The 55852-nt window shown below is 68.3% G+C and carries 54 protein-coding genes (1 of these 54 cut by a window edge); 18 read left to right on the top strand and 36 right to left on the bottom strand.

Features of this window, described 5'->3' with window-relative positions:
- Positions 1-717, bottom strand: partial view of a lipoyl synthase gene (gene lipA, locus BO64_RS14805; RefSeq protein ID WP_496404085.1) — the 5' portion only. It extends 243 nt beyond the left edge of the window; only the first 717 of its 960 coding nucleotides appear in the window; it begins with the start codon at positions 715-717; its stop codon lies off the left edge, out of view.
- Positions 718-872: 155 nt separating this feature from the next.
- On the opposite strand from lipA, the gene BO64_RS14800 reads away from it, so the two are divergent.
- Complete coding sequence (locus BO64_RS14800; protein WP_496404084.1) at positions 873-2426, top strand: AMP-binding protein; 1554 nt, start codon at positions 873-875, stop codon at positions 2424-2426.
- A gap of 66 nt (positions 2427-2492) precedes the next feature.
- On the top strand, positions 2493-2888 hold the full coding sequence (locus BO64_RS14795; protein ID WP_496404083.1) for a DoxX family protein: 396 nt from the start codon (positions 2493-2495) through the stop codon (positions 2886-2888).
- Between the two features lie 44 nt (positions 2889-2932).
- Here the strand turns inward: BO64_RS14795 and lpdA are convergent, their stop codons facing one another.
- The 8 genes from lpdA to eno all read right to left on the bottom strand — a co-directional run bounded on the left by lpdA (position 2933) and on the right by eno (position 10776).
- On the bottom strand, positions 2933-4339 hold the full coding sequence (gene lpdA / locus BO64_RS14790) for a dihydrolipoyl dehydrogenase (RefSeq protein WP_496404082.1): 1407 nt from the start codon (positions 4337-4339) through the stop codon (positions 2933-2935).
- Positions 4339-4818 carry a glutathione peroxidase gene (locus tag BO64_RS14785; RefSeq protein ID WP_496404081.1) on the bottom strand — a complete coding sequence of 160 codons (480 nt, stop codon included), beginning with the start codon at positions 4816-4818 and terminating at the stop codon, positions 4339-4341. Before BO64_RS14785 ends, lpdA begins: the two co-directional genes overlap by 1 nt.
- A gap of 8 nt (positions 4819-4826) precedes the next feature.
- A complete protein-coding gene (locus BO64_RS14780) occupies positions 4827-6137 on the bottom strand; it encodes a pyruvate dehydrogenase complex dihydrolipoamide acetyltransferase (protein ID WP_496404080.1) in 1311 nt (436 codons plus the stop codon).
- Positions 6134-6538, bottom strand: a complete 405-nt coding sequence (locus BO64_RS14775; RefSeq protein WP_496404079.1) for a GFA family protein — start codon at positions 6536-6538, stop codon at positions 6134-6136. Before BO64_RS14775 ends, BO64_RS14780 begins: the two co-directional genes overlap by 4 nt.
- Positions 6535-7932, bottom strand: a complete 1398-nt coding sequence (locus tag BO64_RS14770; RefSeq protein WP_496404078.1) for a pyruvate dehydrogenase complex E1 component subunit beta — start codon at positions 7930-7932, stop codon at positions 6535-6537. The genes BO64_RS14775 and BO64_RS14770 overlap by 4 nt, the downstream gene beginning before the upstream one ends.
- Positions 7929-8963, bottom strand: coding sequence for a pyruvate dehydrogenase (acetyl-transferring) E1 component subunit alpha (gene pdhA / locus BO64_RS14765; RefSeq protein WP_496404077.1), 1035 nt, complete (start codon positions 8961-8963; stop codon positions 7929-7931). The genes BO64_RS14770 and pdhA overlap by 4 nt, the downstream gene beginning before the upstream one ends.
- 52 nt (positions 8964-9015) lie before the next feature.
- Positions 9016-9312 (bottom strand): FtsB family cell division protein, encoded by a 297-nt coding sequence (locus BO64_RS14760; protein ID WP_496404076.1) that lies wholly within the window; start codon positions 9310-9312, stop codon positions 9016-9018.
- A 183-nt stretch (positions 9313-9495) separates the two neighbouring features.
- Positions 9496-10776: a phosphopyruvate hydratase gene (gene eno, locus BO64_RS14755; RefSeq protein ID WP_496404075.1), complete on the bottom strand. Its 1281-nt coding sequence runs from the start codon at positions 10774-10776 to the stop codon at positions 9496-9498.
- Positions 10777-10907: 131 nt separating this feature from the next.
- Between eno and BO64_RS14750 the strand changes: the two genes are divergently transcribed.
- Positions 10908-11681 (top strand): enoyl-CoA hydratase, encoded by a 774-nt coding sequence (locus BO64_RS14750; protein ID WP_496404074.1) that lies wholly within the window; start codon positions 10908-10910, stop codon positions 11679-11681.
- Between the two features lie 66 nt (positions 11682-11747).
- Here BO64_RS14750 and rpmF read toward each other — a convergent pair whose 3' ends face one another.
- From rpmF to secG, 3 genes are all read right to left on the bottom strand, one after another.
- Positions 11748-11930 carry a 50S ribosomal protein L32 gene (rpmF, locus tag BO64_RS14745; RefSeq protein WP_496404073.1) on the bottom strand — a complete coding sequence of 61 codons (183 nt, stop codon included), beginning with the start codon at positions 11928-11930 and terminating at the stop codon, positions 11748-11750.
- A 193-nt stretch (positions 11931-12123) separates the two neighbouring features.
- On the bottom strand, positions 12124-13764 hold the full coding sequence (gene pyrG / locus BO64_RS14740; RefSeq protein WP_496404072.1) for a CTP synthase: 1641 nt from the start codon (positions 13762-13764) through the stop codon (positions 12124-12126).
- A 63-nt stretch (positions 13765-13827) separates the two neighbouring features.
- The gene (gene secG, locus BO64_RS14735) at positions 13828-14235 is read right to left on the bottom strand and encodes a preprotein translocase subunit SecG (protein ID WP_496404071.1); all 408 of its coding nucleotides are present in this window, start codon (positions 14233-14235) and stop codon (positions 13828-13830) included.
- Positions 14236-14346: 111 nt separating this feature from the next.
- On the opposite strand from secG, the gene BO64_RS14730 reads away from it, so the two are divergent.
- The 3 genes from BO64_RS14730 (at position 14347) to BO64_RS14720 (ending at position 17769) form a co-directional block, all read left to right on the top strand.
- The gene (locus BO64_RS14730) at positions 14347-14886 is read left to right on the top strand and encodes a GNAT family N-acetyltransferase (protein WP_496404070.1); all 540 of its coding nucleotides are present in this window, start codon (positions 14347-14349) and stop codon (positions 14884-14886) included.
- 8 nt (positions 14887-14894) lie between these two features.
- Complete coding sequence (locus tag BO64_RS14725) at positions 14895-15317, top strand: VOC family protein (RefSeq protein ID WP_496404069.1); 423 nt, start codon at positions 14895-14897, stop codon at positions 15315-15317.
- Between the two features lie 76 nt (positions 15318-15393).
- Positions 15394-17769 carry a TonB-dependent receptor gene (locus BO64_RS14720; RefSeq protein WP_496404068.1) on the top strand — a complete coding sequence of 792 codons (2376 nt, stop codon included), beginning with the start codon at positions 15394-15396 and terminating at the stop codon, positions 17767-17769.
- A 3-nt stretch (positions 17770-17772) separates the two neighbouring features.
- Here BO64_RS14720 and tpiA read toward each other — a convergent pair whose 3' ends face one another.
- The gene (gene tpiA / locus BO64_RS14715) at positions 17773-18516 is read right to left on the bottom strand and encodes a triose-phosphate isomerase (RefSeq protein WP_496404067.1); all 744 of its coding nucleotides are present in this window, start codon (positions 18514-18516) and stop codon (positions 17773-17775) included.
- 146 nt (positions 18517-18662) lie between these two features.
- Between tpiA and BO64_RS14710 the strand changes: the two genes are divergently transcribed.
- The 3 genes from BO64_RS14710 (at position 18663) to BO64_RS14700 (ending at position 23165) form a co-directional block, all read left to right on the top strand.
- The gene (locus BO64_RS14710; protein WP_496404066.1) at positions 18663-20579 is read left to right on the top strand and encodes a peptidylprolyl isomerase; all 1917 of its coding nucleotides are present in this window, start codon (positions 18663-18665) and stop codon (positions 20577-20579) included.
- On the top strand, positions 20576-22108 hold the full coding sequence (gene trpE / locus BO64_RS14705) for an anthranilate synthase component I (RefSeq protein ID WP_496404065.1): 1533 nt from the start codon (positions 20576-20578) through the stop codon (positions 22106-22108). The genes BO64_RS14710 and trpE overlap by 4 nt, the downstream gene beginning before the upstream one ends.
- 121 nt (positions 22109-22229) lie before the next feature.
- Complete coding sequence (locus tag BO64_RS14700; protein WP_496404064.1) at positions 22230-23165, top strand: hypothetical protein; 936 nt, start codon at positions 22230-22232, stop codon at positions 23163-23165.
- On the opposite strand, the gene BO64_RS14695 is transcribed toward BO64_RS14700, so the two are convergent.
- Positions 23131-23334, bottom strand: coding sequence for a hypothetical protein (locus tag BO64_RS14695; protein ID WP_496404063.1), 204 nt, complete (start codon positions 23332-23334; stop codon positions 23131-23133). The genes BO64_RS14700 and BO64_RS14695 overlap by 35 nt on opposite strands.
- Positions 23335-23385: 51 nt before the next feature.
- Here BO64_RS14695 and BO64_RS14690 point away from each other — a divergent pair, with 51 nt between their 5' ends.
- From BO64_RS14690 to lexA, 4 genes are all read left to right on the top strand, one after another.
- The gene (locus tag BO64_RS14690) at positions 23386-23988 is read left to right on the top strand and encodes an anthranilate synthase component II (RefSeq protein WP_496404062.1); all 603 of its coding nucleotides are present in this window, start codon (positions 23386-23388) and stop codon (positions 23986-23988) included.
- A 9-nt stretch (positions 23989-23997) separates the two neighbouring features.
- Positions 23998-25011, top strand: coding sequence for an anthranilate phosphoribosyltransferase (gene trpD / locus BO64_RS14685; RefSeq protein ID WP_496404061.1), 1014 nt, complete (start codon positions 23998-24000; stop codon positions 25009-25011).
- Complete coding sequence (trpC, locus tag BO64_RS14680; protein ID WP_496404060.1) at positions 25008-25781, top strand: indole-3-glycerol phosphate synthase TrpC; 774 nt, start codon at positions 25008-25010, stop codon at positions 25779-25781. Before trpD ends, trpC begins: the two co-directional genes overlap by 4 nt.
- Before the next feature lie 130 nt (positions 25782-25911).
- A complete protein-coding gene (gene lexA, locus BO64_RS14675; protein ID WP_496404059.1) occupies positions 25912-26601 on the top strand; it encodes a transcriptional repressor LexA in 690 nt (229 codons plus the stop codon).
- A gap of 24 nt (positions 26602-26625) precedes the next feature.
- On the opposite strand, the gene BO64_RS14670 is transcribed toward lexA, so the two are convergent.
- Positions 26626-28626, bottom strand: a complete 2001-nt coding sequence (locus BO64_RS14670) for a ComEC/Rec2 family competence protein (RefSeq protein ID WP_496404058.1) — start codon at positions 28624-28626, stop codon at positions 26626-26628.
- A 205-nt stretch (positions 28627-28831) separates the two neighbouring features.
- Between BO64_RS14670 and gltX the strand changes: the two genes are divergently transcribed.
- Both gltX and gltA read left to right on the top strand, forming a co-directional pair.
- Entirely contained in the window at positions 28832-30238 is a 1407-nt protein-coding gene (gene gltX, locus BO64_RS14665; RefSeq protein WP_496404057.1) for a glutamate--tRNA ligase, read from the top strand.
- A gap of 56 nt (positions 30239-30294) precedes the next feature.
- Positions 30295-31575 carry a citrate synthase gene (gltA, locus tag BO64_RS14660; protein WP_496404056.1) on the top strand — a complete coding sequence of 427 codons (1281 nt, stop codon included), beginning with the start codon at positions 30295-30297 and terminating at the stop codon, positions 31573-31575.
- Between the two features lie 62 nt (positions 31576-31637).
- Here the strand turns inward: gltA and lpxB are convergent, their stop codons facing one another.
- The 19 genes from lpxB to sidA form a co-directional block, all read right to left on the bottom strand.
- Entirely contained in the window at positions 31638-32813 is a 1176-nt protein-coding gene (gene lpxB / locus BO64_RS14655) for a lipid-A-disaccharide synthase (RefSeq protein ID WP_496404055.1), read from the bottom strand.
- Complete coding sequence (gene lpxI / locus BO64_RS14650; protein WP_496404054.1) at positions 32810-33649, bottom strand: UDP-2,3-diacylglucosamine diphosphatase; 840 nt, start codon at positions 33647-33649, stop codon at positions 32810-32812. The genes lpxB and lpxI overlap by 4 nt, the downstream gene beginning before the upstream one ends.
- Positions 33649-34446: an acyl-ACP--UDP-N-acetylglucosamine O-acyltransferase gene (lpxA, locus tag BO64_RS14645; RefSeq protein WP_496404053.1), complete on the bottom strand. Its 798-nt coding sequence runs from the start codon at positions 34444-34446 to the stop codon at positions 33649-33651. Before lpxA ends, lpxI begins: the two co-directional genes overlap by 1 nt.
- Before the next feature lie 5 nt (positions 34447-34451).
- Positions 34452-34922: a 3-hydroxyacyl-ACP dehydratase FabZ gene (gene fabZ, locus BO64_RS14640; RefSeq protein WP_496404052.1), complete on the bottom strand. Its 471-nt coding sequence runs from the start codon at positions 34920-34922 to the stop codon at positions 34452-34454.
- Positions 34919-35944: a UDP-3-O-(3-hydroxymyristoyl)glucosamine N-acyltransferase gene (gene lpxD / locus BO64_RS14635; protein WP_496404051.1), complete on the bottom strand. Its 1026-nt coding sequence runs from the start codon at positions 35942-35944 to the stop codon at positions 34919-34921. Before lpxD ends, fabZ begins: the two co-directional genes overlap by 4 nt.
- Positions 35945-35987: 43 nt before the next feature.
- On the bottom strand, positions 35988-36623 hold the full coding sequence (locus BO64_RS14630) for an OmpH/Skp family outer membrane protein (protein WP_496404050.1): 636 nt from the start codon (positions 36621-36623) through the stop codon (positions 35988-35990).
- A 7-nt stretch (positions 36624-36630) separates the two neighbouring features.
- Positions 36631-39012, bottom strand: a complete 2382-nt coding sequence (gene bamA / locus BO64_RS14625; protein WP_496404049.1) for an outer membrane protein assembly factor BamA — start codon at positions 39010-39012, stop codon at positions 36631-36633.
- Between the two features lie 29 nt (positions 39013-39041).
- Positions 39042-40256, bottom strand: a complete 1215-nt coding sequence (rseP, locus tag BO64_RS14620; RefSeq protein ID WP_496404048.1) for an RIP metalloprotease RseP — start codon at positions 40254-40256, stop codon at positions 39042-39044.
- Positions 40257-40273: 17 nt separating this feature from the next.
- Positions 40274-41461, bottom strand: a complete 1188-nt coding sequence (dxr, locus tag BO64_RS14615; RefSeq protein WP_496404047.1) for a 1-deoxy-D-xylulose-5-phosphate reductoisomerase — start codon at positions 41459-41461, stop codon at positions 40274-40276.
- Positions 41452-42276 (bottom strand): phosphatidate cytidylyltransferase, encoded by an 825-nt coding sequence (locus tag BO64_RS14610; RefSeq protein WP_496404046.1) that lies wholly within the window; start codon positions 42274-42276, stop codon positions 41452-41454. Before BO64_RS14610 ends, dxr begins: the two co-directional genes overlap by 10 nt.
- Positions 42254-43042 (bottom strand): polyprenyl diphosphate synthase, encoded by a 789-nt coding sequence (gene uppS / locus BO64_RS14605; protein ID WP_496404045.1) that lies wholly within the window; start codon positions 43040-43042, stop codon positions 42254-42256. The genes BO64_RS14610 and uppS overlap by 23 nt, the downstream gene beginning before the upstream one ends.
- Before the next feature lie 40 nt (positions 43043-43082).
- Positions 43083-43649, bottom strand: a complete 567-nt coding sequence (gene frr / locus BO64_RS14600) for a ribosome recycling factor (protein WP_496404044.1) — start codon at positions 43647-43649, stop codon at positions 43083-43085.
- 44 nt (positions 43650-43693) lie between these two features.
- On the bottom strand, positions 43694-44425 hold the full coding sequence (gene pyrH / locus BO64_RS14595) for a UMP kinase (protein WP_496404043.1): 732 nt from the start codon (positions 44423-44425) through the stop codon (positions 43694-43696).
- 100 nt (positions 44426-44525) lie between these two features.
- Complete coding sequence (tsf, locus tag BO64_RS14590; RefSeq protein WP_496404042.1) at positions 44526-45461, bottom strand: translation elongation factor Ts; 936 nt, start codon at positions 45459-45461, stop codon at positions 44526-44528.
- 103 nt (positions 45462-45564) lie between these two features.
- Positions 45565-46419 carry a 30S ribosomal protein S2 gene (gene rpsB / locus BO64_RS14585; protein WP_496404041.1) on the bottom strand — a complete coding sequence of 285 codons (855 nt, stop codon included), beginning with the start codon at positions 46417-46419 and terminating at the stop codon, positions 45565-45567.
- Positions 46420-46582: 163 nt separating this feature from the next.
- Entirely contained in the window at positions 46583-47275 is a 693-nt protein-coding gene (locus tag BO64_RS14580; protein ID WP_496404040.1) for a GNAT family N-acetyltransferase, read from the bottom strand.
- A 47-nt stretch (positions 47276-47322) separates the two neighbouring features.
- Positions 47323-47586 carry a hypothetical protein gene (locus tag BO64_RS14575; protein ID WP_496404039.1) on the bottom strand — a complete coding sequence of 88 codons (264 nt, stop codon included), beginning with the start codon at positions 47584-47586 and terminating at the stop codon, positions 47323-47325.
- Entirely contained in the window at positions 47586-51041 is a 3456-nt protein-coding gene (gene dnaE, locus BO64_RS14570; protein ID WP_496404038.1) for a DNA polymerase III subunit alpha, read from the bottom strand. The genes BO64_RS14575 and dnaE overlap by 1 nt, the downstream gene beginning before the upstream one ends.
- A gap of 10 nt (positions 51042-51051) precedes the next feature.
- Positions 51052-51141, bottom strand: coding sequence for a cell division inhibitor SidA (gene sidA / locus BO64_RS14565; protein ID WP_496404037.1), 90 nt, complete (start codon positions 51139-51141; stop codon positions 51052-51054).
- A 166-nt stretch (positions 51142-51307) separates the two neighbouring features.
- Here sidA and BO64_RS14560 point away from each other — a divergent pair, with 166 nt between their 5' ends.
- Both BO64_RS14560 and BO64_RS14555 read left to right on the top strand, forming a co-directional pair.
- Positions 51308-52696, top strand: a complete 1389-nt coding sequence (locus tag BO64_RS14560; protein WP_496404036.1) for a hypothetical protein — start codon at positions 51308-51310, stop codon at positions 52694-52696.
- A 50-nt stretch (positions 52697-52746) separates the two neighbouring features.
- Positions 52747-53601 (top strand): DNA adenine methylase, encoded by an 855-nt coding sequence (locus tag BO64_RS14555; RefSeq protein ID WP_496404035.1) that lies wholly within the window; start codon positions 52747-52749, stop codon positions 53599-53601.
- A gap of 185 nt (positions 53602-53786) precedes the next feature.
- On the opposite strand, the gene BO64_RS14550 is transcribed toward BO64_RS14555, so the two are convergent.
- Both BO64_RS14550 and BO64_RS14545 read right to left on the bottom strand, forming a co-directional pair.
- Positions 53787-54764 (bottom strand): IS1595 family transposase, encoded by a 978-nt coding sequence (locus BO64_RS14550; protein ID WP_496404034.1) that lies wholly within the window; start codon positions 54762-54764, stop codon positions 53787-53789.
- Positions 54765-55078: 314 nt separating this feature from the next.
- The gene (locus tag BO64_RS14545) at positions 55079-55576 is read right to left on the bottom strand and encodes a helix-turn-helix domain-containing protein (protein ID WP_496404033.1); all 498 of its coding nucleotides are present in this window, start codon (positions 55574-55576) and stop codon (positions 55079-55081) included.
- A 51-nt stretch (positions 55577-55627) separates the two neighbouring features.
- Here BO64_RS14545 and BO64_RS14540 point away from each other — a divergent pair, with 51 nt between their 5' ends.
- A complete protein-coding gene (locus BO64_RS14540; RefSeq protein WP_496404032.1) occupies positions 55628-55825 on the top strand; it encodes a helix-turn-helix domain-containing protein in 198 nt (65 codons plus the stop codon).
- Positions 55826-55852: the final 27 nt, after the last annotated feature.

Below are 55852 nucleotides of genomic sequence, written 5' to 3'. Positions count from 1 at the left end.
CATCACCTGCATGACCTCTTCCTTGCTCTCGCCGAGGCCGACCATGATGCCGGACTTGGTGAACTGGGCGGGGTCGCGCTCCTTCACCCGCTCGAGCAGGCGCAGGGAGTGATAGTATCGGGCGCCGGGGCGGATCGACAGATAAAGCCGCGGCACGGTTTCGAGGTTGTGGTTGAAGACGTCCGGGCGGGCGTCGATCACCGACTCCAGGGCCGCGATCGGCTTGCGGGCGAAGTCGGGCGTCAGGATCTCGATGGTGGTCGCGGGCGAGGCGGCGCGAATGGCCTGGATGGTCTCGACGAAGTGCCGGGCGCCGCCGTCGGCCAAGTCGTCCCGGTCCACCGAGGTGACCACCACATGCTTGAGGCCCATCTTGGCCGTGGCTTCGGCCACCCGCGCAGGCTCGTCTGGATCGAGCGGGAGCGGCTTGCCGGTGGCCACGTTGCAGAAGGCGCAGGCCCGGGTGCAGGTCTCGCCCATGATCATGAAGGTGGCGTGGCTCTTGTCCCAGCACTCGCCGATGTTGGGACAGCCGGCCTCCTCACAGACGGTGACCAGGCGATTGGTCTTCACGATCTCGCGGGTGGCCATGTAACCGGGCGAGCCCGGGGCTCGCACCCGCAGCCACTCGGGCTTGCGCAGGATCGGCGTGTCGGGATTCGCCTGCTTCTCGGGGTGGCGCGGACGCGCGCCCACGGTGTCGATGACCACGGCCATGGGGCCTAAATCGTTCCTCGGAGCCGCGGGATCAAGCGTTGATCCCGTCGCAGCCCCTCAGGCGGCGACGGTCACGTCCTGTTACCGATCTTTTCATCGCCATGACGGACGTTTAGGCTCGCCGGTCAACGATAACAGTTCGGGAGCGCGCGCCCTTGCGTTCGTTCGACAGCGCCCAGGCGCAGTCTTCCATCTTCGACGCCCTTCTCGACGCGGCGAAGACCTATGGGACCAAGAAGCCGATCCTGGAGGATCAGGAACGCAATCCCCTCACCTACACCGACCTGATCCGCGCCGCGTTCGCTCTCGGTCGCAAGCTGTCGGCCGTGACGCGCAAGGGCGAGCGGGTTGGCGTCATGCTGCCGTCCAGCGCCGGCGGGGTGGTGACCTTCTTCGCCCTGCACGCCTTCGGCCGCGTGCCCACCATGCTGAACTTCACGGCCGGCATCCGGAACCTGCGCGCGGCCTGCGAACTGGCCGGCGTCACCCGGGTGCTGACCTCCCACCGCTTCGTCGAACAGGGCAAGCTGCATGACCTGATCGACGCGCTGGAGAACAAGGCGCAGGTCACCTATCTGGAGGACGTCCGGGCCGCCATCGGCCTGCCCGACAAGCTGTTCGCGGCCGCCGCCGCCGCCTTCCCCAAGCGCTTCCGCACACCGGTCTCGCCCTCCGATCCGGGCGTGATCCTCTTCACCTCCGGCAGCTTCGGCGCGCCCCGGGGCGTGGTGCTCACCAACGCCAACCTGATCGCCAACTGCCGGCAGATCGCGGCGCACATTCCGCTGGATCCCAACTGGGTCTTCTTCAACCCGCTGCCGATCTTCCACGTCTTCGGCCTGACCGGCGGGGCGCTGCTGCCGGTGCTCACCGGCATGAAGGCCTTCCAGTACCCCTCGCCGCTGCACACCAAGCAGATTCCACCGCTGATCAAGGACAGCAAGGCGGCGGTGCTGCTGGCCACCGACACCTTCGTCAATCAGTACGCCCGCGCGGCGGAGGCCGACGAGATGTCGGGCCTCACCTTCGTGGTCTGCGGCGCCGAGAAGGTGCGCGAGGAGACCCATAACCTCATCGCCGAGAAGTTCGGCCCGATCCCGCTGCTTGAGGGCTATGGCGCCACCGAAGCCTCGCCGGTGATCGCGGTGAACAAGCCCACCGACAACCGCCGGGGCACCGTGGGCGGCCTGCTGCCGGGCATCGAGGTGAAGCTGGAGCCGGTGGAAGGCATTCCCGAGGGCGGCAAGCTGCTGGTCCGCGGCCCGAACGTCATGGCCGGCTATCTTCGCCCGGACGGCACGGTGGAGCCGCCGGCCGGCGGCTGGCACGACACCGGCGACGTGGTCTCGATGACCGACGACGGCTGGATCAAGATCCTCGGCCGGGTGAAGCGCTTCGCCAAGGTCGGCGGCGAGATGGTCTCGCTCACCGCCGCCGAAGACCTAGCCTCGGCCGTCTGGCCCGACTGCCGCCATGCCGTGGTCGCCATGCCCGACCCCAAGAAGGGCGAGCGGCTGATCCTGGTCACCGACCGGCGCGACGCCGAGACCGGGCCGCTGCTGAGCCATGCCCAGCAGATCGGCGCGCCTGAGCTGGCCGTGCCGCGCAAGATCATCCGGGTGCCCGAAATTCCCGTCCTGGGCACCGGCAAGACTGACTATGTGGCCCTGCAGCGGATCGTGGAGGCCGAGCTGCGGCGGGCCGCCTGACGATGCCAGTACGCGCGTAGGGCGCGCCGGCCCCTCCGGCGCAGCAGGTCTGGGGGGAACTGGACCATGCCAAACCTCGACGTCTGGGCGCCTCGCGTCCTCAGCATCCTTCGCATCATCACCGCCCTGCTGTTCATCGAGCACGGGCTCATGAAGCTGATCGCCTTTCCCGGCCCGCAGCCGGGCGTCCCGGACCCCCTGCCGCCGCTCCTGCTGGCGGCGGCCTGGATCGAGGTCGTGGGCGGCGGCCTGATCGCCCTCGGCCTCTTCACCCGGGCCGCGGCGTTCCTCTGCTCAGGCCAGATGGCGGTGGCCTATTTCATGGCCCACGCCTCGCAAGGGTTCTGGCCGGCCCTGAACGATGGCGAGCTGGCCATCTTCTACTGCTTCGTCTTCTTCTACCTAGTGTTCGCCGGGCCGGGGGCCTGGAGCCTGGACGCCGTCGTTCGAAAGCGCGCCTAGGCTCAGATCGGAGCCCTGGCCTGGCCGGGGCTCCGCCGCCGCGATCAGATGTGCAGCACCCGCCCGAAGGCGTCGAGCGCGGCCTCATGCATGGCCTCGCTCATGGTTGGGTGCGGGAAGACCGTGGCCTGAATCTCGGCCTCGGTGGCCTCCAGGGTCATGGCCATGGCGAAGCCCTGGATCATCTCGGTGACCTCGTGGCCGACCATGTGAGCGCCGATCAGGGCCCCGGTCTTGCCGTCGAAGATGGTCTTCACCAGCCCCTCCGGTTCGCCGGCCGCCACCGCCTTGCCGTTCACGCGGAACGGGAAGCGGCCGACCTTGGGCTCCAGTCCCTGCTCCTTGGCCTGCGCCTCGGTGAGGCCCACCGAGGCGATCTGGGGCGTGGTGTAGGTGCAGCCCGGGATCGGGGCGGTGAGATTGGTGGGCTTCAGGCCGGCGATGTGCTCGACGCAGTGGACGCCCTCGTGGCTGGCCTTGTGGGCGAGCCAGGGCGGTCCGGCCACGTCGCCGATCGCGTAGAGGCCCGGCACGCCGGTGGCGCCGTGCTTGTCGGTGACGATGTGGGTCTTCTCGACTTTCACGCCCAGGGCCTCCAGGCCCAGGTCCTCCACATTGCCGACGATGCCGATGGCCACGATGCAGACATCCGCCGTCAGGGTCTCGGCCTTGCCCTCGGCCTCGATCTCCAGGCTGACGCCGGCCTTGGACTTTGAGAGCTTCTTCACATTGGCCGGGACGCGGAACTGGATGCCGCGCTTCTCGAAGGCCTTGCGGGCGGTCTTTGAGATCTCCTCATCCTCCACCGGCAGGATGCGCGGCATCATCTCGATGACCGTCACCTCCGAGCCCAGGGCCCGGTAGAAGCTCGCGAACTCCATGCCGATGGCGCCCGACCCCACCACCACGAGCGACTTCGGCGCCGCCTTGGGCACGAGAGCCTCACGGTAGGTCCAGACCCGCTCGCCGTCCGGCTCCAGGCCGATGGCGGGCACGGTGCGCGCCCGGGCGCCGGTGGCCAGGATCACATGCTTGGCCGTCAGGGTGCGGGTCCCGCCCGCGTTCAGGGCCACGACCACCTTGGGCGCCGGCGCGCCCTTCTCAAGCCGGGCGACGCCCGCCACCACCTCGATCTTGTGCTTCTTCATCAGGAAGGTGACGCCCGAGTTCATCTGGGCGGCCACCTTGCGGGAGCGCCCCACGATGCCTTCGAAGTCGAAGCCGCGCTTCTCCACCGACAGGCCGTAGTCCTTAAGGTGGTCGAGCTGCTCATAGACCTCCCCGGACTTCAGCAGCGCCTTGGTGGGGATGCAGCCCCAGTTCAGACAGATGCCGCCGAGCTCGGACCGCTCGACGATAGCGGTCTTGAAACCAAGCTGCGACGCGCGAATTGCCGTGACGTATCCACCCGGGCCCGAGCCCACCACGACGACGTCGAACGCATCAGACATCAGAGCAAAGCCTCGATCGCGCCTTCCAGCGCCTTGGGTTCGACGGTCGGGGCGTAGCGGTCCACCACCCTGCCCGACCGGTCCACGAGGAACTTCGTGAAGTTCCACTTGATGCCCTCGGAGCCCAGGACGCCCTTCTTCTGCTTCTTCAGGAAGCTGTAGAGCGGATGGGCCTTCGGGCCGTTCACGTCGATCTTCCGCATCAGGGGGAAGTCGACCTCGTAGGTCAGCGAACAGAAGCTGGCGATCTCCTGCTCATCGCCCGGCTCCTGGCCGCCGAACTGGTTGCAGGGAAAGCCCAGGACCACCAGCCCGCGGTCGCGGTATCGGCGGTAGAGCTCCTCCAGCCCGGCGTACTGCCGCGTGAAGCCGCACTTGCTGGCCACATTGACGATAAGCAGCACCTTGCCCCGGTAGTCCGAGAGCGGCGCCGGCCGGCCATCGATGGTCTCGGCGGCGAAGTCGTAGATGCTGCTCATCGCCGGGCTCAGACGATCATGGTCAGCGGTTCCTCGATCAGGGCCTTGAAGGCCTGCAGGAACCGGGCGCCGGTGGCCCCGTCGACCACGCGGTGGTCGCAGGTGAGCGTCACCGACATCACCGTGGCGATCTCGATCTTGTCGCCACGCACCACGGGGCGCTTCTCGCCGGCGCCGACGCTCATGATGCAGCCTTGCGGCTCGTTGATGATCGAGCTGAAGGTCTTGATCCCGAACATGCCGAGGTTCGACACGCTGAAGGTGCCGCCCTGGTACTCCTCGGGCTTCAGCTTCTTGTTCCGGGCCCGCTCGGCCAGGTCCTTGGCCTCGGTGGCGATCTGCGCCAAACCCTTGGTCTCAGCGGCCCGGATGATCGGGGTGATCAGCCCGCCGGGCACCGCCACCGCCATGGAGATGTCTGCATGGTGGTGCATGGCGATGCCCTCCGGCGTGTAGGAGGCGTTGGCTTCGGGCACGCGCTTCAGCGCCACCGCGGCGGCCTTCATCACCATGTCGTTGACGCTGACCTTCACCCCGTCCTTCTCGAGAAGGGCGTTGATCCGGCTGCGCGCCGCCAGCAGGCCGTCGATTTCCAGGTCGATGGTCAGCGGGAAGTGCGGCACGTCGCGGAAGCTGTCCGTCATCCGGCGGGCGACGGTCTTGCGCATGCCGTCCAGCGGGATGAGGTCGTAGCTGCCGGGGGCGATGCCCTGCTGCTCCAGGGTCTGCGCCTGCCGCGGCGCGGGCGCGGCGGCGGGGGCCTGGGGCGCGGCCGGAGCCTTGGCCTGGCCCGGCTGCACCGCGTCGATGTCGGCCTTCACGATGCGGCCGTGCGGGCCCGAGCCCTTCACCGAGGCGAGGTCGATGCCCTTCTGCTCGGCGAGCCGGCGGGCCAGGGGCGAGGCGAAGATGCGCTCGCCGCCCTGGCTCCGGGCCGGCGCCGCCGGGGCGGCCACAGAGGCGGCCACAGGGGCCGGCGCAGGCGCCGCCTTGGGCGCCTCGGCCTTCGGGCCGTCGGGCTGTGGGGCTTCGGCCTTGGGCGCTTCTGCCTGGGGCGCAGGCGGCGGCGGGGCCGCCTCGCCTTCACCCTGCAGCCGGGCGATGGGCGTATTGACCTTCACCCCTTCCGAGCCCTCGGGCACCAGGATCTCGGCCACGACGCCCTCGTCGACGGCCTCGACCTCCATGGTCGCCTTGTCGGTCTCGATCTCGGCGATCACATCGCCGGACCGGACCTGATCGCCCGGCTTCACGTGCCACTTGGCGAGGGTGCCCTCCTCCATGGTCGGAGACAGGGCGGGCATGAGGATGTCCGTCATGCGGGTTCCTTGGACAGATGGGCCAGACTGGCGGCGTTCGCCTCCCAGTTTTGGCCGTCGAAGGCTTCGATGGCGATCTCCAGCCCCTCAACGGTGTCGAGGCAGCGGGCGTTCACGCTCCAGCCGTCGGGATTGGACCTGGGGCGGTAGAAGCTCTTCACGCCACATTCGGCGCAGAACAGGTGCTTCGCCACCCGGGTGTTGAACGTGTACTCGACCAGCCGGTCCGCCCCCGCCGTCAGGCGGAAGCGGCTCTCCGGCACGATGATGTGCACGAAGCCCGTCTTGGCGCACATGGAGCAGTTGCAGGCCTGAGCCTCCACCCGCGCCGGCAGGGCCACCTCGAAGCGGACGCCGCCGCAGTGGCAGCCGCCCGCGCGCCAGGCGAATCCCTCGCTCATCGGTAGCTCACCGCCTTGGCCGCCGCGACGATCTTGTCGACGGACGGCAGCGACAGCGCCTCGAGGTTGGCGGCATAGGGCAGCGGCACGTCTTCCTGACACACCCGCGCCGGCGGGGCGTCGAGCCAGTCGAAGGCATGCTCCACCACCCGGGCCGCCACTTCGGCGCCGACGCCCATGGGGCCCCAGCCCTCCTCGACGGTGACCAGGCGGTTGGTCTTCTTCACGCTCTCCACGACGGTCTCATGGTCCAGCGGCCGCAGGGTGCGCAGGTCGATGACCTCGGCGTCCAGGCCCTCCGCCGCCAGTTCCTCGGCGGCCTTCAGCGCCAGGCCCACCATCCGCGAATAGGCCACGATGGTGACGTCCTTGCCATCGCGACGGACCTTGGCCTTGCCGATCGGCAACACCCAGTCCACGCCCTCCGGCACGTCGAACTCCTGGCCGTACATCATCTCGTGCTCGAGGAAGACGACGGGGTTCGGGTCGCGGATGGCGGCCTTCAGCAGCCCCTTGGCGTCGGCCGCGTCATAGGGCGCGATGACCTTCAGGCCGGGGATGTGCGCGTACCAGGCGGCGTAGTCCTGGCTGTGCTGGGCGGCCACCCGGGCCGCCGCGCCGTTCGGCCCGCGGAAGACCACGGAGGTCCGGATTTGGCCGCCGGACATGTAGAGCGTCTTCGCCGCAGAATTGATAATGTGATCAATGGCCTGCATGGCGAAGTTGAAGGTCATGAACTCGACGATGGGCTTCAGGCCCGCCATCGCCGCGCCCACGCCCAGGCCAGTGAAGCCGTATTCGGTGATCGGGGTGTCGATGACCCGACGCTCGCCGAACTCCTGCAGCAGCTCGCGGCTGACCTTGTAGGCGCCCTGGTACTGGGCGACCTCCTCTCCCATCAGGAACACGGCTTCGTCCCGCCGCATTTCCTCGGCCATGGCGTCGCGAAGGGCGTCGCGCACGGACTGCTTCACCAGCTTCACGTCGGCGGGCAGCTCCGGGTCCTTCAGCGGCTCGGCGGTCGGGCGCACCGCCGCCGGGCCCTCGCCTTCCGGCTGAACCTTGGCGGTTTCCGGCGGCTGCTTCTCAGGATCGCCGGCCGCGGCCTGGCTAGGCGCCTCGGCCGGCGCAGGCGTGGAGGACTGGGCGGCGCCGCCCTCGCCCTGGAGGCGCGCGATGGGCGTGTTGACCTTCACCTCCTGCGAGCCTTCCGGCACCAGGATCTCGGCGATGACGCCATCGTCGACCGCCTCGACCTCCATGGTCGCCTTGTCGGTCTCGATTTCGGCGATCACGTCGCCCGAGCGGACCGTGTCGCCCGGCTTCACATGCCACTTGGCGAGGGTGCCCTCCTCCATGGTGGGCGAAAGGGCCGGCATCAGGATGTCGGTCATTGCGCGGCTTCCGTGTAGACGTCGGTGTAAAGCTCGGAGGGATCCGGCTCGGGGCTGGTGCGGGCGAACTCCGCCGCATCGGCGACGATGCGCTTCACCTCGGCGTCGATGGCCTTCAGCGTCGCCTCGTCGGCCCAGCCGTTCCGCTCAAGCAGCTCCTCGACGTGATCGATCGGGTCTCGGGTCTTGCGGACCGCGTCCACCTCCTCGCGGGTCCGGTACTTGGCCGGGTCGCTCATGGAGTGGCCGCGATAGCGGTAGGTCTTCATCTCCAGGATGTACGGGCCCTTGCCCGAGCGGGCGTGCTCGGCGGCCTTGGCCGCGGCGGCCTTCACCGCCAGCACGTCCATGCCGTCCACCTCCTCGCCGGGGATGCCGAACGAAACGCCCCGCTTGTGCAGCCGGGTCTCGGACGAGGCCCGCTCGATCGAGGTGCCCATGGCGTACTGGTTGTTCTCGATCACATAGACCACGGGCAACTGCCAGAGCTCGGCCATGTTGAAGCTCTCGTACACCTGGCCCTGATTGGCGGCGCCGTCACCGAAGTAGGTGAAGCTGACCTTGCCGTTGTTCCGGTACTTGTTGGCCAGGGCGAGGCCCGTGCCCAGGCTCACCTGCGCGCCCACGATGCCGTGGCCGCCATAGAAGTCGGCCTCGGTCGAGAACATGTGCATTGAGCCGCCCTTGCCCTTGGACGAGCCGCCGGCCCGGCCGGTGAGCTCGGCCATGACCTCGCGCGGGTCCATGCCGCAGGCCAGCATGTGGCCGTGATCCCGATAGCCGGTGATCACCTGGTCGCCCGGCTGCTTGATCGCCTGGACGCCCACGGCGATGGCCTCCTGGCCGATGTAGAGGTGGCAGAAGCCGCCAATCAGGCCCATGCCGTAAAGCTGCCCGGCCCGCTCCTCGAAGCGGCGGATCAGGAGCATGTCCCGGTAGTATTTGAGCAGCTCGTCTTTGCTGGCGTGGGCGTTGCCGCCTGCGCCATTGGCTTTTCGCCGACCGGCCTCACCGGTCTGCCCGCGCGCCATGCGTCACTCCGTGATCGTGTGCAGATGTCCCTTACGAACCCGCGAAGGGCTCTCAGGGCTTCATGCGGATCACATAGTCCCTCGGGTCGGCAAAGCCTAGAAGAGAGCGGGCCCTTTCCTCCAGTAGGTCGGCGGAAAGGCTCTGATCCCGCAGAAGTTGCGCGCGAATCTCCAGATCGCGCCTCTGGGCGGTCACCTCGGCCAGCTCACGCTGCTTGGCGAGCAGAGTCGCGTCGCGCTGGTTGGACCGCAAGATCCCGCCCTCGCCGGTAAAGGCGTGGAAAGCGAAGTAGCAGATCAGCAGCGCAAGGGCGGCTGTCGACAGGTACGGGCGGAAGCGGGCGAGCAAGCGACGATTCCCTACGCAGGCCCGGCCTCTTTGCCGCACCCATGCTTAACGCCCCGCTAACCTCCGACGTTAACGCGGCTGTGTTCCCCGTGCAGACCAGCCCCTCCGATAGGGCTCTGCACCGCGACATCCGGGCCGCGGTCTGCGGCCCGGACTATCTCGGTGCCTCTAGCGACGAGCGCCTTAGAGGGCGCGCAGCGCCTTGCGACCGGCGTAGATCGCCTGGTCGCCCAGCTCTTCCTCGATGCGGAGCAGCTGGTTGTACTTGGCCGTGCGGTCCGAACGGGCCAGCGAGCCGGTCTTGATCTGGCCGCAGTTGGTGGCGACGGCGAGGTCGGCGATGGTCGAGTCCTCGGTCTCGCCCGAGCGGTGGCTCATCACCGCCGTGTAGCTGTTGCGCTGGGCCAGATCGACGGCGTCCAGGGTCTCGGACAGGGTGCCGATCTGGTTCACCTTCACGAGGATCGAATTGGCCAGGCCCTTGCCAATGCCCATGGCCAGGCGCTCGGGATTGGTCACGAACAGGTCGTCACCGACCAGCTGGACCTTGCCGCCCAGGCGCTCGGTCAGCAGCTTCCAGCCGTCGAAGTCGTCCTCGGCGCAGCCATCCTCGATGGTGACGATGGGGAACTTGGCCACCAGGTTGGCCAGGTAGTCGACCATCCCGGCCGGATCGAGGGTCTTGCCCTCGCCGTCCATGACGTACTTGCCGCCCTTGAAGAATTCGGTGGAGGCCACGTCCAGGCCCAGGTGGAAGTCGTCGCCCACCTTGTAGCCGGCGCCCTCGCCCGCCTTGACGATGAACTCGAGGGCCGCCTCGGCGCTCGACAGATTGGGGGCGAACCCGCCCTCGTCGCCGACGTTGGTGTTGTGACCGGCGGCCTTCAGCTGGGCCTTCAGGGCGTGGAAGATCTCGGCGCCCATGCGCAGGCCTTCGGCGAAGGTCTCGGCGCCGGTCGGCAGGAGCATGAACTCCTGGATGTCGATCGGATTGTCGGCGTGGGCGCCGCCGTTGATGATGTTCATCATCGGGACCGGCAGGACGCGGGCCGAGACGCCGCCCACGTACTTGTACAGCGGCAGGGCGGCCGAGCTGGCCGCAGCCTTGGCCACCGCCAGGCTGACGCCGAGGATGGCGTTGGCGCCCAGGCGGGCCTTGTTCGGCGTGCCGTCGAGCTCGATCAGCAGCCGGTCGATGCGGCGCTGGTCCTCGGCGTCCTGGCCAGACAGGGCGTCATAGATCTCGCCGTTCACCGCTTCCACGGCCTGGCGCACGCCCTTGCGGAGATAGCGGGACTTGTCGCCATCGCGCTTCTCCACGGCCTCGTGGGCGCCGGTGGAGGCGCCCGACGGCACCGCGGCGCGGCCCATGGAGCCGTCCTCGAGGATCACGTCCACCTCGACGGTCGGGTTGCCCCGGCTGTCCAGGATCTCACGGGCGGTGATGTCGACGATCTCGGTCATGTGGCTCCTCAAGGGGGATTCTGGCGGCGGGGGAGCCTTAGCCACCTTCCGCCGCGTGGGCAACTTGGCTTGCCGCCGCTTGACCTGACGCAGGGTCCGCGCGCGAAGCCGACGCATCAGGGAGGAAACCCATGCTGCTGGTCGAAAAGCCCTTCGACGGGGTTGCCGTCGTCACCCTCAACCGGCCCGAGGCCATGAACGCCCTGTCCCGGGCGCTGCGGCTGGCGCTGCGCCAGGCCATGATGGAGCTGGACGGCGATGCCTCGGTGAAGGTGATCGTGCTCACCGGCGCGGGCGAGCGCGCCTTCACGGCGGGCCTCGACCTGAAGGAGCTGTCCACCGATCCGCTGGGCATGGGCGCGGCCAACGCCACCGATCCGGCCGACAATCCCGCCCGGGCGCTGCTGGCCACCAGCAAGCCGATCATCGGTGCCATCAACGGCGTGGCGATCACCGGCGGCTTCGAGGTCGCCCTCGCCTGCGACGTGCTGATCTGTTCCACCAACGCCCGCTTCGCCGACACCCACGCTCGGGTGGGGATCACCCCCGGCTGGGGCCTCTCCCAGAAGCTGTCGCGGGTGATCGGACCCTACCGGGCCAAGGAGCTTTCCCTGACCGGCAACTTCCTCGACGCGCGCACGGCCTACGAGTGGGGCCTGGTGAACCGCGTCGTGGAACCGGGCGAACTGATGGAGACCGCCCTCACCCTCGCCCGCCAGATGGCCGACATCGAGGCCGAGATGCTGGTCACCTACAAGGCGATGATCGACGATGGCTATGAGAAGAGCCTGGGCGAAGGCCTGGCCCTCGAGCACGAGCGGTCCATGGCCTACAACGCCGCCGTGACCCCGGAGATGGTCGCCCAGCGCCGTGCGGCCGTGCAGGCCCGCGGCCGCAGCCAGTAGGCGGGCATGCAAACGGCCCCGCCTGTCGCCAGGCGGGGCCGCGCGAAACTCTCCTCGGAAGGAAGCTTAGTCTTCCTTCGGCGTCAGAACCTGACGACCGTTGTACATGCCGGTCTTCAGGTCGACATGGTGCGGGCGCTTCAGCTCGCCCGTTTCCTTGTCCTCGTGATAGGCGTTCGGGCCCAGCGCGTGGTGCGAGCGACGCATGTTCCGCCGCGAGGGCGAGGTTTTTCTCTTAGGAACGGCCATCGGAGTATCTCGAAATGATTGCGGCGGCCGAACCGGGCCGCCGACGTGAGCGCGGGTGTATGCATGAAACCCCGCGCGGGATCAAGCACCTGACGTCAGAAGCCGCATCCAGCCGCCTGTCGTCGAGGGGAAACGGCTTCCGGCGGACGGAGCCGCAGCCTGAGCGCCGCGCCCCGTCCGGCCGAATCAGTCGCTAGACCAGCCGGCTCCGCTCCTTCGCCGCCCCAATGAAGCTGGCGAACAGCGGGTGCGGATCGAACGGCCGGCTCTTGAGCTCGGGGTGATACTGCACGCCCACGAACCACGGGTGGTCCTGGCGCTCGCAGATCTCCGGCAACTGCCCGTCGGGCGACAGGCCGGTGAACTTCAGCCCCGTCGCCTCGATCCGGTCGCGGTAGGTGATGTTCACCTCGTAGCGGTGGCGGTGCCGCTCGGAGATCACCTGGGTCCCGTAGATCTGCGCCACGCGCGACCCCGGCTCCAGCACGGCCTCATAGGCGCCGCAGCGCATGGTGCCGCCCAGCTCCCCGCCCTCGGAGCGGGTTTCCCTGGCGTTGCCGCGCACCCATTCGGTCATCAGGCCCACGATGGGCTCGGACGTCGGGCCGAACTCGGTGGACGAGGCCTGCTTGATGCCGGCCAGGTTCCGGGCCGCCTCGATCATGGCCATCTGCATGCCGAAGCAGATCCCGAAGTACGGGATGTCGTGCTCGCGGGCGAACTGCACCGCCCGGATCATGCCTTCGGAGCCGCGCTCGCCGAAGGCGCCGGGCACCAGCACCCCATGCACATTGGTGAGGCGCTCGGCGATCATCGCCTCTTCCTTCTCGAAGGCCTGGCCCTCGATCCAGTCGAACTTGACCCGAACGTTGTTGGCGACGCCGCCGTGGATCAGCGCCTCGACCAGCGACTTATAGGCGTCGGTCAGGGCCGTGTACTTGCCTACGATGGCGATGTTCACCTCGCCGTCGGGATGGCTGAGGCGGTGGGATATCTCCTCCCATCGCGACAGGTCGGGCTTGGGCGCGGTCTCGGCCAGGCCGAAGACGTCCAGCACTTCGCGATCCAGGCCTTCGCGGTGGTAGTCCAGCGGCACGGCGTAGATGTTGGCGCTGTCCATCGCCTGGATGACGGCGCTCGGACGCACGTTGCAGAACTGGGCGATCTTCCGGCGCTCACCTTCCGGAATCTCCTGCTCGCAGCGGCACAGCAGGATGTCCGGCTGAATGCCGATGGACCGCAGCTCCTTCACCGAGTGCTGGGTCGGCTTGGTCTTCATCTCCCCAGCCGTCTTGATGAACGGCAGAAGGGTCAGGTGGATGTAGCAGGCATGGCCGCGGGGCAGCTCCTGCCCCAGTTGGCGGATCGCCTCGAAGAACGGCAGGCCCTCGATGTCGCCCACCGTGCCGCCCACCTCGATCAGCACGAAATCCACGTCCGGGCCGGGATCGGACAGGACGAAGTCTTTGATCTCGCCGGTGACGTGCGGGATCACCTGGACGGTCGCGCCGAGGTAATCCCCGCGCCGCTCCTTCTCGATGATCGTCTTGTAGATCTGGCCGGTGGTGATGTTGTCGTTGCGCGTCGCCGACACGCCGGTGAAGCGCTCGTAATGTCCGAGGTCGAGGTCGGTCTCCGCCCCGTCGTCGGTCACGAAGACCTCGCCGTGCTGATAGGGACTCATCGTCCCCGGATCGACGTTCAGATACGGATCCAGCTTGCGCAGGCGGACCTTGTAGCCGCGCGCCTGAAGAAGCGCGCCAAGAGCGGCGGACGCGAGACCTTTACCCAGAGAGGAGACGACGCCGCCGGTGATGAAAATGTACCGGGCCATGGGCGTTCAGAGTAGCCGTGATTCGGCGGGGTCGCCCGCCGTACGTTCAAAATGATCCACGGCTTATTGCTGCGGGGCCGGAGTCTGGGTCGTGAAGGGGTTGCTGACCACCGGGGCCGGGGCCTGGAACGGCGCCGGCGCCTCGGGCGCGGCTTCGCCGGCCGGCGGCTGTTGGATGGACTGGTTCAGGCTGTTGGGGTCGATGGCGTTGACCTTCAGCCGGTCGACGACCGACGACGAGCCCCCTTCCCGACCGGCGATGACCGTCAGGAGCAGGCCGAGCACGAAGAAGGCCGAGCCGAGGATCCAGGTGATGCGGGTGAGCAGGTCGCCCGCGCCGCGCGCCGTCATGAAGCCCGAGGGGCCGCCGCCCATGCCCAGCGCGCCGCCTTCGGACCGCTGGAGCAGGACCACGACGATCAGGAAGAAGGCGACGATGACCTCGAGCACGAGGAGCAGCGTGAGCAGCATTGACCTATCCGGTGCGCTTCGGCGGACACACCCGCCCGAAATGAAGCGCGCGCTCTACCACCGGCGCGCGCCCAAAGCCATAGCTAGTGGGTCGTATCCGTTGGACAAGAGATGATTCTCGACCCCAGTCGCCCGCCCGTCCTGGAGACCGAGCGTCTCCGGCTCGCCCCGCTGACCGTCGAGGACGCCGCCGCCATCTTCCCCACCCTCGGCGACCCGGACGTGCTCTTCGGCTGGGATGCTCCCGAACCGGACGATCCCGACATGGTGGGGCATGCGGTGCAGGGGCAGGTGGACGCCATGGCGGCCGGCCGCGAGATGCACTGGACCTTGCGGACGCTCGCGGGCGAGGCCTACGTCGGCTGCGTCGGCCTCAGGGAAATCGACCGCCGCCATCGCCGGGCCGACATGGGCTTTATGCTGGGCCGGGACGCCTGGCGCGAGGACTACGGCCGCGAGGCCATGACCGCCGTGCTCACCCAGGCCGCCGGCAGCGGTCTGCGCAGGCTCTCCGCCCGCACCCGCCTCGGCGCCCGACGCCAGGAGGCGATGCTGGAGCAGTTCGGCTTCGAAGAGGAGGGCCTGGTGCGCGGCGACCTGCTCGAGGACGGCGAACGCCGTGATTGCCGCCGCTGGAGGCTTTTGCTTTAGGTCGTCCCATGAGCCATCCGATCCCGATCCAGGGGTTCGATCACATTGTCCTGCGCGTACGCGACAAGGCGCGGATGCTCGCCTTCTACTGCGACGTGCTGGGTCTTTCGGTCGACCGCGACGTGCCGGATATCGGCCTCACCCACCTGCGGGCCGGGCCGCAAATGATCGACCTCGTCACCCTCGACGGCCCCCTCGGGCGCAAGGGCGGCGCCGGCCCCGGGCCTGAGGGCCACAACCTCGACCACTTCGCCCTCCAGGTCCGCCCGTTCGATCCTGCAGCGATCCGCGCCCATCTTGCGACGAACGGCGTCGAGATCGTGGAGGAAGGCCCTCGCTATGGGGCTGACGGCGACGGACTTTCGCTCTACGTGCGCGATCCCGAAGGCAATACGGTGGAGCTGAAAGGGCCGCCAGGCAGCGAGCTTTAGGGTTTCCCGCCGTTGCGTCAACCCAGGCCCTAGGCCGGGCGAACGGGTCGCCGACCCCTCATCTCAAGGATTGTCCATGCGTCACGATGGATTCGGCGCGGTCTTCGCCGCGCTCGCGCTTGTTCCGCTGGCCGAAGCCAAGGCCGACGAGGCCCACCTCGGCGAAGTGGTGGTGACCGCCCAGAAGCGCGAGCAGCGCCTGCAGGACGTGCCGCTGGCCATCACCGCCCTCTCCGCCCCGGCCCTGCGCGACGCCGGCGTGCGGGACATCAAGGACCTGACGGCGGTGGTCCCGGGGTTCCAGGTGACCAGCACGTCCAGCGAATCGGCGACGGCGGCCCGGATCCGTGGCATCGGCACCATCGGCGACAACGTCGGCCTGGAATCCTCGGTGGGGATCGTCGTCGACGGCGTCTACCGGCCCCGCAACAGCATCGGCATCGGCGACCTCGGCGAGCTGGCGCGGATCGAGGTGCTCAAGGGCCCGCAGGGGGATCTGTTCGGAAAGAACACCTCGGCCGGCGTCATCAATGTCATCACCCGGGCGCCCGATTTCACCCGCAGCCTGGACGTCGAGGCCACAGTCGGCAGCTTCCACGAGCGCGGCGGGTCAGTGAGCCTGAACGCTCCCCTTGTTGAAGATGTCCTCGCCGGCCGCCTCTTCGTCGCGGCCCGCAGCCGCAACGGCTGGGTCAAGGTGCGCACGGGCGATGGTCCCCGCGGCTTCGATGAGGACCACGACCGCAACTACGCCACGGTGCGCGGTCAACTCCTGTTCCAGCCGTCCGAGGCTCTCAGCCTGCGCCTCATCGCCGACGCCAGTCGCCGGGCCGAACAATGCTGCCTCGGCATCACCTACCTGGCCGGACCGACCGCCGCCTATGTGGACCTGCTGGCGCCCGACGCCGGCGTCTCGCGCCCGCCCCGCCCGGAAAACCACATCGCCTATGGCAATCGCGACGGAAAGCAGGTGGTCACGGACGAGGGCCTGTCCCTGGAGACCACCTATCGTTTCGGGCCGGACCTCACGCTCACCTCGATCACCGCGCTCCGGGACTGGAAGGTCCGCCTGGGCACCGACGTGGACTACACCAGCGCCGACCTCCTCTACCGCCCCTCCGACGGCAGCTTCTTCAACAGGTTCCGCACGGCCACCCAGGAGCTGCGGCTCAGCGGCACGCGCGGCCCCTGGGACTTCACCATGGGCGGCTTCTTCGCCGACGAGCGCCTGGACAGCGCCCAGGCCTACGACTTTGGCCGGGACTTCGAGGCCTACCTCGGCCTTGTCCTCTCGTCGGGCGCCGATCGCGCCCACGTGGCCGCCTACACAGGCCTGCCGGTGGGAGCGAACTTCCCCGAAGGGCCGAGCCAGCGCGACCGCTTCGAACAGAAGGCGCGCAGCTACGCCCTCTTCACCAACAACACGGTGCGGCTGGGGGGCGGCTTCGAGCTGACCGCGGGCCTGCGCCTCAGTCATGACGAGAAGCGGCTAGCGAGCCGCTATGCCAATGTGGGCGGCGTGCCCGCCTGCACCGCCCTGCTCTCCCGCCAGGCGGTCGGCGCAACGGTTCCCACGGCCGCGCTCAACGCCATCTGCTTCCCACAGGCGGACGTGGCCTTCAACGACCTGCGCACAAGCCAGAAGATCGAGGAGGACGAGGTCACCGGTTCGGCCAAGCTCGCCTGGCGGCCCGCCTCCGACCTGATGGTCTATGCCTCCTACGCCCGGGGCTACAAGGGCGGCGGCTACAACCTCGACCGGGCCCGGCTCGCCGTGGGGGTGGCGGCGACCGACACCAGCTTCCCGGCCGAGTTCGTGGATGCCTACGAACTGGGGCTCAAGGCGACCTGGCTCGAGGGCGACCTGATCCTCAACGCGGCGGCCTTCTACCAGGACTTCCGCAACTTCCAGCTCAACGCCTACACAGGCGTCACCTTTGTCGTGACGGCCATCCCCGAGGTGATCTCGCGCGGCGCCGACATCGACTTCACCTGGCGCACGCCCGCCGAGGGCCTGACGCTCTCGGGCGGCGTCACCTATGCGGAGACCGTGGCCAGCCCGTTCACCCCCGGCCCCGGCGTCAGCCCCCGGCTGCCGGACAGCCGGATCGTGCTCGCGCCGCTGTGGACGCCGACCCTGACGGCCAACTGGGCGCGTCCCTTCGGCGACGGAATGCTGCTGAGGGCCACCCTCAACGCCCGGTACTCGTCCAGCTACAATGCCGGGTCCGATCTCAACCCGCTGAAGACCCAGAAGGGCTTCCCGCTGCTGAATGGACGTCTGGCGATGGGACCGGCTGACGAGGCCTGGTCGGTGGAGCTCTGGGGCCAGAACCTGCTGGACGAGCTCTACGCCCAGAGCATCTTCGATGCGCCGAACCAGGCCGGGACGCTGGGCATCTTCCCTGGCCTGCCGCGGACGGTGGGCGCGACGGTGCGCGCCCGCTTCTAGGCCTCAGAGGGCGTTGATGATGCCCAGGAAGTCGGCGGCCTTCAGTGAAGCGCCGCCGACCAGGGCCCCGCCCACCTCGTCGGCGCGCAGGATCTCGGACGCGTTCGAGGGCTTCACCGAACCGCCGTACAGGATCGGAACCGCCCTGCCCGCCTCGTCGAACAGCTCGACGAGCGTGGCGCGGATGGCCCGGTGAACTTCCTCGATCTGGGGCGTCTTGGGCGTCAGGCCGGTGCCGATGGCCCAGACGGGCTCATAGGCGACGGCGAAGGCCTTGTCGGCCAGCTCGGCCGGCAGCGAGCCGCGCACCTGCCCGGTGACCACCTCCAAGGCCCGGCCGGCCTCCCGCTCCTCCAGCGTCTCGCCGACGCAGACGATGGGTTCGAGGCCGGCCCGCAGCGCCGCCTTCACCTTGGCCGCCACCACCTCGTCGGTCTCGCGGTAGCCGGTGCGGCGCTCGGAGTGACCGAGGATCACCAGCTTGGCGCCGGCGTCCGCCAGCATCTGGGCCGAGGTGTCGCCAGTGTAGGCGCCGGCGTCGTCCCAGTGGGCGTCCTGCCCGCCGACCAGCACCTTCGAGCCCGCCAGGGCCTCGCTCATGCGGTGGGCGAGGATCGCCGGCGGGCAGATCGCCACCCGGACCGGGCCGTCGGCCACAGCCTTGGCCACCGCCAGCGCCTCGTCCAGCGACGAGGACGTCCCGTTCATCTTCCAGTTCCCGGCGATCAGCGGCGCAGGTCGGGTCATCTTGCCTCCGTGTCTGTCGGATTGCCCGGCGGGCTTCAGGACGGCGCGGTTAAGCCAAGCCGCGACGGCTGTCACCTGCTTGCCGTCCCGAACCGGCCTCCACTATACCGGCCCCGCACCTCGCGCCCGGGAAAGGGTTTTGTTTCATGCTCGCCGCCGTTCGCAACTTCGCGAAATCCTGGGTCGCCGCCGTCCTCATCGGCCTGCTGATCATCAGTTTCGCCATCTTCGGCATCAACGATGTGTTCCGCGGAACCATCGGCGACCAGGTCATCAAGGCCGGGTCGCGGACGATCAACTCCGTGCAGTTCCGGCGCGAGTACGACGAGTACCGCAAGGAGCTGGAGCAGCAGAGCGGCCAGACCATCACGCCGGAAATGGCGTCCGAGAACGGCATCGACCGCCAGGTGCTGAACGGCCTCGCCACCCGCGAGGCCTTCGCCGAGATGCTCCACCGCATGGGCATCCGCCCGTCGGACAAGCTGCTGGTGGCCGAGATTCAGAAGATCCCGGCGTTCTTCGATCCGATCAGCGGCCGTTTCGACCGCAACACCTTCGTCCAGCGGCTCGGCGAGAACGGCATGACGCCGGAGGACTTCGACCGCGCCATCCGCGACCAGATGGCCGCCCAGCACTGGGGCGCGGGCGTCGGCGAGGGCCTGCGCGCACCGCGGGCCTATGGCGCCCTGGCCGCCGTCTACGGCCTTGAGAGCCGCGACCTCGCCTACTTCACCATCACCCCGGCCAACGTCCCCGCGGTGACGGCCCCCACGGACGAGCAGCTCACCAAGTTCATGCAGGAGAACGCGGCCCAGCTGACCCGGCCCGAGATGCGCGTCCTGACCGTGGTGCGATTCAGCCCCGAGGCGGTGTCGAGCACCGGCCCCATCGACCCGGCCGAGCTGCAGAAGCTCTACGATTTCCGGAAGGACACCCTGTCCCAGCCCGAGACCCGCACCGTCGTGCAGATCCCGGCCAAGGACGCGGCGGCCGCCAAGCAGATTCAGGAGCGCCTGAGCCGCAACGAGGAGCCGGCCGCCGTGGCCAAGGCCATGGGCGTCGATCCCATCGTCTATGAAAACAAGCCCCGCACGGCCATCGCCGACCGCCGGGTGGCCGAGACGGCCTTCCGTCTCGCCGCCGGCCAGGTGGCCCAGGCCCAGGGAGAGCTCGGCCTCGCCGTGGTCAAGGTGGTCTCGGTCACTCCTGGCCGGACGATCTCGCTGGACGAGGCGCGGCCCATGCTCGAGGCCGAGCTGCGCAAGAACGCCGCCGCCCAGAAGGTCTACGAACAGAGCCAGGCCTATGACGAGGCCCACCAGTCGGGCGCCGACCTTAAGGCCGCCGCCCAGAAGGCCGGCGTCACCGCGGTCACGGTCGGTCCGGTGGTGAAGCAGGGCGTCGACGAACAGGGTCGCCCGGTGGCCGGCCTGACCCCGGCCATCCTGGAGACCGCCTTCGACCTGCCGGCCGGCAGCGAGAGCGACCTGGTCGACGCCGGCAACGGCGAGTCGTTCGCTGTGCGTGTGGAGCGGGTGATCCCGCCCGCCCTTCCGCCGCTGGCCGAGGTCCGTGACGAACTCGCCCGCGTCTGGACGATGCGCCAGACCGCCTCGCGCATGGAGGCCCGCGCCAACGAACTGGCCGAGCGTGTCCGCAAGGGCGAATCCCTCGCCGCCGTGGCCGCGTCGGCGGGCCTGCAGGTGTCCCAGGCTACGGGCCTGTCCCGCCAGACCGCTGGTCAGCGCGTGGACCTGTCCCGTCAGCTCCTGGGTCGCGCCTTCTCGGCCAAGCCCGGCGAGGTGTTCGTCAGCCAGGCGCGCGAGTTCGCCTTCGCCGTCGGTCAGGTGTCGAACGTGCAGGCGCAGCCCGGCCCGCTGGGCGCCATCCTCGCGGAGCAGAGCCGCCCCGAACTCGCTAACGCCCTGTTCCGCGAGATCGCCCAGGCCGCCCAGGCTTCGGCCCGCGCCAAGCTGAAGGTCCGCACCGATGTGAACCGCGCCCGTTCGGCCGTGGGCATGGAGCCCCTCGCCGCCAACGCGCCGGCGGAGAAGAAGAAGTGACGCCGGAGCCTTCGTTCGACGCGTTCAGGTCCATCTATGAGAGCGGCGCGGCGCAGGTCGTCTGGACCCGGCTGATCGACGATCTCGAAACGCCCGTCTCGGCCTTCCTCAAGATCGGTCACGGGCGTCCGTACGCCTTCCTGTTCGAATCGGTCGAGGGCGGCGCTTGGCGCGGCCGCTATTCGATCATCACCCTCGCGCCCGACCTCGTCTGGCGCTGCCGGGGCGATGTGGCCGAGGCGGCCGAGGGCGAGGACATCGCCGCGGGCCGGTTCACCCGCCAGCCCGGCGGGGCCTTGGACAGCCTGCGCGACCTCATCGCCGCCTCGCGGATCGAGCTGCCGCCGGGCTTGCCGCCAATGGCCGCCGGGGTGTTCGGCGCGGTCGGCTACGACATGATCCGGCTGGTCGAGCGCCTGCCCAACGTCAATCCCGACCCGCTGGACCTGCCGGACTCAGTGCTGGCGCGCCCGTCGATCGTGGCGATCTTCGACTCCATCGCCCAGGAGATCATCCTGGTTACGCCCGTGCGGCCCGGACGGTCGACCGCCGAGGAGGCCTATGCCGCCGCCCGCGCCCGCCTGCAGACGGTCATCCAGGATCTGCGCAAGCCGGCGCCGCCGCTAGCCGGCGACGGCCAGCCGGAGCCCGACAGCTTCACCACCCCGGTCAGCCGCGAGGACTACCGGACCATCGTCGAGAAGGCGAAGGCCTACATCCGCGCCGGCGACATCTTCCAGGTGGTGCCGAGCCACCGGTTCCGCGCGCCGTTCAGCCGCGATCCCTTCGCGCTCTACCGCTCGCTTCGCCGGACGAATCCCTCGCCGTTCCTGTTCTTCCTGGACTTCGGTGATTTCCATCTGGCCGGCTCCAGCCCGGAGATTCTCGTGCGGCTGCGCGACGGGAAGATCACCATCCGCCCCATCGCCGGCACGCGGCCCCGCGGCGCGACGCCCGAAGAGGACCAGGCCCTGGAGGCCGAACTGCGCGCCGACCCCAAGGAGCGCGCCGAACACCTGATGCTGCTCGACCTCGGCCGCAATGACGTGGGCCGGGTGGCGATGCTGAAGGACCAGGGCGCCAATGCGCCGCCCGCCGTGGGCGGTCCGCCCCGGGTCCGTGTCACCGACAGCTTCTTCGTCGAGCGCTACAGCCACGTGATGCACCTCGTCTCCAATGTGGAGGGCGATGCGCCGGCAGGGCTCGATCCCGTGGACGTGGTGCTGGCCGCCCTGCCCGCCGGCACGCTTTCGGGCGCGCCCAAGGTGCGGGCCATGGAGATCATCGACGAGCTGGAGATCGAAAAACGCGGCATCGGCTACGCCGGCGGCGTCGGCTACTTCGGCTGCGACGGCTCGGTCGACACCTGCATCGTGCTCCGGACGGCCCTGTTCAAGGACGGCATGATGTACGTCCAGGCTGGCGGCGGCGTGGTCGCCGACAGCGATCCCGACGCCGAATATGATGAGACGCTGCACAAGGCCCGCGCCCTGCGCCGGGCGGCTGAGGAAAGCTGGCGATTCGTCTGAAGTTTCCGGAGTTTCGTGCCCATTCCGGGTAACAGAGCGCCTTGCCTAGTCGCAATTACATACCGAGGTTACGGAAACTGACGTGCGCCGTGGGGGCGGGCGTTTCAAAGGTGGCATAGGCGTGGAAGAAGGCCTGAAGCAGGACGAGGCGCCCGTTGCCCTCACCCGCCGCGAGCGTGAGCACGGGCGGATGTCGTTCGGCTTCATGCTGGACCAGGCGACCTTGGGGATCGGCGGGCTGTCGAGCCTCGATTCGATTCTCGTCATGGCCATCAACCAGGCCAACATCGCTCCGCTCACCCACGAGCCCCTGACCCGCATCCGCCACGGCCGTCTGGACGCCCCGGCGCCCGACGCCCGACGCCGCCCCGTGAGCATCAACGCCGTCGCCAATTCCCTGCGGATGCCGTTCGAGACCGTCCGCCGCCACGTGCGCCGGCTGGAGGCCCTGGGCGCCTGCGCCTCGGTGGACGGCGGCGTCATCGTGCCCGAGGCCTATCTGGCGTCTCCGGCCTACGTGGAGAGCGTCACCAAGAGCCACCGCCGGCTGGTGACCTTCTTCCACCAGGCGAACGCGGCCGGCCTGGTGGAGTCCCTGCCCCGCTCGGCCTATCCGCCCGAATCCTCGATCCCCGTCCGCGCGGCCGTCCGCCTGCTCTCGGACTATGTGCTGCGCACGACCGACGGCCTGATGGCCGCGGTGGACGACATCGCCTCAGCCATCGTGCTGCTGGCGGTGCTCACCGCCGAGAACGGCCGCACCAACGTCGCCGAAACCGCCCATCGCCTGTCTATGCCCGCGGAGACCGTCCGTCGGCATGTGAAGGCGCTGATGGATCAAGATCACGTCCGGCGGATCAGCAGCGGCCTCGTGGTGCCCTATGAGGTGTTTGAGCGGCCGGTCTGGCAGACCTTTCTGCGCGAAAACGCCGTCAATGTGCAGCGGCTGTTCGCCGGCCTCGCCGAGCGCGGCGTGATCGAGGCCTGGGGCCGGCTGATGCCGCCCGTGGTCGACGGTGACCTTACTCCGGCGCGCTCTTCACCGCCGAGTGGGTGACCAGGGGCGGAGCGAGAATCATCGCCGTCGCGAAAGCCAGGGCCGAGATCGCCAGGGCCGCCGCCGCCACAAGCGCCGGCCACGTACGCTCGGGTGGGCGACTGCGGGTCAGAAGCGCCCGGGCCCGGGCCATCGCCTGAAAATCCAGCATCGAATCGTCTGCCGACATGGGGCGAGCATCCCGCTTGGCGGATGCGTCGGCAAAGCCTAAGGGAGACGCATGATCCTGGTCGTCGATAACTACGACAGCTTCACCTACAACCTGGTTCACTACCTGAACGAACTGGGCGCCCACACGCATGTCGTGCGCAACGACGCCCTGACCGTCGACGAGGCGCTCGGCCTCAAGCCGGATGCGGTGCTGCTGTCTCCAGGGCCCTGCACCCCCAATGAGGCGGGCATCTGCCTTCCGCTGCTGGCCGCCGCGCCGGACGACCTGCCGATCTTCGGCGTCTGCCTGGGCCACCAGTCCATCGGCCAGGCGTTCGGCGGCGCGGTGGTCCGCGCCAAGGTGCTGATGCATGGCAAGACCAGCCCGATCCACCACAACGGCAAGGGCGTGTTCGCCGGCCTGAAGAACCCCTTCACGGCGACCCGCTACCACAGCCTCTCGGTTCGTGAGGCCGACCTGCCTGCTGACCTGGAGGTCACCGCCTGGACCGACGACGGCGAGATCATGGGCGTGCAGCACAAGACGCGGCCGATTTTTGGCGTGCAGTTCCACCCAGAATCCATCGCCACCGAATGTGGCCATGAACTGCTCGGCAACTTCCTCGACATCGCCGGCGTGAAGCGGCCCGCACGGTCCCTGGCCCAAGCCTGAGCGCCGTTCATGTCCGACGCCTTCAAGCCGCTCCTTTCGCGCCTGGCCGACGGCGCGACCCTGTCCGACGCCGACGCCGACACCTTCTTCTCGGCCTGCCTGCGCGGCGAGCCGACGCCGGCCCAGGTGGGCGCGGCCCTCACCGCCATGCGGATGCGGGGTGAGACCCTGGGGGAGATCGCGGCCTGCGCCCGCGCCATGCGCCGGGCCGCCGTACGTCTTGAGCCCGGTTTTCCCACCATCGACGTGTGCGGGACCGGGGGCGATGGCCTCCACACCCTGAACATCTCCACGGCGGTCGGCTTCGTGGCGGCGGGCGGCGGGCTGAAGGTGGCCAAGCACGGCAACCGCGCCATGTCGTCCAAGTCGGGCACCGCCGACGTGCTCACCGAGCTTGGCGTCAACATCGCCGCGTCCACCGAGGCCCAGTTGAAGGCGCTGGAGACGGCGGGCATCTGCTTCCTGTTCGCCCCGGCCCATCACAGCGCCATGCGCCACGTCTCGCCGATCCGGGCCGAACTGGGCTTCCGCACCATCTTCAATCTCCTGGGGCCCCTCACCAACCCGGCTGGCGCCCAGCGGCAGGTGATTGGCGTCTATGCCGAGCGCTGGGTGAAGCCGCTGGCCGAAGCCCTGAGGCTTTTGGGTTCCGAACGGGCCTGGGTCGTCCACGGGTCGGGCCTGGATGAGATGACCACCACGGGCGAGACCTCCGTCGCCGAACTGCGCGACGGCAAGGTGCGGCTGTTCACCGTGACCCCCGAGGCGGTGGGCCTGCGCCGGGCCGCCCTCGCCGACATCACCGGCGGCGCCCCCGCCGAGAACGCCTCTGCCCTGCGGCGTCTGCTGGCGGGTGAACATGGGGCCTATCGGGACATCGTGGCGCTCAACGCTGCGGCGGCCTTCCTCGTGGCCGACAAGGTCGAGACCCTGCGCGAAGGCGTCGAACTCGCCGGCCAGGTCATCGACGACGGACGCGCCCAGGCGGCGCTGGACAAGCTGGTGGAGATCACCGCGGCATGAGCGACATCCTGGCCCGGATCGCCGCCTACAAGCGTGAGGATGTGGCCGCCCGCAAGGCCGCGCGTCCCGTCATCGAGCCGGCCGCCTCTCCGCCGCGGGGCTTCCGCGACGCCCTGGCGCAACGCCACGCTCCCGGCCGCCTGGCGCTGATCGCCGAGATCAAGAAGGCATCGCCGTCCAAGGGCCTGATCCGGGAGGACTTCGACCCGTCCGCCCTGGCCCGCGCCTACGAGGCCGGCGGCGCGGCCTGCCTCTCGGTCCTTACCGACGAACCCAGCTTCCAAGGCAAGGACGCCTATCTCGTGGCCGCGCGCGAGGCGGTCGCCCTACCCTGCATCCGTAAGGACTTCCTGGTGGATCCCTGGCAGGTGACGGAATCCCGCGACCTCGGAGCCGACGCCATCCTGGTGATCCTGGCCATGGTCGACGACGCCCTGGCCGCCGATCTGATGGCCGAAGCCCGGCGGCTGGGCATGGACGCCCTGGTCGAGGTGCATGACGAGGCCGAGATGGACCGCGCCGGCAAGCTTGGCGCTGATCTGGTGGGTGTAAACAACCGCGACCTGCGCACCTTCACGGTGGATCTCGCCACCACCGAACGCCTGGCACGGCTCGCCCCGCCCGAAGCCCTGCTGGTGACCGAGAGCGGCATCTTCACCGCCGCCGACGCCGCGCGCCTTGAGCGCTCCGGCGCTCGGGCCATGCTGGTGGGTGAAAGCCTGATGAGACAAGCCGACGTCACGACGGCGACGCGCGAACTGCTGGGCTGAGTCGGTTTTCGTACTTGGCCGGGAATGATTTTCCCTGATTTTTCAGGGGGAACCGTCGTAACTTGACATTAACTGGGAACATCTACAGAACAAACGCAACGTTTGCGCTTTGTTCCAGAGGTCGCCCTAGATGCTCACCCGCAAGCAGCATGAACTGCTTATGTTCATTCATGAGCGGATCAAGGAGACCGGGGTCTCGCCGTCCTTCGACGAGATGAAGGAAGCCCTGGATCTGGCGTCCAAGTCCGGCATTCACCGCCTGATCACCGCCCTGGAAGAGCGTGGTTTCCTGCGCCGTCTGCCACACCGCGCCCGGGCCCTGGAAGTGGTCCGCCTGCCCCAGCAGGCCACGGCCGCCGCCCCGCCCAAGGGCCGCGCCCCGTTCAAGCCGCAACTGGTCGACGCCGGCAAGGACATGCCGGTGGCCGCCAACGACACGCGCGAACTCCCGATCCTCGGCAAGATCGCGGCCGGGACGCCGATCGAGGCCATTCAGCAGGAACGCGATCGCCTGCCGGTGCCCGAGGCCATGCTCGGCGCGGGTGAGCATTTCGTCCTCGAGATCCAGGGCGATTCCATGATCAACGCCGGCATCCTCGACGGCGACTTCGTGGTGATCCGCCGGACCGACAGCGCCAACTCGGGCGACATCGTCGTGGCTCTGGTGAATGGCGAGGAAGCCACCCTCAAGCGGCTGCGCAAGAAAGGCGCCTCCATCGCCCTCGAGGCCGCCAACCCGGCCTATGAGACCCGCATCTTTGGCCCCGACCAAGTGTCGGTGCAGGGCCGCCTCGTGGGCCTGATCCGGCGCTACCACTAAGTCGCCGCCGGCCGGCGGCGGGCCCTATCGGGGATCGAAGCCCCAGGTCCACGGTCGCCGGCCGCGCAGATCGCTGGCCCAGACGATCCGCCAGCCGCCGTCGGCCTGCCGGTAGAGTTCGGCCGAACCTCCGGCGCGGAAGTCCGCCCCCGTGAACACGACCGCCGCCGCGCAGCGCTCGGGCCGCAGGTCGTTGCGCACAACCACTACCTCGGCGTCGGCGCAGAGGTCGTCCAGCCGCCCGGCCCGAAGCGGACGCCGAAGGTTCCAGGCCGCCGCCAGCCGCACAGGCGCCCCCAGCCCCGGCGCGCAGCTCCAGCGATCACAGTCGAAGCGGATGTCGCGCTCGGCTTCGCTCGCCAGGGGCTCGAGGCCGCGCCGGCGCGCCCAGAGCTCGGCCCCGAACAGCTTCACGTCTGGCCGCAGCAGCACCGCCTGGCGTCCCTCCCGCACCGCCACGGCCGCACCATCGGCGCTGATCCAGACGTCAGGCGTCGGCGGACGAGGAACCCACAGCACGGACAGGGCTAGCGGCAGGCCGACCCAGCGTAGCGGCCCGCGCCAGAGGCAGATGGCGAGGATGCCCAGGAACGCCGCCGGCAGCGTCCAGGCCGGCGCGCTGGCGACCAGCGACTGAGCCATGGGCGCGGCGGCCGCCGTCGCCGCTACGCGGTTCATCAGATCGATGGCGAAGCCGGCCACCTCCAGGGGCGCGCGTCCAAACCCCAGGGGCGACAGGGCCGCGCCGATCGCCAGCGCCGGCATCAGGAGAAACGACGAGATCGGCGCCACCGCCAGATTGGCCAGCAAGCCCCAGGTCGAGACGCGGTTGAAGTGCTGGATCGCGAACGGCCCCGTGGCGAGCCCCGCCACGAAACTCACCGCCAGACTGGCCGCAACCCAGGTCGCCGCCGCCTGGGGCCCGCGGATCCACCAGGGCGCGGAGATCTCGCGAACGGGTTGCGGCCAGGCCTCGGCCAGGGCGACGAGCGCGGCCGTGGCTGCGAACGACATCTGGAAGCCGGGCTCGGTGACGGCCTCGGGCTGGGCTAGAAGAACGCCCATAGCGGCCAGGGCCAGCGCATGAAGACTGATCGCCTGGCGATCCACGAGAATGGCCGCAAAGGCGACCGACGCGGTGATCGCCGCCCGTTCCGCGGGCGGCGGCGCGCCTGACAGCACCAGATAGCCGCCCACGGCGGCCAGGCCCACGATGGCCGCCAGCTTCTTGCCCGACACCCGCAGCGCCAGCCACGGCCAGGCCGCCACAGCCACCCGCGCCGCGGCGAAGGCGAAGCCTCCCACGATGGCCATGTGCAGCCCGCTGATGGAGACGATGTGGGCCAGGCCCGAGGCGCGCAGGTTTTCCACTTGCTCGCGCGGGATATAGGCCTCGTGGCCGGTAGTCATGGCTGCGGCGAGGCCGCCGGTCCGCGGCCCCAGGGTCGACACGATCCGTTCGGTCAGGGCCCAGCGCGCGGCGTTGATTCCCATGGTCAGGCGCAGCCGCCAGGGCGCAAGCGCCGCCGGCGTCCAGGCCTGCGGCGGGCGCAGCGCCAGGCCCACACCGCCCACGCTCTCGAAAAAGGCGTCCCGGGCGAAATCGTAAGCCCCGGGACTGGCGGGCGGCGGCGGCGGGTTGAGGATGGCCAGGACCTGGATCGCCTCGCCCGGGCGCGGCAGGGGCGTTCCTGGCCGCAGGGTGATCCGCACCCGGATCGGGGTCGCCTCCGGGCTGAGATCTCCGACCCGGACCGGGGCGACCAAAAGCCGCTGGCCGCCCTGCCCCGGCGAGGCTACGTCCACCACCCAGCCTTCGACCATGTGAGGCCTTGCCGCCGCATCGGGCGGCGTCGCCATGACCGGGGCCGCGACGCTTTGCGTCCGGAACTTGGCCACGCCAAACCCACCCAGGGCGAAAGCCGCCAGGGCCAGGGCCGCGACCATGGCTCGCCCTCCGGTCCCGCGCCGGGACGCCAGGAGCAGCGCCAGGGCGGCCGCCATCATCGCCCAGGCCAGCCACATCTGTGGCTCGCGTAGCAGGCCGAAGTAGGTCGCGCAACCGGCTCCGAAGGCGACCGGGGTCCAGAGCGTCCAGCGATCGGCCTGGGCCTCGACCTGATTCCGAACCCAGTTCAGCGCCCGCCGCGGACTGGCCCCTGAGGGAATCGACGTGCTAAGAGGCGCCGCTCCGGCGTCCGCGCCCCCCTCCCCAACCCCCTCGAGTTCTATGGCAGACCGCCCCGTCCGCACCCGCATCGCCCCTTCGCCGACCGGCATGATGCACATTGGCACGGCCAGGACCGCGCTTTTCAACTGGCTTTACGCCCGTCACACGGGCGGGACCTTCCTGCTGCGCATCGAGGACACGGACCGCGAACGGTCCACGGAAGCCGCCGTGCAGGTGATCTTCGACGGGCTGAAGTGGCTAGGCCTGGAGGCCGACGAGGAGCCGGTCTTCCAGTTCGTGCGCGCCGATCGCCACCGTGAGGTGGTGGAGGACCTGCTGGCCCGCGGCCAAGCCTACCGCGACTACATGACGCCCGAGGAACTCGAGGCCGAACGCGAGCGCGCCCGGGCCGAAGGTCGCGTCGTCCAGTCGCCCTGGCGGGACGCCGCGCCGGAAGACGCCCCCGACCGCCCGTTCGTGGTGCGCCTGAAGAGCCCGCTGGAAGGCGAGACAATCGTCAACGATGCGGTGAAGGGCGAGGTGCGCTTCCAGAACAGCCAGCTCGACGACCTGATCCTGCTGCGCACGGACGGCACGCCGACCTACAACCTCGCCGTGGTCGTCGATGACCACGACATGGGCATCACCCACGTGATCCGCGGTGACGACCACCTGAACAACGCCGCCCGCCAGACCCTGATCTACAACGCCATGGGCTGGGAGGTGCCGGTGTGGGCGCACCTGCCGCTGATTCACGGGCCCGACGGCGCCAAGCTGTCGAAGCGTCACGGCGCCCAGTCGGTCACCGATTTCGCGGCGATGGGCTATCTGCCCGAGACCATGCGCAACTACTTGGCCAAGCTCGGCTGGGGCCACGGCGACGACGAGATCTTTTCGGACGAGCAGGCCATCGCCTGGTTCGACATCTACGACGTGGTCGGCGCCCCGGCCCGGCTGGACTGGGCCAAGCTGAACCACCTGAACAACCACTACATTCGCCAGGCCGAGCCCGCGCGCCTCGCCAAGCTCGTCGAGGAGGTCCTTGCAAGCCGCGACTGGACCCTTGAGGCCGGTGACATTGCCGTGATCGAGCGCACCATTCCGTTCGTGCGCGACGGCGCCAAGACCGTGGTCGACCTCGCAGACGCCGTGGTCTTCGCCCTCAAGCGGCGGCCCCTGGAGCTGCCCGAGAAGGCCAAGGCGGCCATGACCGAGGAAATGGTCGGCCGGCTCTCGCGCCTGCGCGACACCCTCGCCGCCCAGCCCCACTGGGACGTTCCTACCCTGGAGGCGGCGATCCGCGCCTTTGCGGAACAGGAAGGCGTCGGCATCGGCAAGTTCGGTCCGCAGCTCCGCGCCGTGCTGTCCGGCGGCGCGCCCGCGCCCGACCTTGCAGGCACGATGACGGCCCTCACCCGGGAGGAAACTCTCGCGCGCCTTGACGACGCGCTTTCACCCTCGGCGTAAAGCGGTATAAGGCCGCTCGAACGAGCGTTTATCTCGCATCCGCGAAAGGAGTTCGCATGGGCGACACGGCGAAGATCGGTATCGGCGGCAAGACCGTCGAGCTCCCCGTCCTGAAAGGCACGGTCGGACCGGACGTGGTCGATATCCGAAAGCTCTACGGCGACGCCGACGTCTTCACCTACGACCCGGGCTTCACCTCCACCGCATCGTGCGAGAGCAAGATCACCTTCATCGACGGCGATCAGGGAATCCTGCTGCACCGCGGCTACCCGATTGACCAGCTGGCCGAGCAGTCGACCTTCCTTGAGGTCTGCTACCTGCTGCTGCACGGTGAGCTGCCCACCGCGGCTGAATTCGCCAAGTTTGAGCACAACATCACCTATCACACCATGCTCCACGAGCAGTTTGATAGGTTCTTCAATGGCTTCCGTCGGGATGCTCACCCGATGGCCATCATGGTCGGCGCGGTCGGGGCTCTCTCGGCCTTCTATCACGACAGCACCAACATCGATGATCCCGAGCAGCGGATCATCTCGGCGCATCGCATGATCGCCAAGATCCCGACGATCGCGGCCCGCGCCTACAAGTACTCCCTCGGCCAGCCGTTCGTGTATCCGCGCAACGACTGCTCGTACGCCGAGAACTTCCTGCGCATGTGCTTCTCGGTCCCGGCCGAGGACTGGAAGCCGAATCCGGTCCTGACCCGCGCCATGGACCGCATCTTCATCCTGCACGCCGACCACGAGCAGAACGCCTCGACCTCGACGGTCCGCCTGGCCGGCTCGTCGGGCGCCAATCCGTTCGCCTGTATCGCCGCGGGCATCGCCTCGCTGTGGGGCCCCAAGCACGGCGGCGCGAACGAAGAAGCGCTCAACATGCTCAAGGAGATCGGGACGGTCGAGAACATCCCGGACTTCGTGAAGGGCGTGAAGAACCGCGAGCGCCTGCTCATGGGCTTCGGCCACCGGGTCTACAAGAACTACGACCCGCGGGCGAAGGTCATGCAGAAGACCTGCCACGAGGTGCTGGCGGCCGTCGGCCACCAGGACGACCCGCTCCTCAAGGTGGCGATGGAGCTCGAGAAGATCGCGCTGAACGACGAGTACTTCATCCAGCGCAAGCTCTATCCGAACGTCGACTTCTACTCGGGCATCACCCTGCGCGCCCTGGGCTTCCCGCCCGAGATGGTCACGGTGCTGTTCGCGCTGGCCCGCACCGTGGGCTGGATCGCCCAGTGGAAGGAAATGATCGAGGATCCGTCCCAGAAGATCGGCCGTCCGCGCCAGCTCTACACCGGCGCGCCGCGGCGGGACTACGTCCCGGTGGACAAGCGCTAAGAGCGTCGACACGTCGAATTGCGAAGGCCGGCCCCCTCGGGGCCGGCCTTTTGCTTTGCGGCTCAGCTGAGGCCGCGGGCCTTGAGCAGAGCCAGGACCGCCTCGGCGGCGGCCTCGCTGGGGTCAGGCCCCCCGCGGCCCATCCGGTCCAGGGCTGCATGCTGTCGCGCTACCTGCCAGGCCCGCAGTTCCGGATCGTCCAGCCGCAGGGCCGCCTCCCGGGCCAGGGCCGGCCCGTTGCAGGCGTCCTGCAGCAGCTCGGGCGCCACGAAGTCCTGCGCGGCGATGTTGAACAGGGTGACATACCGGGTGCGGATCAGCCGCTTCAGGATGGCGTAGGTCAGCGGCGCTACCCGATAGCCCACGACCATGGGGCAGCCCGCCAGCGCCAGCTCGGTGGTCACCGTGCCGGAACAGGCCAGGGCGACAGTCGCGGCTTTCATGGCGTCGCGCCGGGCCTCCTCGCCCTCGACCACGTGAGCGCGCGGGAGCGAGCTGCCGATGCGATCCTTCACCATGGCGGCCACGGTGTCGGCGGCCGGCGCCACCACGTGCAGGTCCGGGCGCTCGGCCTGCAGGCGCGCCGCCGCCTCGGCGAAGGGCGGCAGGACGCGCTCGATTTCCCCCGGCCGGCTGCCCGGCAGGACCAGCAGGATCGGGTCGCCCTCGCCTGCCCCGATCCGGGCCCGCAGCCGCGCCGGATCCGCCTGGGAGAAGTCGGTCGCCAGGGCGGAATTGCCCACGAAGGTGACGGGCAGCCCCGCAGCCTCGAAATAGGGCGCGTCGAAGGCGTGGATGGAAAGCAGATGGTCGTAGGTCTGGGCCGTGGTCCTGGCCCGGCCCGGCCGCGAAGCCCACACCTGCGGCCCCACATATTTCACCAGCGGCAGCTGCGGATAGAGCCGGCGCAGAGCCTTGGCGACCCGCAGGGTGAAGCCCCAGGAATCGATCAGGACAGCGATGTCGGGCGGCTCCCGCTGCGCCAGGGCGGCGGTCTCCCGCACCCGGCGCACGACCTTGGGATAGGCCCGCAAGCCCTCCACCAAGCCCAGGACGGAGAGCTCGGCGATGTCGAAGGGACTGGCGAGCCCCTCGGTCCGCATCCGCTCGCCGCCGACGCCGATGAACTGCACGCGCTCACCCAGTCGCGCCCGGAGCGCGCGCATCAGCCCTGCCCCCCGGTCGTCGCCAGAAGCCTCGGCGGCCACCAGCATGACGGTGAGCAGCTTGGGCGTCATCCGAACTCGGGCTCCACGCCCAGGATGAAGACCCCTAGTTCGTCGGCCAGGGAAATCACCTCATGGCGATCCAGGACGAGCAGCCGCCCGGCCTCGCCAACGATCCCGGCCAGCCCCGCCCTGGCGACGCCCTCGACGGTCGCCCGGCCGATGGTCGGCAGGTCGATGCGGGTCTCCTGGATGGGCTTGGGCGCCTTGGCGAGCACGCCGCGCCCGGCGCCCGGCGCGCCCTTCAGATGGGCGGGCAGGCCCGCCACGCGCGCCAGCATGGCGTCGGTGCCCTCCTGGGCTTCCACGGCCAGGACAAGGCCGCCCGCCACCACGGCGGCCTGCCCCACGTCCAGGCGGCCGACGGCCCGGGCCACCTCCAAGGCGCGCTGCGCATCGTGCAGATCCTCGTCGCCGGCCTGCCGCGCGCCGAGATAGCCGAGGGGCAGCGACAGGTCGTCCATCACCTCATGGGCGCCCAGGACCTCGAAGCCTTCCTTCTCGAACTCCTCCACCAGCAGCCGCAACAGGGCGTCATCCCCGCGCCGGGCGGCGGCGATGGCCTTGGGCAGCAGCTTCAGGCCGTGCAGGTCGGGGATCAGGCTGGCGAAGTCCGGCCGCGTCACGATCCCGGCCAGACAGACCGCCTCGCAACCGGCGCGCTTTAGCGCCTTGATGCACTTGCCCACCTCGGCGACGCCCACCTCGGCGCCGGCGTAAGGCGCGAGCTCGGTCCCGGCGAACCCCTTCAGGCGGATGACGAACAGCGGCCGGCCCGAGCGCTCGCAATGCTCCGCGATCTCCACCGGCAGGCCCCCGCCGCCGGCGATCAGACCCAGCTTCTTCATCAGAACTCGCGTTCGGGCAGGCAGAGCGGGCGGCTGGCGTCGGCGCGGATGAAGTCGATGATCTCCATCACCTGCGGGCTGTCCGCATAGGTCTGGGCCGTGTCCTCAAGCCGCTCCTGGAACGTGCCCTCGTTGGCGAACAGCAGGCGATAGGCGGCGCGCAGGGTGTTGATCGTCTCGCGATCGAAGCCCCGGCGCTTCAGCCCCACGAGGTTCAGTCCCTCGAGATGAGCGTGGTTGCCCCACACCGAGCCGTAAGGGATCACGTCCTTCACCACGGCGGCCAGACCGCCGATCATGGCGTGGCGGCCCACCCGGGTGAACTGGTGCACGGCGGCCAGCCCGCCCACGATCACGAAGTCGCCGATCTGGCAGTGCCCGCCCAGGGTCGCCTGCTTGGTGAGGATGACGTTGTCGCCCACCGTGCAGTCGTGCCCCACGTGGCTCTCGATCATGTAGAGGCCGTTGGAGCCCACCCGCGTCACGCCGCCGCCATGGGGCGTGCCGATGTTCATGGTGGCGTGTTCGCGGATGACGTTGTTGTCGCCGATGACGAGCTCGGTGTCCTCGCCCTTGTAGGCCGTGTGCTGCGGCGGCCCGCCCAGCACGGCGAAGGGGTAGACTTGGTTGTTGGCGCCCAGGGTCGTGCGCCCGTCGATCACCACATGGGAATGCAGCCGCGTGCCTGGCCCGATGCGGACCTTTGGTCCGACTACGCAGAACGGCCCGATGCTGACGTCCTCGGCCAGCTCGGCGCCCTCGGCGATCAGGGCGGTGGGATGGATCTGCCCGGCCAAGACGCTCAGGTCTCCACCACCATGGCGGCGAACTCGCACTCGGCCGCAACCTTGCCGTCCACCAGCGCCTGGCCGGCGAACTTGAAGACGTCGCCGCGGTGGCGCACCACTCGCACGGGCATGCGCACCACGTCGCCCGGACGGACCGGCGAGCGGAAGCGGCAGTTGTCGGCCGACATGAAGAAGATCGCCTTGCCCGTGGTGTCCACGTCCAGCGACTTCGACATCAGCACCGCCCCGGTCTGGGCCATGGCCTCGATCAGCAGCACGCCCGGCATCACCGGATAGTCCGGGAAGTGACCCTGGAAGAAGGGCTCGTTCACGGTCACGCACTTGATGCCGACGATGGACTCGCTCGGCTTGTACTCCTCGCAGCGGTCCACGAGCAGGAACGGATAGCGGTGCGGGATGCGCGCCAGCACCTCGGTGATGTCGATCTGCGTCGGGTCCTGCCCCGCCGGCGCCTTACGCGTCATTCCCCAGTCCCCTTACCCTCCGGCCCCCTGCGGCTCGCCATCCGGGCCAGCCACGCCGTTTCCTTAAGCCAATGCCGGATGGGACGCGCGGGCACGCCGCCCCACGTCTCCCCAGCCGGAATATCCTTCATCACGCCCGACGCCGCGGCCACCCGGGCGCCGGCGGCGATGGTCACATGGTCCGCTACGCCTGCCCGGCCGCCGAACTGGGCGCCGTCGCCGATCAGCACGCTGCCCGAGATGCCGGTGTGGGCGGCCATGACGCAATTGCGCCCCACGCGCACGTTGTGGGCGATCTGCACGAGGTTGTCGATCTTGGTGTTCTCGCCGATCACCGTGTCGTCAAACGCCCCCCGGTCGATGGTGGTGTTCGCCCCGATGGTGACGTTGTCCTGCACGATCACGCGGCCGAGCTGCGGGATGTCCATCAGCCCGCCCGGCCCCGCCGTGGCGCCAAACCCGGGCTCGCCGAGCCGGGCGCCGGCCAGGACCCGGACCCGATCGCCCATCAGGGTGAAGCCAATGGTGACGTTCGGACCGATGTCGCAGTCCCGGCCGATGGCCACGCCAGGCCCGACTACCGTGTTGGGGCCGATCCTTGTGCCGCGGCCGATCTTTACGCCGTCGCCCAGAACCACCCCGGCGCCGAGGACGACGCCCTCCTCCACCTCTACGTCCGCCCCACGGGCCTCATACCCCGCCATGCGCGGCCTGTGCAGCCGGCGGCCCGCCAGGGCGTAGGCGCCGTGCGGATTGGCCGTGACCAGGGCGACGCAGCCGTCCGGCAGCGCCGCTGCATCCCGCGCGGTCACGAAGCAGGCGCCCGGCTCCCGCGCAAGGTCGGCCAGATTCCTTCGGTCGGACAGGAAGGTGACGGTGTCCGGCCCAGCCTGAGCCAGGATGGCGATCCCGCGGATCAGGCGGTCGCCGGCCGCGGGATCAGACAGTTCCGCCCCGCCGAGCCTTGCCAACTCGGCGAGGGGAACAGGTCCCAGGTCCTCGAAGAAGCGGGGATCGGGCATGGTGCGCCTCGGGGAAGCGGAAGCTCGATCCGCCCTTCGCCGCTTAGCGGGTCGCGGCCGGCGCGGCCGGCTGCTGATCCAGGCGTTCGCGGTCGAACGTGAACTGGGTGATCTTGGCGTTCAGGGCCGTGATCACGCCGGGGGTGATGTCCATGGCCGGGTTGCCCAGCACGATGGCGTCACGGTTCAGCAGGACCGAGCACTGGCGCTGCTCGTAGACCTGACGGATCAGCGGCTCCATTTCCTGGCCGACGCGGGCCAGGGCCTTCTGTTCCGTGGCCTGAACTTCACGCTCGCGCTGCTGAACCTTGCGGGTCAGGGCGTTGACGCGAACCTGGAGGGCGGCGGTGCGCTGCTCCAGGGTCGTGCGGTCCAGGGTGGCCCGCTGGCTGTCGAGCTGCTTGCTCTCGTTCTCGATGGCGGTGCGCTCGCCGTTCAGTTCGCCGTTCACCTGCTGGATGATCTGCTGCATCCGCGTGTCGACGTACTTGCCCACGGTCGAGCCGGCGATCGCGCCCGGGATCGACATGATGCAGACGCCGGGCACGGCGGCGCCGTGGTTCACCGGCGGCGGCGCGTTGGTCTGGGCGACCGGCGGGGTCTGGGCGGCGGCTTGACCAGCGATGGCCATGAGCGCGGTCGCAGCGCAACCCGCCGCGACGAAAGTCTTGAAATTCATGAGTTTCCTAGAACCTGGTTGAGGTGGAGAACCGGAAGGTCTCGGTCTTGTCGTAGTCCTCTTTAGCCAAAACGCGGCTGAAGTCGAACCGGATGGGACCCATGGGCGAACGCCAGAAGACGCTCAAGCCGGCCGATGCGCGCAGCGACATGTCGTCCTTGATGCTCGGGTCGCGTGCGCCCAGCGGGCAGGACTCGGTGCCCGGCGGCGGGCACTGCTTGTCCTCCTTGTCGAGGAGGCCCAGCGTACCGACGTCGGAGAACAGCGCGGCCTTGATGCCGTACTGCTCAGGCAGGAACGTCGGCACGGTGAGTTCGACGGTGCCGATGGCGTAGGCCTTGCCGCCCAGGGCGTCGGCGCGGGTGAACGACAGGTCGCGGGGACCGATGCCGGCGGTCTCGAAGCCGCGGAAGGTGTTGCCGCCCTTGTAGAAGCGGTCGTTGATCCGGACGCTGTCGCCGGCCCACCCCTCCACATAGCCCGCCGAACCGGTCAGGCTGAGGATGAAGTCCTTTGTGAAGCCGTGGTACCAGCCGCCCTCGGCCTCGGTGCGGACATAGTTCACATCGCCGCCCAGGCCCGCGAAGTCCTGGACGAAGTCCACGTAGAAGCCGCGGGTCGGGTTCAGATAGTCGTTCCGGCGGTCGTAGCGGAGGCCGTAGCCAACCAGCGAAGTGATGTTCGAGCCGCGCTGACCGCAGAGGGCCAGCGACAGCAACGGCGCCGTCGGATCACAGTAGAAGTCGGCGATCTCGATCTCGTCCTGGCGCAGCGAGTAGCGCAGGGATCCGCGGGCGTTGATGCTGAGCGGGAAGTTGGCGCGGAAGGTCGTGCCGACCGTGGTCGTCTTGTAGGCCGAGTAGTCGGACAGGTCGTACCGATAGCCGTAAAGGTCGATACCGGCGGCCACGTCGCGGCCAAGGAAGCGCGGCTCGGTGAACGAGAAGTCCAGCTGCTGGCGCAGGGAACCCACCGACACCCGGGCGCGCACGTCCTGGCCGCGGCCACGGAAGTTGCGCTGGGTGACGCCGAGGTCGAGGACGAGCTGGTCCACCGAGGAATAGCCGGCGCTGAACGACAGCTCGCCGGTGGGCTGTTCCTCGACCCGAACCTGCAGCGCGGTCCGGTCCGGCGCCGAGCCCGGCGTTTCGGTGATGTCGACGTTCTTGAAGAAGCCCAGGCCACGGATCTGGCGGCGGGACCGGTCGACCAGGGCGCGGTTATAGGCGTCGCCCTCCACCACGCTCATTTCGCGGCGGATCACATAGTCCAGCGTCTGGGTGTTGCCGACGATGTCGATGCGATCGACGTAGACGCGCGGTCCCTCGCGGACCTGGAAGGTCACGTCCACCTTCCGCGTCTCGCGGTTGGGCTGGTAGTTCGGCCGCACGTCCACGAAGGCGAAGCCCGCAGCGCCGGCGGCGAAGGTCAGGGCGTCGGTGGCCCGCTCGATGGCCTCGTCCTGATAGGTCTGGCCCTCACGGACCGGCAGCAGGGCGGCGAGGACGTTCTTGTCCAGCTTCTGCAGCTCGGTCTGGACCTCGATCTTGCCGAACTCGTACCGCGGACCTTCGTCCACTGTGTAGGTGACCACGAAGCCGTTCTTGTCCGGCGCCAGCTCGGCCACGGCGGACGAGACTCGGAAGTCGTAGTAGCCGCGGTTGCGATAGTGCTTGCGCAGCTGCTCCTTGTCGTACTCGAGCCGGTCCGGATCGTAGTTCGCGTTGTTCGAGAAGAACTTGTACCAGCGGCTCTCCTCCGTCACGACCACGTCCCGCAGGTCGTTGTCGGAGAACGCCTTGTTGCCGAGGAAGTTGACCGAGAGGATGCCGCTCTTCGGGCCCTCGTCGATCTTGAAGATCAGGTCGACCCGCTTCTGCGGCAACTCGATGATCTGCGGCGTCACATTGGCGGAGATCCGCCCCGAGCGCCGGTAGAGCTCGACGATCCGCTGGACGTCATTCTGCACCTTGGCGCGGGTGAAGATGCCGCGCGGACGGATCGACACCTCGTCGCGCAGCTTGTCTTCCTTAAGCCCCTTGTTCCCCTCGAAGATCACCCGGTTGATGATCGGATTTTCCTCGACGGTGATCACCAGGTCGCCGTTCCGGAAGTCGATCCGCACGTCCGCGAACAGGTCGGTGCGGAACAGCGCCTTCAGCGCCAGGTCGATCTTCTCGGGGGAGACGGTCTCGCCAGGGCCGATCGGCAGGTAGGAGACGACGGTCGCCTGCTCGATCCGCTCGTTGCCCTGGACGAGAATCCGCTGGACCACCCCGCCCTCTTCCTGCTGGGCGAGGGCGAGCGTCGGCGCGACGAGAGCGGTCGAGCCCAGAAGAAGGGCAAGGCCGGAGGCGAGCGCGGCGCTGCGGGCGCGGGTCTTGAGCATCGAATCAGCCGTTTTGTGGGACCGAGGGCCTAGGAGAATAGGCCGCCGAACAGATTGAACACACGCAGGCGCTGCAAATCGTTCCAGGTGGCGAACAACATCAAACCAAGGACGAGCGCAAGGCCCACTCGGTAGCCTGCAGCCTGAACCTTGGCGCCAAGAGGGCGCCTTGCGATCGCTTCGTAGGCGTAGAAGAGCAGATGCCCCCCGTCCAGGACGGGCACGGGCAGAAGGTTCATGAAGCCGATGCTCACCGAGATCAGGGCGGCGAGCTGGAGCAGGTTGATCCCCGCCCCCATGACCATGTGGCCCACCGAGGGTGCGCCTTCCGCACCGATGGCGGCTACGTTCTTGGTGACACTGGCGATGCCGAGCGGGCCGCGGAGCTGGTCGGTCCCCACCTGCCCTGTCACCATGCGGCCCAGGTAGTAGACGCTGGTCTCGAGCACGTTCCAGGTGCGCGCGACGCCGCCGGCCACCGCCTCGATCGGCCCGTAGCGCACCCGGATGAAGTCGGTCGGGCGCTGGGCGGGCACGAGGCCCAGGACGCCCACGCGCTGCTCGCCCGCCACGATGTCCTTCTGGGTCTCCCAACGCGGCGTCGCCACCAGTTCGACCCGCTGGCCGCCCCGGTCCACCACGAAGCGCGTCGGCACCTCGGCCCGCACGCGCACCAGCTGCTGCACCTCCTCGAAGCGACGCACCTCACGCCCGTTGGCCTCGACCACCAGGTCCCCAGGCCGGAAGCCGGCCGCCTCGGCGGCGCTGCCGGGGTTCACCTGCGCCACGCGGAACGGCAGGACCAGCTCGCCGAAGCTCATCAGCAGGGCGGCGAAGATCGTCACCGCCAGAAGGAAGTTCGCGAACGGCCCCGCGGCCACGATGATCGCCCGCTGCCACAGCGGCTTGAAATGGAAGTAGCGCTCAAGCGCGCCCTCACCTTCCCGTCGCGAAATCTCCCGCCGCATCTGCGACAGGTCGTCCGCGTCGGGGATGGAGGCGGCGTTCTCGTCGCCGGCGAAGCGCACATAGCCGCCAAGCGGCAGCCAGCCGATGCGCCATTCGACCCCTTGCCGGTCGCGCCAGCTGGCCAGCGCCCGCCCGAAGCCGATGGAGAAGCGGTCGATCTTGGTCCCCAGCCACTTGGCGGCCAAGAAGTGGCCCAGCTCGTGGACCGTGACCACGATTCCCAGAACCACCACGAACGGCAGGACGTAGAGCAAGGCGTTCTGAAGGAACTGCATCGCGGCGATCTACTCCATCAGGCCTGCAGGCCGGCGACGACGCCGTCCGCCACGCGCCGGGCCTCCGCGTCCGTCGTCCGGGCGCATTCCACAGCGTCGCTGTTGTCGACCTTGAAGGCCATGCCGTCCAGTCGTTCCAGCGTCTCCTCGACGACCGAACTGATGTCCAGGAAGCCGATCTTGCGGTCAAGGAACGCCGCTACGGCGCGTTCATTGGCCGCGTTCATGGCCGCGGGGGCATGGCCGCCGGCCCGCAGGGCGGCCTTGGCGATGCGAAGGGCCGGGAACCGGTCGATGTCGGGATGCTCGAAGGTGAGCGGCCCGGCAGTCACCAGGTCGAGCTTCGGCGCGGGCCACGGCAGCCGGTCGGGCCAGGCGAAGGCGCAGGCGATTGGCGGCCGCATGTCCGGCGGGCCGAGCTGAGCCAGGGTCGAGCCATCGGCGTACTCGACCAGGCTGTGAATGATCTGCTGGGGGTGGACCAGGACTTCGATACGCTCGGCCGGCATGGAGAACAGGTAGGCGGCCTCGATCACCTCCAGGCCCTTGTTCATCATGGTCGCGGAATCGATCGAAATCTTGGCGCCCATCGAGAAGTTCGGATGCGCCAGGGCCCGTTCGGGAGTGGCCGCCGCCATCTCCTCGCGCGTCGCGGCCCGGAACGGCCCGCCGGACGAGGTGAGGATCAGGCGCGACACCTGGGCCGCCACCGCCGGGTCCAGGACCTGGAAGATGGCCGAGTGTTCGGAATCCACCGGCACGACCGCCCCGCCCGCCAGCTTGGCGGTGCGCAGCAGCGAGGGGCCGGCGCAGACCAGGCTTTCCTTGTTGGCGAGGGCGATCACCGCCCCGGCCTTGGCCGCGGCCAGGGTGGGCGCAAGACCCGCGAAGCCGACGATGGCCGACATCACCCACTGGGCGTCGGCGGTGGCCGCGTCCTTCACGGCCGCGGCGCCGGCGGCCGTTTCGATTCCCGTCCCCTGCAGCCGCTCGCGCAGCCTCGGCAGCGCCGCCTCGTCGTCGATCACCGCCAGCTTGGGCCGCCAGCGCAGGGCCTGGTCCGCCAGACGTTCGACGTTGCGGCCCGCCGTGAGCGCCTGCACCTCGACCTCGACCCCGGCCTTTTCAAAGAGATCCAGGGTGGAGACGCCGATCGAGCCTGTGGAGCCCAGGACGCTGACCTTGCGCGGCAGGTTCAATGCCATCCCCAAATGTTTGCGAGCCGCACCAGGGCCATCACCACCACGGCGAACATGAGGCCGTCGACCCGGTCCAGCAGGCCGCCGTGGCCCGGGATCAGGTCGCCGGAGTCCTTCACTCCGAACCGGCGCTTGAGCGCCGATTCCCAGAGATCCCCGGCCATGGTGGCGAGGCCGACGCAGAAGCCCACCAGGGCCGCGGCGGCGAGGTTGAGCTGGAAGACGCTGAAGAAGGCCATGCCGAACCCGGCCAGCGCCGAGGCGAAGAGCCCGCCCACGAACCCCGACCAGGTCTTGTTGGGCGAGAACCTGGGCCACAGCTTGGGCCCCTTCAGCAGGCTGCCGACGGCGAAGGCGCCGATGTCGGCGGCCCAGGTCGCGGCGAACAGGGTCATCATCCACCAGTGCCCCTGCTCAGTGGAGCGGAGCCAGACGAGGCAGATGGCGGCCGGGGCGATGTAGATCACCCCGAAGGCGGCGTCGGCCGGCCGCTCGGCCACGCCCCGGGCCACCAGGGCCGCAGCCGCCGCCCCCATGACGACGGCGCCCCAGGCGAGCGCGTCCTGCCCCTGATAGGCCAGGAACACCGACGCCAGCACCGCCACGGTGACCGCCGCCGAGACCCGGGTGGGCGCCACGGGGGCGCTCATGCCGCCCCACTCCAGGGCCAGAAGGGCTACGCCGATGGCGATGAGCACGAGGTACGGCCAACCACCCAGCCACGCGGCCCCCAGCGCGGCCGGCGCGATCACCAGGGCCGAGGCGATCCGCAGGCCGAGGTTGGACCAGTTGAACCGCTTAGCCGGCGGCGAGGACGTCATCGGCCACGATCGCGCCATAGCGCCGGTCCCGGGCGGAGAAGGCGGCGAGCGCGGCCTTCAGATGTTCAGCGCCGTAGTCGGGCCACAGGACGTCCTGGAACACGAGTTCGGCGTAGGCGGCCTCCCACAGGAGGAAGTTCGACAGCCGCTGCTCGCCGGAGGGACGGATGATCACGTCTGGCGGCGGGGAGCCGGCGGTGGCCAGCAGGCGGCCGAAGCGCGCCTCGTCGATGTCCTCGGGACGGGCCCGGCCGGCGGCCACCTCCTCGGCGAAGCGGCGGGCCGCGTCGGTGATGTCGGCCTGGCCCCCGTAGTTGAAGGCGATGTTCAGGAAGAAGCGGTCGTTCCGGGCTGTCCGCGCTTGGGCGTCCTCGATCATCCGCACCAACTCGTCGGACAGGCCCTGGCGGCGGCCAATCACCCGCACCCGCACGCCCTCGCGCTCGAGCCGGGCGATGTCGCTCTCGAAGTAGCGCTTGGGCAGAGCCATCAGCTCGGCCACCTCGGCGGCGGGCCGGCTCCAGTTCTCGGTGGAGAAGCCGAAGACGGTCAGCCAGCGGATGTTGAGTTCGGCCGCGGCCGAGACCGTGCGCTTGAGCGCCTCCACGCCCTCGCGATGGCCGAGCGTCCGCGGCAGCCCGCGGCGCTTCGCCCAGCGCCCGTTCCCATCCATGACGATGGCCACGTGCAGGGGACGGTCCTGGCCGGCGCCCTCGCCCGCGGAGGGGAGCGCGCCCGGGTACGCCGTCTTGTCTTGGGAAGCCATCGGTCGGAACGATCCTGGGAGGCGGCTCACGGAGCGCCGGTCAGACCTGCATGATCTCTTGTTCTTTGGTTTTCAAGGCTTCGTCGATGCGCTTGATCGCCTCGTCCGTCATCTTCTGGACGTCGGCCTCCATGCGCTTTTCTTCGTCCTGGCTGATGACGTTGTCCTTCTGGGCCTTGCGCAGGTCCTCGTTGGCGTCGCGGCGGATGTTGCGCACGGCCACGCGCTGCTGCTCGGCGTAGCGGCCGGCGATCTTGGCCAGGTCCTTGCGGCGCTCCTCAGTGAGTGGCGGGATCGGGATGCGCAGGGTCTGGCCGTCGACAACGGGGTTAAGGCCCAGGTCCGACTGGCGGATGGCCTTCTCCACCGAGACCACCAGGCCCCGGTCCCAGACGTTGACGCTGATCATGCGCGGCTCGGGCACGCTGATCGCCGCCACCTGGTTCAGCGGCGTGCTGGAGCCATAGGCTTCCACGTGGATCTGGTCGAGCAGGCTGGCCGAGGCCCGGCCCGTGCGCAGCGAGCCGAACTCTTCCTTGAGCGCGGCGACCGCCTTGTCCATGCGGTCCTTGTACCTGGAAAGCACCGGCTTCTCGGCGGTGGCCATGTCGGATCTCTCCCGTTCGAATTCAGTCGGCGGAATAACTAGCGCTAGGCGATGGTCGTGTAGACCCCTTCGCCCCGCAGCACCTTGAGGAAATTGCCCCGCTCGCGGATCGAGAAGACCACGATCGGGATCTGGTTGTCGCGCATCAGGCTCACCGCCGAGGCGTCCATGACCCGCAGGTCCTTGGCCAGCACGTCGGTGTAGCTGAGCGTCTCATAGCGTTCGGCGGTGGGGTCCTTCTTCGGGTCGGCGGTATAGACGCCGTCCACGCTGGTGCCCTTGAACAGCGCCTCGCAGCCCATCTCGGCGGCCCGCAGGGCTGCGCCCGAGTCGGTGGTGAAGAACGGCGCGCCCACGCCGGCGGCGAAGATCACCACCCGCCCCTTCTCCAGGTGCCGCTGAGCCCGACGCCGGATGTAGGGCTCGCAAACGGCCTCCATCGGAATCGCCGACTGCACGCGGGTGTAGACGCCGATCTTCTCCAGGGCGGCCTGCAGGGCCAGGGCGTTCATCACCGTGGCCAGCATGCCCATGTAGTCGGCGCTCGCCCGCTCCATGCCGCGTCCGGCCAGGGACACGCCGCGGAAGATGTTGCCGCCGCCGATCACCAGGCAGAGCTCCACCCCCGTGCGAACCACCTCGGCGATGTCCTCGGCGGCCCGCTCCAGGGTGTTGGTGTCGATGCCGAACGGCTGATCCCCCATCAGGACCTCGCCCGAAACCTTCAGCAGCACACGGGTGTAGCGGGGCTTGGCGCCAGTTTCAGAGGGGGGCATCGGGGGTGTCCGGAATCCTGTGGGCGGGACGTAGATACATCAAGGGCGCGGCGCGCGTCGAACGCGCCGCGCCCTTAAAGGGTCGGTTTCGAAGCGGAGCTTAGCCCGCGTTCGTCATCGAGGCCACTTCAGCCGCGAAGTCGTCGACCTTCTTCTCGACGCCCTCACCCAGCATGAAGCGGACGAAGCCCTTCACGCTGACCGGCGAGCCGGTCTGCTTGCTGGTTTCCGCGAGCAGGTCCTCGATCGTCTGATCGGGGTTCATGACGAAGGGCTGCTTCAGGAGCACCACTTCTTCCTGCCACTTGCGGATGCGGCCCTCGACCATCTTCTCGGCGATCTCGCGGGGCTTGCCCGATTCCATCGCCGTCTGGGTCTGGATTTCGCGCTCCTTGGCGACGACTTCCGGATCCAAGTCGTTCGAGGTCAGCGCCAGCGGCGGGGTCGGCGTGCCGGCCACGTGCATGGCGATCTTGCGGCCGACATCCTTCAGCACCGCCGGGTCGCCGGCGCCTTCCAGCGCCACCAGCACGCCGAGGCGGGCCACGCCCTCGCCCTGCACATTATGCAGGTAGAGCGACACGGCGCCTTGCTCGACGGTCAGGCGCTGGCTGCGGCGCAGGCGCATGTTCTCGCCGATGGTGGCGATCAGACCAGTGATGAGGTCGCCGATCACCTCGCCGGTGTCGGTCTTGGCCTCATGCAGGGTCTCGAGCGCCTCGTGGGTCAGGGCCGTGACCGCGATGCGGCGGGCGGCGTCCTGGAACTTGTCGTTCTTGGCCACAAAGTCGGTTTCGGCGTTCAGCTCGATGAGCACGCCGGTCTTGCCGTCTTCGCTTGTGATGCCGGCCACCAGGCCTTCGGCCGCGGCGCGGTCCGACTTCTTGGCCGCCTTCGACAGGCCCTTGGTCCGCAGCCAGTCCGCCGCGGCTTCAATGTCGCCGCCGGTCTCCTGCAGGGCCTTCTTGCAGTCCATCATGCCCGCGTCGGTTTTTTCGCGCAGTTCCTTGACCAGCGCAGCGGTGATCTCCGCCATGGTCGGCTCCTTCAAAATCTAGAATCGTGACGAGCCCCAATATGAGGCTCGTCACTCAAAGTTGCTTGTCAGCGCCGCGCCCAAGGGGCGCGTCGAAAGCTGGTTACTGGCCCGACTGCTCGGCCGGGGCTTCGGCGCCGGTCATCTCGGCTTCGAGGGCCGCAACTTCCGGCGCGGCGACCTCGGGCTCGGCGGCGGGCGTCAGCTCGCGCGCCAGGGCCGGCTCGATCGGGGCTTCCGAAGCGCCAAGGTCCACGCCCGCGGCGGCTTGGCCGGCGGCCAGACCGTCGAGGATCGCGTCAGCCATCAGGTCGCAATACAGCTGGATCGCGCGGGCCGCGTCGTCGTTGCCCGGGATCGGATAGGTGATGCCGTCCGGGTTGCAGTTGGTGTCGAGGATGGCGATCACCGGGATGTTCAGCTTCCGGGCTTCCTGGATCGCGATCGCTTCCTTGTTGGTGTCGATCACGAACATCAGGTCGGGAATGCCGCCCATGTCCTTGATGCCGCCGAGGCTCAGCTCCAGCTTGTCCTTCTCGCGGGTCAGGGTCAGCAGTTCCTTCTTGGAACGGCCTTGGCCCTCGCCGCTCACCACGGTTTCCAGCTCGCGCAGGCGCTGGATCGAGCCCGACACGGTGCGCCAGTTGGTGAGCGTGCCGCCCAGCCAGCGGTGGTTCACATAGTACTGGGCGCAGCGCTTGGCCGCCGCGGCCAGCGGCTCCGAAGCCTGGCGCTTGGTACCCACGAACAGAATCCGTCCGCCGCCCGCGGCGACTTCACGGACCTTCACCAGCGCCTGGTGCAGCAGCGGGATCGTCTGCGACAGGTCGATGATGTGGATGTTGGAGCGCGCGCCGAAGATGTACTTGTCCATCTTCGGGTTCCAGCGGTGCGTCTGGTGGCCGAAGTGGGCGCCCGCTTCGAGGAGCTGGCGCATGGAGAATTCAGGCAGAGCCATCGTCTGTATCTCGTCTTTCTTCCGGTTGAACCGCCGCAGGCCACCCTCTGTCGAGGACCGGAACGGTGATGGACGGGATGTCTCCCCGGCCACGCCGAACACCTGCGTGTGGAATGAGGCGGGCACATAGGGGCTAAGCGCCCGAAATGCAAGCCGTTCCCCCTCAGGCGGCCTCGAGGAAGCTCACCTCCACCGCCCGACGGCGCACCCAGCCCAGCCGCTCGTAAAGCGCGATGGCGCGGGCGTTGTGGTCATAGACATGCAGGAACGGCACGTCGCCCCGTTGGATGATCCCCTGGGTCACGAGGCTCATCAGGCCGGCTGCATAGCCTCGCCCCAAGAAGTCGGGATGGGTGCAGACGGCGCTCAGTTCCGTATAGCCCGGTAGGCTCAGGCGCTCGCCGCACATGGCCGCCAGCCGGCCGCCTTCGCGCACGCCGATGAAGCGGCCCAGTCGATGGGTGCGCTGGAAGAACGGCCCGGGCTTGGTCAGCGTGGCCAGCTCCAGCATCTCGGCGGCGGCGGCGTCCCCCAACTCCACGACTTCGAAGTCCACTGGGGCCGGCTTCGGCGCCTCGGCCACCATCTGGCTGATGGGATCGCCCGGCGTGATGATCACGCCATCCAGCTGCCCGGGCGGGTCGGCCTCGAACAGGGCCGCCGGGCCGGTGGCTCGGACCAGATCGGCGAGCGCGGCGAGGTTCTCAGGGGAATGATCGGCCGCCGCGGCGAACAGACCGTATTCAGGGGCGAGCCGCCGCGCGCGCCCATCGCCCAGGGCGAGATCAGCCTGGCGGGTGGTCAGGGCGCGCCACACCGCCCGGTCGAGGGGATGTTCGAAATGCGAGTCAGGCATGTCCTCACCTGCCCTGCCCGACCGCCCGCCGTCACGCGCTTTGCGACCTATCTCGGCTTGCCGTAGACCGAACCCGGCTTCCACGGCTCGTAGGGCTTGAACGGCTCGGGCGCCTTGGGCGTCGCCGGACTTCCATAGGTCTTCGAAGACGACGCCGGCGGCGACGTCGGGCTCGGCAGCGGCTTCGGCGGCGTGCTGAAACTCGGCGCCTTCGGCGCCTTCACCTGCGAGCCGAAGCCGGACCGAGTCTGGGCCTCGGCCGTCCCGGCAAAGGCCAGGGCGAGCACGAGCGGCAGGGCGGCCTTGATCATCAGACGTCCTCCACAAACACCACGCCGGGCGCGGTCTTGAGGGCCCCGCGGACAGCGCCGTCCAGGGTGTAGCGGCCGGGCAGCTTCACCTCGACCTCGCACCCGATCTCCAGCGGAGCCACCAGCACGATCTCTCCACCCCGGGGATTTGTCACGCCCTCAAGGCGCTTCTTCAGGGCCTCGATCTCCGCGCTGCGCGGCGCCACGTGGACCCGCAGCCCGGCCACCACATTGGCCACAGCCTTCTCCACCGGCTCGACGTTGTCGCCGAAGAAGCGCACCTCGCCCTCATTGGCCTTGGCCCGCACGGTGATGGCCACCGCCTTCCCCGGCTCCAGCAGGTCGCGGCACCGCTTCAGGGACTCCGGCGGGAACAGCACCTCGTACTCGCCCGTGGGATCCGAGAAGGTGACGAAGGCGAACTTCTCGCCCGAGCGGGAAGGACGCTCCTGCTTGCGCCGCACCACCCCGGCCATGCGCAGCGCCTCGGCGCCCGCGGCGGCCTTGGCCACCGCGTCGGTAAGCAGGTCGGTGCGCCGCCGCCGCAGGGCCTCGACCATGTCGTCCAGGGGGTGGCCCGACAGATAGAATCCGACCGCCGCCAGTTCCTCGTCCAGGCGTTCGGTGGGCGTCCAGGGCTCGGCCTTGGTGAGGCGCGGGCGGTGCCCGCCCGACGGATCGTCACCGAACAGGCTGACCTTGCCTTCGGCCCGGTCGGCGGCCAGGGCCTGGCCGTGGCCCACCAGGGCGTCGGCCGAGGCGATCAGCTCGGCCCGGTTCGGATGGATGGAGTCGAAGGCGCCCGCCCGAGCCAGGGTTTCGAAGGTGCGCTTGTTCACCTGCTTGGGATCGACCCGTTCCACGAAGTCGAAGATGTCGCGGAACGGCCCGCCCTCGCGGCGCACCTGCACCACGTGCTCCATGGCCTGCAGGCCCACATTGCGGATCGCGCCCAGGGCGTACACGACCTCGCCGTTCTCCACCTCGAAGTCGGCGCCGGACCGGTTCACGCAGGGCGGCCGAATCTTCACCCCGAAGCGCTTCGCGTCCTGGTAGAACACCGAGAGCTTGTCGGTGTTGGCGATATCGAGGCTCATCGAGGCCGCGAAGAACTCGACGGGCGCGTTCGCCTTCAGCCACGCCGTCTGGTAGCTGACAAAGGCGTAGGCGGCGGCGTGCGACTTGTTGAAGCCGTAGCCGGCGAACTTGTCCACGAGGTCGAAAATGGCCCCCGCCTGGGCGGCCGGCACGCCCTTGGCCTCGGCGCCCGAGATGAAGCGCGCCCGCTGCGCCTCCATCTCCTCCTTCTTCTTCTTGCCCATGGCCCGGCGCAGCAGGTCGGCTTCGCCCAGGCTGTAACCTGCCAGGATCTGGGCGATCTGCATCACCTGCTCCTGGTAGACAATGATGCCGTAGGTTTCCTTCAGCACCCCTTCCAGCATGGGATGCAGGTAGTCGATCGGCTTGCGGCCGAACTTGCAGTCCACGAAGGTCGGGATGTTGTCCATCGGCCCCGGGCGGTACAGGGCGCCGATGGCGGTCACGTCCTCGATGGAACTGGGCCGAAGCTGACGCAGGGCGTCGCGCATGCCCTGACCTTCGAACTGGAAGACGCCGATGGTCTGGGCGTTGCTCATCAGGTCGTAGGTGGCCTGATCGTCCAGCGGCAGGGCGTTCATGTCCACCGCCGCGCCGCGCTTCTCCAGATACTTCACCGCCCGGTCGATGACCGTCAGGGTCTTCAGCCCCAGGAAGTCGAACTTCACTAGGCCCGCGCTCTCCACCCACTTCATGTTGAACTGGGTGGCCGGCAGTTCCGAGCGCGGATCGCGGTACAGCGGCGTCAGCTGAGTCAGCGGCCGGTCGCCGATCACCACGCCGGCGGCATGGGTCGAGGCGTTGCGGTACAGCCCCTCCAGCTGCATGGCCACGGTGATTAGCCGGTCGACGGCCTCGTCGCGCTGGCGCTCCTCCTTCAGCCGGGGTTCGATCTCCAGCGCCTGGGCGAGGGTCACGGGGTTGGCGGGGTTGGCCGGCACCATCTTGGCGAGACGGTCCACCTGGCCGAGCGGCAGCTGCATCACCCGGCCCACGTCGCGCAGCACGGCTCGGGCCTGCAGGGTGCCGAAGGTGATGATCTGGGCCACCTTGTCCCGGCCGTAGCGCTGCTGGACGTACTGGATCACCTCCTCCCGCCGCTCCTGGCAGAAGTCGATGTCGAAGTCCGGCATCGAGACCCGTTCGGGATTGAGGAAGCGCTCGAACAGCAGCCCGTAGCGCAGCGGGTCGAGGTTGGTGATCGTCAGCGAATAGGCCACCAGCGAGCCGGCGCCCGAACCCCGGCCCGGGCCCACCGGAATGCCCCGGGCCTTGGCCCACTTGATGAAGTCCGAAACGATCAGGAAGTAGCCCGGGAACCCCATCTGGGTGATGACCTGGATCTCGCGCTCCAGGCGGGCCTCATAGTCCTCGGGCGGGAAGGCATTGGCCTGCCCCGCCGCCATCCGCGCCTTCAAGCCCTCCCGCGCCTGGTGGGCCAGTTCGTCCGCCTCGGAGCGGCCGGCGTCCGTGGTGAACCTGGGCAGCAGCGGCGGGCGCTTGTGCACCATGAAGGCGCAGCGGCGGGCGATGTCGATGGTGTTGTCGCAGGCCTCGGGCAGGTCGGCGAACAGGGCCCGCATGTCGGCCGGCGACTTGAACCAGTGCTCTGGCGTGACCCGGCGGCGTTCCTCCTGCCCTACGAAGCTGCCGTCGGCGATGCACAGCAGCGCATCGTGCGCCTCGTACATCTGCGGGTTCTTGAAATAGACGTCGTTGGTGGCGACGAGCGGCACATCCTCGTCATAGGCGAAAGCCACCAGCCCGCCCTCGGCGGCCGCCTCCGAAGGGAGGCCGTGGCGTTGCAGCTCCACATAGAAGCGGTCCCCGAAGACCCGCTTCATCTCGGCCAGGGCCGCCCGCCCCTCCTTCTCCTTCCCGGCGGCGAAGAGATGGTCCACCGGGCCGTCCGGCCCGCCCGACAGCAGGATCAGCCCCTCGGACCGCTCGCAGATCTTCGGCCAGGGAACATGCGGCTCCTCGCTGGCGTCGGCGTCCAGATAGGCGATGGACGAGAGCTCGCAGAGATTGAGGTAGCCCTGCTCGCTTTGGGCCAGCAGCACCACGGTCGGGGTCTTGGCCCAGCGCTCGGGCGGCCGATCGCCGATCCCCGACACCGGCAGGGCGCAGCCGATGATCGGCTGGACGCCCGAGCCCTTGGTGGCCACCGAGAATTCCAAGGCGCCGAATAGGTTGGCCCGGTCGGTGAGCGCCACCGCAGGCATGTGCCAGCCCTTGGCTAGATCGCCGATCTTGTCAGCCTTGATCGCCCCTTCCAGCAGTGAATAGGCGGAGCGGACCCGGAGGTGGACGAAGCCTTCGCTGCTATCCCCGCTCAAGGTGGCCTGCTTCCCCATTCGCATCGCGTCAGCTCACGACTGCCGCCAGGTGGCACATCATCCAGACAAAGCTCGCGACCGAACCAAAGGCCAGCGATTCCCGCGCCAGACGAACCATCCCCTGCATCCTTCTGTGGGCGTCCCTGTGGACAACCGTTGCGTTCCTTGTTCGTTCTTATTCGCCTTTTGTTCTCATGGTCAAGCCGGGGCGATGATGCACTTCACATACCAAGCCATCGGGAGTAGCTTCGCCATGGGGAAACAACCATGGGGCGGCGGGTGCGATGCCGTGGGGGACGTTCAAGCTCGGTGAGCTGAAGCTCGATCAGGAAAACATCAGGATTGGCCCAGATCGGAAGCCTGATCAGCGGGCGACCATCAAAGCCATAGTCGCAGACCAGGGGCAAAAGCTGGTCAATTTGGCGCTCGATCTCATCGATGTGGGGCCGAGCCCCGGCGAGCCGATCTGGGTTACCCCCGATCGAAAGCAGAGCGGCCAGTACATCGTACTTGAAGGCAATCGGCGGGTTTGCGCGCTGAAGATGCTCGACAACCCCGCCCTGGCGGCAAACACCGAGGTGGCCAGCGCGTTCGCCAAGATGGCAAAAGACTTCGCGGCCAAGCCAATCCGAAGCCTTGATGCCCAGGTGTTCGCTTCCCGCGAGGACGCTGCGCCCTTCATCGAGCGCCGACACATGAGCGCCGCGTCAGGTGTAGCGCTCCAACGTTGGCGATCTCTGAGGATCGCTCGCGCGGCAAAAGGCGGACGAGTCCGCAGGTCGCTGATCGTCCTCGACTACCTCGATGACGGCAGCGATGATTTCGCCGAGGTCGCCGCGATCATCGACGCCAAATCGACCTCGGTGGACCGCGTTCTAAACGCTCCCGCAATGCGAGAGGCGCTGGGCGTGGACATCGATCTGAAGACGAAGTCGGTCACCTTCGACAATGGAGACGAGATAGGCGGCCGCCGGCTGCTGCGCGACTTGATTACCGCAATGTCTGAACCCGAGTTCACCTTCAGTCGTATCCGTGACAAGGGCGACCGGGACGGATTCGTTAGGGAGTTCTCAGATCGCAGCGTGCGCTCGACATCCAGCGAGCCTCCAGCATCCAGCGGGGCGAAATCGGAGGGCGGCACAACCGCGCCCAGCGGCGCCCCCACTGCGCGCTCGCGAAAGCGCCTTGTTGAGCCCGCTAGGGCCACGCTGGCGCCCAAGTACGGTGACCGCACTTTCAACGTTCAGGGCAAGCGCCTCAACAAGCTCTACAACGAGTGTCGTCTGATCAAGATAGAGGGGAACGAGAACGCGGCGGCGCTGCTGCTGCGCGTCTTCTTGGAGTTAAGCAGCGAGGCGTTCCTCATTGAGAAGGGAGTGCCGCTGCCGGACAAACACGCGTTGAAGAAGGGGCGCTCAGACTGGGGTGAGTTTGGGATTACGATTGAGGACAAGATCAATGCGGCTTTGCCGCTGATCGATAAGACCCCAAGAACGAAGATGCAGTTGAAGCCAGCGCGCACCGCACTGGCAGACCCCCACCGCAGCGGCTCTGTCGACACTCTCCACGCGTACTTCCACAACCTCGAAATGACGCTTGATGCAGCGTCGCTACGCGACGCCTGGGACACCTGGGAGAACTACCTGCGCCTTCTGCACGCAGCCCGGATTTAGCGCTGGCCAACGCGCTGCTTCTTGGCTAAATGGTTCGGCAGAGGGATCAGATGTTCGACAGTCCGCTGCGCTATCCGGGCGGCAAAGGCCGCCTATCTCAGTACGTAATCGACCTGATTGAGATGAACGGTCTCACGGGCGGCCACTACGTCGAAACCTATGCCGGCGGGGCCGGCATTGCGATCACGCTGCTCTACCTCGAATACGCATCGCACGTTCACCTGAACGACGTTGATCCTGCCGTCTATTCATTCTGGAAATCTCTGGTCGATCAACCTGACGACCTGGCGCGGCTAGTGCGGGACACGCCCCTCACGCTAGAGGAACGGGACCGTCAGAAGGCGGCCTATCGCGCCGAGGACTCCTCGGTCCTAGAGCGCGGCTTCGCCATGTTCTATCTCAACCGGGTGAACCGCTCGGGGATCATCCACGGCGGCGTCATCGGCGGCAATCACCAGTCGGGCGCCTACAAGATCGACGCGCGGTTCAATCGCGCTGAGCTGGTTCGCCGGATAGAGAAGGTGGCCAGCTATGCACCGAGGATCAGCGTTCACAATCGGGACGCCGCCGACTTCATCGCGAACGAGCTGCCGAAGATCAAAGACCAGACCTTGGTCTATCTGGACCCGCCCTACTACGCGAACGGCAGCCGCCTCTATCGAAATACCTACAAGCACGACGACCACGCCAAGATTGCGGGCATGGTGGGCTCCATCCGCCAGCCCTGGATCGTGTCGTATGACAATGCGCCCCAGGTCTGCGCCCTATACGCGAAGTACCGCCAGCAGACATTCGGCTTGGGCTATTCCGCCAACGCGCGGTACGAAGGGACCGAGGTCATGGTCTTCTGTGACCAGTTGAAGATCCCCGGCGAAATCGAACCCTTCAGAGGCTTCGCCGCCTAGGAGGCCAAGGTGGCCGACGAGAACGACGAATACAGCCCCGAGGAAGCCGCGCGGCGACGCGATGAGGTGGTCCGGCGAATGCTGGCCACCCCTCCGCAACCCAAGCCCAAGCCGGTCCCTGGCGGGAAGCGCGGGCGCCCTAAGAAGACCTAGGGGGTTTGCAGCCGCGCCAGCGCGAGCGTCGCTTAAGCGTACCCTTCTGCGCCGTAGAGGCCGAAGGACCGGCGCCCGTGAGGCTGTCGGTAGGTGAGCCGCTTGCCGACCACGCCCGCCACCGCGCGGGCCGCGCGGGTGGCATCATCGACGCCATTGGCGACCCGGTTCGTATAGCGGAAGTCAAACTCGGCGACGTAGCGGTGCAGATGGCGGCTGGCGCAGTGTTGATAGACACCCCGCATCCCGCGTTTGAAGATCGAATAGAAGCCCTCGACGGTGTTCGTATGAACCCGCTTGTCGAACTGAGAGACGTACTCGCCCTTGCCGTGGTTGACGATGCCGTGGCCTGAGAAGTTCCACCCCAGGCCGACATAGCGCTGCGCCTCGTCCGTCATCAGCCATGCCTCGCGCGCAAGGTTGGCCTCAATGATGGGCGTGATGGTGGACATGCGAAGATCGGTGACCACGAAGCTGCGCGCCTCGCCGGTCGTGCGATCCACCAGCGACAGCACCTTGTTCATGTTGTGGATGCTGAACTTTTCCTTCGGCGCGGGCGGCCGGAGAATGTCGCGACCGATGAACGTCTCATCGACTTCGACAGGGCCGCCGCCGCCGCCCATCGGTTCGCCAGCTTGCGGTCGCATCGCCTCGCGGATGCGGTGAGCCATGAACCAAGCCGTCCGATAGGAACCGAAGCCCAGCATCCGGTAGAGTTGGTGGGCGCTGATCCCCTTCTTGCTGGCGCACATCAGGTGGGTGGCCAGCAGCCACTTGTGCAGCGGGATGTGCGAGCGCTCGTAAACCGTCCCCATGGTGGCGGTGAACGGCTTGCGGCAGTCCTTGCACTTATAGAGGCCCGGCCGGTGCGACTTGCCCTGCATCAGCGTCGAGTTCCCAACGGTGCCGCAGTGAGGGCACACGCGGCCTTCCGGCCAGCGGATCGCCTCGAAGTGCTCGCGGGCCTTTTCCTCGTCGGTGAAAATCGGGTTGGTCAGGTCGGAAGACATTGGCTTTCTCCAATGTCTTCAATGTAACAGCCGCGTTTGGTATTTCAAGTGCATAATCGCCCAAGCCGGTTATATGCGCAGGTGGTGGGGCGGCTCTTTGAGATTGTCGCTGACTGACCACTAGAGATTGTCGCTAGCGCCGAAGGAAAGTGCCGTGCGCACAGCGGCTTAGCGCTGGACTGGGGACCCATTGGGAAACTTCCTAGGTTTCCCAATCAGGCCGAAGCGAAAAGGCTTGAGAAATCAGAGCGGCTGACAAAGTGGTTTCTCAATCTAGCCCGGTTTGAGAAACCACTTTGCGAAACTGACCCGAGCTAGAGCCTGGCTGCGTGAACGGGCAGCTCCGACACCCACTTCCTAAGTCGCTTCAGGTATTCCTCATCTCTCATCACGTCCTCGCCAGCAGCGACCGGGTCTTTCCCTGTCGCTGACTCGTACTTCTGCAGATGTTCCATGATCGCGTCACAGATGATGGGGAAGCACGCCGCAACCGAGAAATAGATCAGGTCGCGGCCGCCGGTCGCTCCCGCCACCTTTGACCGCTCGTACCAGAACTCGGCGAGGCGAATCGCCACCATGCGGGCCGCGATGGAGCGCAGGGCAGCTCCACCACCACCAGACTCCAACATGCGCTCGAAGCGCAGCAATGAGGGCATGGGCACCTGCCCGCGCACGCGCCAATGCGACACTGTGCTCTGCGCGACACCTAGGAAGCTAGCCAGGTCACGGTCGGTCCGAACGCCCGCGCGCCGCTTCATTTCGTCGATGAGCGATGCCGTGTCACCGCCCCATTCGGTGAGCGCTTGCTGCATTTGGATTTTTGGCATATTCCAAATTATCAATGTCAACGCGGTGGACAGCCGATGCGCGACGAGGCCGGCGATCTGGCAAGAGTTAAGGCAGGTTTCATCTTGGAGGGAACCACCCTGAAGGGTTGGTGCCGCGCGAACGGCGTTGATGCGCGCTACGCCCACAAAGTCCTAGCAGGTCAGCATACCGGTCCCAAAGCCAAGGCGCTGAAGAGGCGCATCATCCAGGCAAGCCGCGCGCCAGGGTTCTGACATGGCGGCATCGGGGGATTGGGTCAG

It is taken from the genome of Phenylobacterium composti DSM 19425, assembly GCF_059568645.1.
The sequence above is the reverse complement of the archived record's forward strand: the minus strand, read 5'-3'. Positions and strand labels throughout refer to the sequence as shown.

Coding starts and splice junctions, on each gene's coding strand:
- BO64_RS14795 (WP_496404083.1), top strand. CDS start 2,493: ATGCCAAACCTCGACGTCTGGGCGCCTCGCGTCCTCAGCATCCTTCGC.
- BO64_RS14780 (WP_496404080.1), bottom strand. CDS start 6,137: ATGACGGACATCCTCATGCCCGCCCTGTCTCCGACCATGGAGGAGGGC.
- gltX (WP_496404057.1), top strand. CDS start 28,832: ATGGCAGACCGCCCCGTCCGCACCCGCATCGCCCCTTCGCCGACCGGC.
- BO64_RS14630 (WP_496404050.1), bottom strand. CDS start 36,623: ATGAATTTCAAGACTTTCGTCGCGGCGGGTTGCGCTGCGACCGCGCTC.
- BO64_RS14580 (WP_496404040.1), bottom strand. CDS start 47,275: ATGCCTGACTCGCATTTCGAACATCCCCTCGACCGGGCGGTGTGGCGC.
- BO64_RS14695 (WP_496404063.1), bottom strand. CDS start 23,334: ATGTCGGCAGACGATTCGATGCTGGATTTTCAGGCGATGGCCCGGGCC.
- pyrG (WP_496404072.1), bottom strand. CDS start 13,764: ATGGCCCGGTACATTTTCATCACCGGCGGCGTCGTCTCCTCTCTGGGT.
- BO64_RS14545 (WP_496404033.1), bottom strand. CDS start 55,576: ATGCAGCAAGCGCTCACCGAATGGGGCGGTGACACGGCATCGCTCATC.
- BO64_RS14775 (WP_496404079.1), bottom strand. CDS start 6,538: ATGAGCGAGGGATTCGCCTGGCGCGCGGGCGGCTGCCACTGCGGCGGC.
- eno (WP_496404075.1), bottom strand. CDS start 10,776: ATGACCGAGATCGTCGACATCACCGCCCGTGAGATCCTGGACAGCCGG.
- BO64_RS14725 (WP_496404069.1), top strand. CDS start 14,895: ATGAGCCATCCGATCCCGATCCAGGGGTTCGATCACATTGTCCTGCGC.
- BO64_RS14560 (WP_496404036.1), top strand. CDS start 51,308: ATGCCGTGGGGGACGTTCAAGCTCGGTGAGCTGAAGCTCGATCAGGAA.
- lpxD (WP_496404051.1), bottom strand. CDS start 35,944: ATGCCCGATCCCCGCTTCTTCGAGGACCTGGGACCTGTTCCCCTCGCC.
- lpxI (WP_496404054.1), bottom strand. CDS start 33,649: ATGAAGAAGCTGGGTCTGATCGCCGGCGGCGGGGGCCTGCCGGTGGAG.
- pyrH (WP_496404043.1), bottom strand. CDS start 44,425: ATGCCCCCCTCTGAAACTGGCGCCAAGCCCCGCTACACCCGTGTGCTG.
- fabZ (WP_496404052.1), bottom strand. CDS start 34,922: ATGACGCGTAAGGCGCCGGCGGGGCAGGACCCGACGCAGATCGACATC.
- lpxB (WP_496404055.1), bottom strand. CDS start 32,813: ATGACGCCCAAGCTGCTCACCGTCATGCTGGTGGCCGCCGAGGCTTCT.
- trpD (WP_496404061.1), top strand. CDS start 23,998: ATGTCCGACGCCTTCAAGCCGCTCCTTTCGCGCCTGGCCGACGGCGCG.
- BO64_RS14750 (WP_496404074.1), top strand. CDS start 10,908: ATGCTGCTGGTCGAAAAGCCCTTCGACGGGGTTGCCGTCGTCACCCTC.
- BO64_RS14540 (WP_496404032.1), top strand. CDS start 55,628: ATGCGCGACGAGGCCGGCGATCTGGCAAGAGTTAAGGCAGGTTTCATC.
- BO64_RS14555 (WP_496404035.1), top strand. CDS start 52,747: ATGTTCGACAGTCCGCTGCGCTATCCGGGCGGCAAAGGCCGCCTATCT.
- gltA (WP_496404056.1), top strand. CDS start 30,295: ATGGGCGACACGGCGAAGATCGGTATCGGCGGCAAGACCGTCGAGCTC.
- sidA (WP_496404037.1), bottom strand. CDS start 51,141: ATGGTTCGTCTGGCGCGGGAATCGCTGGCCTTTGGTTCGGTCGCGAGC.
- secG (WP_496404071.1), bottom strand. CDS start 14,235: ATGCTGCTCACGCTGCTCCTCGTGCTCGAGGTCATCGTCGCCTTCTTC.
- BO64_RS14575 (WP_496404039.1), bottom strand. CDS start 47,586: ATGATCAAGGCCGCCCTGCCGCTCGTGCTCGCCCTGGCCTTTGCCGGG.
- BO64_RS14785 (WP_496404081.1), bottom strand. CDS start 4,818: ATGAGCAGCATCTACGACTTCGCCGCCGAGACCATCGATGGCCGGCCG.
- BO64_RS14610 (WP_496404046.1), bottom strand. CDS start 42,276: ATGACGTCCTCGCCGCCGGCTAAGCGGTTCAACTGGTCCAACCTCGGC.
- uppS (WP_496404045.1), bottom strand. CDS start 43,042: ATGGCTTCCCAAGACAAGACGGCGTACCCGGGCGCGCTCCCCTCCGCG.
- frr (WP_496404044.1), bottom strand. CDS start 43,649: ATGGCCACCGCCGAGAAGCCGGTGCTTTCCAGGTACAAGGACCGCATG.
- BO64_RS14670 (WP_496404058.1), bottom strand. CDS start 28,626: ATGTGGCTGGCCTGGGCGATGATGGCGGCCGCCCTGGCGCTGCTCCTG.
- lpdA (WP_496404082.1), bottom strand. CDS start 4,339: ATGTCTGATGCGTTCGACGTCGTCGTGGTGGGCTCGGGCCCGGGTGGA.
- BO64_RS14720 (WP_496404068.1), top strand. CDS start 15,394: ATGCGTCACGATGGATTCGGCGCGGTCTTCGCCGCGCTCGCGCTTGTT.
- BO64_RS14550 (WP_496404034.1), bottom strand. CDS start 54,764: ATGTCTTCCGACCTGACCAACCCGATTTTCACCGACGAGGAAAAGGCC.
- tsf (WP_496404042.1), bottom strand. CDS start 45,461: ATGGCGGAGATCACCGCTGCGCTGGTCAAGGAACTGCGCGAAAAAACC.
- lexA (WP_496404059.1), top strand. CDS start 25,912: ATGCTCACCCGCAAGCAGCATGAACTGCTTATGTTCATTCATGAGCGG.
- BO64_RS14730 (WP_496404070.1), top strand. CDS start 14,347: ATGATTCTCGACCCCAGTCGCCCGCCCGTCCTGGAGACCGAGCGTCTC.
- dxr (WP_496404047.1), bottom strand. CDS start 41,461: ATGGCATTGAACCTGCCGCGCAAGGTCAGCGTCCTGGGCTCCACAGGC.
- trpC (WP_496404060.1), top strand. CDS start 25,008: ATGAGCGACATCCTGGCCCGGATCGCCGCCTACAAGCGTGAGGATGTG.
- dnaE (WP_496404038.1), bottom strand. CDS start 51,041: ATGGGGAAGCAGGCCACCTTGAGCGGGGATAGCAGCGAAGGCTTCGTC.
- rseP (WP_496404048.1), bottom strand. CDS start 40,256: ATGCAGTTCCTTCAGAACGCCTTGCTCTACGTCCTGCCGTTCGTGGTG.
- bamA (WP_496404049.1), bottom strand. CDS start 39,012: ATGCTCAAGACCCGCGCCCGCAGCGCCGCGCTCGCCTCCGGCCTTGCC.
- BO64_RS14710 (WP_496404066.1), top strand. CDS start 18,663: ATGCTCGCCGCCGTTCGCAACTTCGCGAAATCCTGGGTCGCCGCCGTC.
- BO64_RS14690 (WP_496404062.1), top strand. CDS start 23,386: ATGATCCTGGTCGTCGATAACTACGACAGCTTCACCTACAACCTGGTT.
- rpsB (WP_496404041.1), bottom strand. CDS start 46,419: ATGGCTCTGCCTGAATTCTCCATGCGCCAGCTCCTCGAAGCGGGCGCC.
- pdhA (WP_496404077.1), bottom strand. CDS start 8,963: ATGGCGCGCGGGCAGACCGGTGAGGCCGGTCGGCGAAAAGCCAATGGC.
- tpiA (WP_496404067.1), bottom strand. CDS start 18,516: ATGACCCGACCTGCGCCGCTGATCGCCGGGAACTGGAAGATGAACGGG.
- BO64_RS14770 (WP_496404078.1), bottom strand. CDS start 7,932: ATGACCGACATCCTGATGCCGGCCCTTTCGCCCACCATGGAGGAGGGC.
- rpmF (WP_496404073.1), bottom strand. CDS start 11,930: ATGGCCGTTCCTAAGAGAAAAACCTCGCCCTCGCGGCGGAACATGCGT.